A 56440-nucleotide genomic window follows, 5' to 3' on the forward strand; every position below is an offset into this window, starting at 1 on the left:
GGCGTGCCGTCCGCGGGCAGCCCGGTGACCCGGAACGGCGCGACCGCGTTCGCGGGCAGCACGCGGGTGCCGTCCTGGCCGACGTCGTACAGCTTCGCGAACAGCACCGCCTCCGGCTGCGGATGCGCCGGGTCGGTCGCGACCTGCAGCCGGACGGTGCTCGAACCGGACAGCAACACCTGGCTGTCGAACGGCGCGGTGCCGAACTGCGCGGCTTGGCCCGGCGGGTCGCTGCTGAACAGCGGAGCCAGCCGGGAGGTGCCTGCCGCGAGCCCGTTGAGTCCCGGAATTCCGCTCACCGCAGCGGGATTTGCGCCTGCGGGCCGGACGATCGGCTGCGCCGGACCGGTGAGCGCAACCTGCTTCCGCTCGGTTCCCGTGCCGCTGAGGCCCGGGTACGCGGCGGCGTTGACCGTGCGCACCGACGGGGTTCCGTTGGCGCGCAACGTGCCTTGGACGTCGTAGCTGAATCCGTGGCCGGGGTCGCCCTGACCGGTGAGCGACGACCACAGGAAGTCGCCGATCTTCGCGCGCAGCTGCGGTCCGGGGACGCCGCCGTCGTGCCCGCCGGTGTACCAGATCGTGCGGACTGATCCGCCCGCCGCGGTGATCTGCCGCGCGGTGGCGTCGGATTGGTCGAGCCCGAAGAGCGTGTCGCTCTCGCCCTGGACGAGCAGCGTCGGCGCGGTGATCTTGCCGGTGACCGACGAGGGGGAGACGCGGTGCAGCAGCGCGACCGTCTCCGGGCTGGCCTTGCCGGTGGTCGCGAGTTCCGCGTACGCCTTGCACACCGCCGCGGTGAACCGGCCGCACGGATCCGCGGACGGCCGCTCGGCTCGGGCACCAGCCGGTGGCGCGGCGGCTTGTGGCGCGGTGCCGCCGCTGTTGCCCGCGGTGCTGCCGTTGTCGTTGGTCTTCTGTCCCGCTTCCGGCGCTTCGGCGGACGGCGTGCTCGTCGCGGCCGCGCCCGAACCGGCGGAGAAGAAGATGCCCGCCCAGCTCTTCTTGAAGACGCCGTCCGGCGAGAACGCGCCCGCCGCCGGGGTCTTCGCCGACGGAGCGGTCGCCGCCGCGGCGTTCGGATCGAGGGCCTGGCCGAGGTCGTTGTAGGTGATCACCGGCGCGAGCGCGCGCACCCGGTGGTCGGTCCCGGCGAGCAGCAGCGACAGCGAACCGCCGTACGACGCCCCGGTCACGCCGATCTCGGGCGCGCCGTCGGAGCCGGTCGCCACGTCATGGCTCGCCGCCAGCCGGTCGACCAGCCTGCGCGCGTCGGCGACCTCGCCGTCGGGGTCGTTGAGCCCGATTTTGCCGGTGCTGTGCCCGAATCCGCGCGCGGACCAGGTGAGCACCACGAACCCGCGCTGCGCCAGTTCGCGCGCCTGCGGGTCCACACTGGACTTGTCGCCGCCGAAGCCGTGCGCGAGCAGCACGGCGGGCGCGGGCGTGTGTTCGGGGTAGTAGGTGGTGGTGTCGATCCGCACCTGGTCGGGGGAACCCGGTGCGGCCGGCATCGAGAGGAAGGCGTCCTGGGTGCGGACCGGCGCGGGACCGCGGTCGCGAGTCGCCCAGACAGTCACCGCGGCAGCGGCGACCAGCACCACGGCGGCGACGGCGGCGAGCCGGGAGCCGCGGGTGCGGGGAAGCGGGATTCGGGGCACGACGCGACGTTATGACGATTTTGCTGAGAACGGGGACGCGGCCTCACACGGATCAAACACAGTTCACCCTCTTGGTGTCGTGGAGCGGGCCGAAGACCACTGCGCGCGAGGGTCCCGGAGGACGCTGGGCTCGTGAGTGGCAATCCCGGTTCTAACCGGCATTGCCACTCACGAGCCCCACTGTGCGAAGAGTGTCCGGATCCGGCCGGTTCGCCTGTCCGATGCCCGGGGTGATGAAGAAAACACGGCCGGTCCGGTGATGTGGGCAACCCCGGCTGGCGTTCGCAGCCCGTAACCGGCAGACTGAACGCGCTGTGAGGGGAGTATTCCTTCGCGGCGGTGTCGTCAGCACGGTGCACCCGGCGAGTCATTCGCCGAGGTCCCCGGCACCGTCGGCCGGTTTCGCACCGGCGGGAGAGACCTCCGGTTAGTTGCTGCTGCGCACTATCCGGAGGTTTCTGAGATGACCGTCCCCCTGTGGCTGTGGTTCGCGACAGTCGGCGGGCTGCTCGCGCTGATCGCCATCGACCTGGTGATCGTCGACCACAAGCCGCACGAGGTGACCACCGGCGAGGCCGCTCGCTGGGTGATCTTCTACGTCGCCTGCGCCGTCCTGTTCGGAGCGGGGATCTGGTTCTTCGCCGGGCACGACCCGGGCGTCCAGTTCTTCACCGGGTACATCACCGAGTACTCGCTGAGCGTGGACAACCTGTTCATCTTCATGATCATCATGACCTCGTTCAAGGTGCCCGCGATCCACCAGCACCGCGTGCTGCTCGTCGGGATCCTGCTCGCGCTGGGCATGCGGAGCGTGTTCATCGCGGTCGGCGCGGCGCTGATCAACCAGTTCGTGTGGGTGTTCTTCGTCTTCGGCGCGGTGCTCGTCTGGACCGCGATCAGCATGCTGCGCGGCAACGGCGACGAGGAGGAGTACCACGAGAACGCGCTCACCCGCTGGGTGCGCAAGCTCTACCCGGTCACCGACGACTACCGCGGCCACAAGTACCTGGTGAAGGAAGACGGCAAGCGGAAGATCACCCCGATGCTGCTGGTGATCGTCGCGATCGGCTCGGCCGACCTGCTGTTCGCGGTGGACTCCATCCCGGCGATCTTCGGGATCACCCAGGAGGCGTTCCTGGTCTTCACCGCCAACGCGTTCGCGCTGATGGGCCTGCGGCAGCTGTACTTCCTGCTCGGCGGGCTGGTCACGAAGCTCGTGTACCTCAGCTACGGCCTCGCGGTGATCCTCGCCTTCATCGGGGCCAAGCTCGTGATCCACGCGCTGCACGAGTACCACCTCGCGCCGGACTGGCTGGACATCAACAACTGGATGTCCCTCGGCGTGATCGTCGTGGTCCTCACCGTCACCACGGTGCTGAGCCTGGCGAAGGCCAAGCGCGACGAACGCCGGGCGGTAGAGGCGAAATAGGTCGTTTGCCTTGCTAAGGATCGGGTACGGTCGTCGGCATGCGTCCTGCCGACATCGAAGTCCTCGCCGTCCCCGGCCGTCCCGCGCTGCGCGGTGATCTCCTGCTCGCCGCGGTGAGCAGCCCCGACCTGGAAACCGATCAGTACCGCAGCGCGATCCGGCGGATCTCGCTGTCCGGCGGCGAATCGCCGTGGACGCAAGGTCCGCGCGATTCGTCGCCGGCCATTTCGCCGGACGGCCGGTGGGTCGCGTTCCTGCGCGCCGGCGACGGCAAGGGCGCGGAAGGCAGTCCGCAGGTGCACGTGATGCCCGTCGACGGCGGCGAATCGCGGAAGCTCACGTCGCTGCACCTCGGTGCGGACGCGCCGGTGTGGGCCCCGGATTCGCGCTGGCTCGCGTTCACCGCGCGGGAAGCCGAGCCGGGCCGCTACGGCACCGAGGACGCCGACGAGCGCACGCCGGAGCCCGCCGCCGAGGCGCCGCGGCTGATCACGCGGCTCGACTACCGCATCGACAACGTCGGCTTCCTGCGCGACCGGCCCAAGCGGCTGTACGTGCTCGACACCTTCGAAGAGGGCGAGCCGGAAGCGGTGACGCCGCGCGACTACAGCGTGAACCAGCCGGTCTGGACGCCGGACGGCGAGCGGGTGGTCGTGACCGTGCCGCACGACTTCGACCGGACGGAAACGCGCGAGCACGACCTCGTCGCGTTCCCGGTCGACGGTGGCGCCCCCGAGGTGCTGGCCGCTTGCGCCGGGTACGCCGATCAGCCGGTGTACGCGTCGGACGGCACGCTCTACTTCTTCGGCACGTCCCATGAGGACGGTGTCGTCGTCGCTTCCAACATCGGGCTCTACGCAGTCGTGCCGGACGGGAAACCGCGGCGGCTGACCGATGTGGAGACCGTCGACGTCGAGCCCGGCTCCGGCCCGGCGCTTCCGCTCGGCGATGAGGTCCTGGTCGCGGTGCGCAACCGCGGTGCGGTGGAACTGCGCGCGGTCCAGACGGACGCCGACGGTGCGAAGCTCGGCGACTTGCGCGTGCTGCACGCCGGGCATTCGGCGGTCCACGGATTCGCCGCGGACGGCGACACGGTTGTCGCGGTAGTGGCCGATTTGGACACTGCGGGCGAGCTGGTGGTGCTCGGCTTAGACGGCCCGCGCGTGCTCACCGATTACTCGAAGCCGTTGCGGGACAAGGGTCTTTGCGAGGTCGTGGAGCTCGAAACGACCGCGCCGGACGGCTACCCGGTGCACGGCTGGCTCGTCCTTCCCGACGGCGAGGGCCCGCACCCGGTGCTGCGCGTGGTGCACGGCGGGCCGTTCGCCCAGCAGGAATGGACGGTGTTCGACGAGGCGCAGGTGTACGCGTCGGCCGGGTTCGCCGTCGTGCTCGGCAACCCGCGCGGATCGGCCGGATACGGGCAGTCGCACGGTACTTCGGTCGTGCACAACATGGGCACCGTCGACGTCGACGACGTGCTCGCCCTGCTCGACAAGGCGCTGGAGCGGCCGGACCTCGACGCGTCGCGGACCGGGATCATGGGCGGTTCCTACGGCGGGTTCATGACGAGCTGGGTCGCCGCGAAGCACCCGGACCGGTTCCGCGCGGCGTGGAGCGAGCGCGCGGTGAACGCGTGGGACTCCTTCGCGGGCAGCTCCGACATCGGCTACTACTTCACCGAGGGCTACGTCGGCGCGGACCCCGACGAGCAGCGGCGCCGCAGCCCGCTCAGCTACGCCGCCGACGTGCGGATCCCGTTCGCCGTCGTGCATTCCGAGCAGGACTGGCGGTGCCCGCTGGAGCAGGCGCAGCGGCAGTTCGTGGCGCTGCGCCAGGCCGGCGTCGAGACGGAGTTCCTGCTGTTCCCCGGCGAGGGGCACGAGCTGACGCGCTCCGGCAAGCCGCGGCACCGGGTGCAGCGGTTCGAGGCGGTGCTGGCCTGGTGGTCCCGGCACCTCAGCTGAGCAGCGTGTAGTTCAGCTCCTCGCACACCCGCCCGAGCGGCACGTCGAGCCCCGGATGGTCCAGCGGAAGCAGGACGTCCGGGGCGATCGGCAGCGCCGCGCCCGCGGGCGGGTCCCACAGGCACAACGAGGGCTTGCCCGCGTCCATCGACGAGCGGTACCAGAGCCCGTCGAGGTCCGGCATCGCGCCGCGGATCGCCCGCGCCCACGCCTGGGTGATCTTTTTCGGGCCGCTGGAGATCTCCTGCGACGCGCCGACCCGGGTGGGCCACAGCCCGGTGAGGTCGAGCAGTCGCAGCACGCGCGTCGGGCGCACCACGACCAGCCGCGGGCCGCGCGTCGTGCGGTCGACCGTCGAGGTCGTCTGGAACACCTCGGCGACGCTCGTGCGCACGGTCAGGCCGAAGTACAGCACGCCGTTGCCCGGGTCGGTGACCGGACGGCCGCCGCGGCCGGGCTGCTGCTGGTCGAACCGGCCGTGCGGGAGCGGGCCGGTGTAGCGGAAGGTGTTCCACTGCTGCGGATGGTTGCCGTGTGCGGTGAAGATGCGGACCAGCCGGGTCTCGGGCTGCACCGAAACCACGTCGTGGCTGCGGTCCAGCCCCTTGACCAGAGCAGACCGCGCCGGAGGCGAGGGGAGCCGGGCCATGCGGGGGAGGTCGTCCGTCCTGTGTCGGGGCAGGGGGCGGGCCTGCGCCGCGGTGGGCGGGCGGCGCGCAGGCGGGGAAGGTCAGCGGGTCAGAACGGCGAGCCGAGCGTGGCGACGAGCCGGGCCACCTGCTCGGGGTCGCCGCCGGCGAGCAGCCACTGCCGCGGCGTGGCCGGCCGGTCGCTGATCACCAGGTCGGACTGCGGGGTGTTCATGAACGCGGCGACGACCAGCGCGGGCTGGTCCTCGGGGACGGCGCGCAGCACGGTTTCGAGGCCGGGCAGCACGCCCGCGCCGTTGAACTGCCACGCGGGCAGCCGCCAGCCCTGGTCCTTCCAGCCGGTGAGCCTGCCTTCCTTGAGGCGGTGCCGGATCCGGCTGTCGTCGACGTTCAGCATCTCGGCGGCCTGGCCGACCGACAGCGCGGAATCGGCGAGCACGGCGTGCGCGGCGACGGTGCGCGCGCGGAAGTCCGGTTCGCCCTCGTCGCGCGGGCTCAGGTCGAGCCCCGCGTCGGTCAGCGCGGCGCGCTGGTCGGGGGAGAAGTAGTGCGAGGGGTCGGGGTTGGGCGGCGACAGCCTTCGGGCCGCGTCCTCCACGAGCGTGAGAAACTCGTTCGCGTCGGCTTTGAGGCCGGCTCTTGCGAGAACGTTCTCCAGCGCTATCGACATACGCTCAGCCTAGCGCGTGTGTGCGGGTTCGTGCGGTTTCTCGCCTTTTTGTGGGTGAATTCACCAAAGATCGACACGCATCGCACAGAAGTCAACACGATGGGTAGGCGAGTTCGGGCCAGTCTGCCCCGCACCGGGTGGCTTGTCCAGGCTTTCGAGTGCTTGACACTCCCGGACCGCCGATTTACGTTGCGAACGAGTAATCGGTTTCCCGCCCTCGGGTGCGGCCCGTGCTCCGCCGTCCGCGGCGGACGCTGGGGGGACAGGGGGTGGGGCGTGCCTGGCGGCTCGGCGGACCTCCGCCCGGCCGCCAGGCACGTCGTTTCCCCCGGATCGCGCTCTCGCCTCGGACGTCTGCGGCGGGTTTCGCCGGGTCTTCCCGGCTCGCCGGATCGTCCGCTGCCCCCGGATGTTCTCGGACGCCGGTCCCGTCCTCCGGCCTCCTGCGGCTTCTCGTGGGCGGCAAGGACGGTTCTTACCGGCATTGCCACGCACGAGGACCCGCCGGGTGCCGTTGTTGCGCGGGAGTGCGGTCAGCGGTGCGAGCTCTGCCGGTCGATCAGCTGCGCGTCCAGGGTCGTGGTGACCGGCTCGCGGGTGCTGTCGGCGATGCGGGCCAGCAGCAATTGCGCGGCGACCCGGCCGATCTCGTACGCGGGCTGCGCGACGACCGTGAGCGGCGGGTCGATGAGCGTCGTCCACGGGGCGTCGTCGAACGAGACGATGCCGATGTCGCGCCCGGCCCGCAGGCGCCGTTCCGCGAGCGCCTCCAGCACCCCGATCGCCATCGTGCTGTTGGCGACCAGCAGCGCGTCCGGCGGCTCCGGCTGGTCCAGCAGGTCCTCGGCGGCGTGGCGGGCGCCTTCCGCGCGGTATTCGGCGCGGCGGAAGACCGCGTTCTCCTCGCCGACCGCGTCGAGGTAGCCCGACAGCCGGTCGTCGGCGGTGCGCACGCCGGACGGTCCGGTCAGGCACGCCACCCGCCGGTAGCCGTTCGCGACGAGATGCCGGGCCGCCTGCCGCGCGGCGCGGCGGGTGTCGACGAGCACCTGGTCGCCGTCGGTGCCGGGCAGCGGCCGGTCGACCGCGACCACCGGGATGCCGAGCCGGCGCAGCCGCGTGACGCTCGTCGTCGGCCCGGTGGGGGAGAGCAGCACGCCCGCGACGCGTTCCTGCAGCGCGACGTCGAGGTACCGGCGCTCCTTGTCCTCGTTCTCGTCGGAATTGCAGAGCACGACGGAATACCCGGACACCTGCGCGAGATCCTCGACCCCGCGCGCGATCGAGGTGAAGAACGGGTTCTCGACGTCGGAGATGATCAGCGCGAGCACCGCGGTTTCCTGGCGGCGCAGGTTTCTCGCCAGTCCGTTCGGGTGATAGCCGAGCTCCTCGGCGGCCTCGAGCACCCGGGCGGCCAGCTCCGGGTCCACTGTGGACTTGCCGTTCAGGGTCCGCGACACCGTGGCGGTCGAGACGCCTGCCCTGGCGGCGACGTCGCTGATCGTGGCCACCGAGCCTCCTCGTCCTGGCTTCCTTGACACCCCGGTGACCGCAGAATACCGTCCCGGTAATCGTTTACCGTCCGCTTACCGGGGGTGCTGCGATGAAACCGGGCCCGTTGCTCGGCATCGACATCGGCACGTCCAGTTCGAAAGGCGTCCTCGTGGGTGCGGACGGCACTGTACTGGCGCGCGCCGCCCGCCCGCACAGCACCTCCCGCCCGCGCCCCGGCTGGTTCGAGCACGACGCCGAAACCGTGTGGTGGGCCGGGTTCGCCGAGCTGGTGCGCGATTTGCTGGCCGGCGGCGAGAAACCCGCCGGGCTCGCGGTGAGCGGCATCGGCCCCGTGCTGCTGCCCGCGGACGCCGACGGCCGACCGCTGCGCCCGGCGATTCTCTACGGCGTCGACACCCGGGCCGGGGCGGAAATCGCCGAGCTGACCGCCGAACTCGGCGAAGAGTCCATTGTGGAACGCTGCGGGAGCGCGCTGTCGAGCCAGGCGGTCGGCCCGAAGTGGCGGTGGCTGTACCGGCACGAATCCGACGTCGCCGCGCGGGCCCGGCAGTTCCTGATGGCGAGTTCGTACCTCGTGCAGCGGCTGACCGGCGAATACGTGCTCGACCACCATTCGGCGAGCCAGTGCGACCCGATGTACGACCTGCGCGCGGGCGGCTGGGCGGAGGACTGGTCCGCGCTCGTCGCGCCGGGGATCGACCTGCCGCGGCTCGCCTGGCCGACCGAGGTCGTCGGCACCGTCACCGCCGCGGCGGCCGCCGAGACCGGATTGCCGGCGGGATTGCCGGTCACCTGCGGCACGATCGACGCGTGGGCCGAGGCGACCAGCGCGGGCGTGCGCGACCCCGGCGACACGATGGTCATGTACGGCACCACGATGTTCCTCGTCCAGGCCGTCGCCGAGGCCCGTCCGGTGTCCGGGCTGTGGGCGACGCGCGGGGTTTTCCCGGGCAGCTTTTCGCTGGCGGCGGGGATGGCGACGTCCGGCGCGATCACCGACTGGCTGCGGGAACTCTTCGACGGCGACTTCGCCGAGCTGGTCGCTTCGGCCGGTCGGGTTCCGGCCGGCAGCCGCGGATTGCTGATGCTGCCGTACTTCGCGGGCGAGCGGACTCCGGTGCCGGATCCGTTGGCGCGCGGGCTGATCGCCGGGCTGACCACCTCGCACGGCCGGGCGGAGCTGTACCGCGCGGCGTTGGAGGGGACGGCATACGGGGTGCGGCACAACCTTTCCGCGATGGGCGCTCCCGCGCGCCGGTTGGTGGCGGTCGGCGGTGGCACCCAGGGACGGGTGTGGACGGGGATCGTCAGCGATGTGACCCGGACGCCGCAGCATCTTCCGACGGAAACTGTCGGCGCGTGCTTCGGGGACGCGTACCTGGCGGCGGTGGCGATCGGGTTGGAGCCGGATATCGAGGCGTGGAACCCGGTTGCCGAGGTGATCGAGCCGGATCCGGGCCGGGCGGACCGGTACGACGAGTTTTACGCGCATTACCGGGCGTTGTATCCGGCTACTGTGGAGACGGCGCATTTCCTTGCGCGCCAACAGGATTTGGCGGCGGAGTGAGTCGCCCGGCGAAGTAGGCGCCCGGGGTGAGGCCGGTGAGGGCGCGGCATTCGCGGGTGAGGTGCGGCTGATCGGAGTACCCGGCTGCGACGGCCAGCTCGGTGAGGGTTGCGGTGGCCGGTGCGAGCGCGATGGCTCGTTGCAGGCGCAGGATGCGGCGGTAGGTGGCCGGTCCATAGCCGACGGCGAGAGTGAAAAGCCGACGTGCCTGCCGTTCGCTTCGGCTCGGTTGAGCCGGAGACCAGGCGGAGTGGTCGGCTTTCGATGACGGTCGCACGCCCGGGTGCGTCGATTGCCCCGCGGCGGGGGCTTCTCCTTCGCCTTGGCCCAGAATCCCGGCGGACTCGGCGGCGAGTCGCGCCAGCATCCGCTCCACCACCGGATCCGGGGCAGCTGCCTGCTCCGTCGCGATGTCGGCCATCGCGTCGGCGAGGTCGCGGCCGCTGAGGATTTCGTCGGCGAGAGCTGCGCCGCGGCGGTTCCACAGGTCCGGCAGCGAGACGCGGCTGTCGCGCAGTTCGTCCGCGCCCACGCCGAGCATCGCGGCCGCCGCTCCCGGCCGGAAGCGCAGACCGCGCAGCCGCGTGCCGGGCGGGAACACCGACGTCCACGCAGTCGTGTCCGGCCCGGCCACGAAAACCTGGCCGGCGCCGGCGACCAGGTCCACGCAGCCGTCCGGGACGATCCGCTTCGGGCCGGGCTCGGCCGACTCCCAGCGGCACCGCACGAGGCGGCGCAGCGAGTGCGGCGGCGGGCTTTCCGAGTACACCCCGCGATCATCCCTCGCGGGTACGACAAAATGGCGCCCATGACCCCGATCGATGCCCTGGCCTGGGTCCACGTGCGGGACCGGCGGCTGCTGTCCGTCCGCACGACCGGCAAGGAAAAGTTCTATCTCCCCGGCGGCAAGCGCGAACCGGGGGAGGGCGACGTCGAGGGGCTGTGCCGGGAGATCCGCGAGGAACTGGGCGTCGCGCTCGACCCGCTCAGCTTCCGTTTCTTCGCGCTGCTCGACGAGCAGGCGGACGGATTCGCCGACGGCCGCCGCGTCCGGATGACCTGCTACACCGCCGACCACGCCGGCGAACCGGAGCCGTCGGCGGAGATCGCCGAGGCCGCCTGGCTGCGCGCCGCGGACGCCGCCGCCTGCCCGCCCGCCGGACAGCGCGTGCTGCGGATGCTGGCCGACGCCGGGCTCGTCGACTGATCACCCTGCGTCAACCGGGGGATGCGCGAGCGTCATCGGCATCGTGCGTGGTGATCGTGCTCGTACGCGCACGTCCCCTACCCCCATCAGGGTGAAATGGAGCTGATTTTCTCGGGTTGGCTAACGCCGTGTAACGGTCTGGCGAAGAACCAGACGTCGCACTCGCGGGAAGTGCGCTCGAGAAGAGAAGACCTCTCCATGGGTGTTCCTGGCGCGACCCGGCCCACGGCGGCCCGGGGGGAATCGGGCAGGCTGCGGCCGCTCGGAAGCGCGGTGGTCGTGGTCGGCGTCATCGCCGTCGCGGTCACTGTCGCGTGGTACGTCATGCCGAAAGCGACCCCGGACCGGCCCGCACCGGCCGCGTCGGTGCCGTCGGTCACCGTCGAACCCGCGATCGTGCGCGAGGTGACCCGCACGGTCGTCTACGAACTGGCCGGCGAGGACGTCGCGCACAACCTCACCTACGTCGCGACCGGCGGCGACCTCGAACAACAGGCCGAGGTGCGGCTGCCCTGGTCGGTGACCGTGCAGCGGAAGGCTCCCGCCGAGCAGCCGGTGTTCAGCAGCCTGGTCGCGCAGAGCACCGGGGCGCTGCTGTGCCGGATCCGGGTGGACGGGCAGGTGGTCGCGGAGAAATCGGTGGCCGGGGAGGGGCGGCAGCTCAGCTGCAGCGCCTGACTCGGGCTGGAAGGCCGCGGGGGATCGGCAGAGCGGACCCCGCCCGCTTGCGGCACGCCGAGTTGCTCTCGCGGAAGCGCTTGATCGGGGCGGGGCGAAGCTCTCCGGGGCCGCGCTGGCATCGGCGGGACGGATCCCGCCCGGCTGCAGCGCGCCGAGTTGTTCTCGCGGAAGCGTGTGACCAGGGAGGCTTGAAGCTCGCCGGGCCGCGCAGGTGGCATAGCGAGCCCGTCCACTCGCCAGCACACCAAGCTGTCCTCACGAACCTCCGCCGCGCCTGCCCGGGAAGCCCCGCAGCGTCAACCAGCGAAAGCGGCCCGCTTCACCGCCCCGAACCCGGCTCTGCGGCAGGATCACCTCCGTGAACGGTGCGATCGGATTCGGGCCCGCGCTGATCGCCGTGCTCGTGGTGCTGGCGCTCGCGGGCGCGGCGGTCGTCCGGTTCGGGCAGCTCGGGCAGGGGCGGGCGGTGCTCGTCGCGGCTGTCCGCGCCGTCGCGCAGCTCGCGCTCGTTTCGCTGGTCATCACGGTGATCCTGCGGTCGGGCTGGCTGACCGGCCTGTTCGTCCTCGCGATGTTCTCCATCGCCGCCGCGACGTCCGCCGGCCGGATCGGGGTGCCGCGGCGGATCGGGTGGGTCGCGCTTTCGCTGGCGTCCGGCGTGCTTCCGGTGCTGGCGCTCGTGCTGGGGTCCGGTGTCGTTCCGGCGAAGCCGATCGCCGTCGTGCCGGTCGCGGGGATCGTGATCGGCGGCTCGATGACCGCGACCTCGCAGGCGGCCCGCCGGGCGCTCGACGAACTCAAGCAACGCCGCGGCGAGTACGAAGCCGCGCTGGCGCTGGGACTTCTGCCCCGGCACGCCGCGTTGGAGATCTGCCGTCCGTCGGCGGGACACGCGTTGATCCCGGCGCTCGATCAGACCCGGACGGTCGGCCTGGTGACCTTGCCGGGCGCGTACGTCGGCGTGCTGCTGGGCGGGGCGAGCCCGCTCCAGGCCGGGACGACGCAGGTGCTGGTGCTCATCGGGCTGCTGGCCGCGGAGGCGATCGCGGTGCTGGTGACGGTACAGCTCGTCGCGGCGGGGTTCGTCCGCCGCGACGAGCGCGCTCAGCCGAGCGGGGCGGCCAAGTGAGACCGGTCGTTGAAGCCGCGGATCAGCCAGTTCTCGCCGTGCACCACGAGGTGCGAGATCGAGCCGTTGTCCGCGCCCAGGAACGCGAACCGCTCCAGCGCGCGGCTCGCCTGCGCGAACGCCTCGCCGATCACGCCGCCGTGGGTGAACACCGCGACCCGCTGGTCCGGGTGCGCCGCGGCGATGCGGGTGATGGCGGCCCGGATCCGCAGGCCGAACGCCTCGTCGGATTCCGCGCCGGGCAGGACGTCCCACCGCTGTTCTTCCCACAGCTTCCGCGCGAGCGGATGCCCCTCGGCGGTGTGCTTGCGGAACAGCCCGTTCTCCCATTCGCCGAGGTGGATCTCGCGCAGGTCCGGCTCGACGGCCGGGGTGAGGCCGAGCTTTTCCGCCAGCGGCGCGGCGGTCTGCGCGGTGCGCCGCAACGTAGTCACGTACAGCGCTTCGATGCGCTCCGACGCAAGCCGCTCGCCTACGCGCGCGGCGTGGTCGCGGCCTTCCGGCGCGAGGTCCGGGTCGGCCTGGCCGTCGACGAGATCGAACGGCTCGCTGAGCCGTTGCGGCATCGATTCCCCGTGGCGCACCAGGAAAATCTCGGTGGCGCCCGAGGGCGGGCTGAAGCGGTGCTGGCGGTACTCGACTTCCTGTTCGGGCGTGCTCATGCCCCGACCCTAACCGGTCGGCTCACCCGAGTTGCTTGTCCACGAAGCACCACCGCCACGTCTCGCCCGGCTCGAAGCTGCGCATCACCGGGTGCAGGGTTTCGTGGAAGTGCTGCGAGGCGTGCTTGCCCGGCGACGAGTCGCAGCACGCGACGTGCCCGCACTTGAGGCACATCCGCAGGTGCACCCAGGTCATCCCGGCCTCGACGCATTCGGCGCAGGAATCCCGGGTGCTGGGCTCCTTGTCCGGCCATGTGTGGCTGAGGTGCTTGCAGGACCCGGCCGTGGCGGCGGGCGTGCTGAGTTCGCGTTCGGCCACCGGGGGTTCCTCCTCGTCGCGGTCGAGCATGGATTCTTCGATGTCGAGGCGAGCCAGCACGCGGCGCAGCACCGCGTCGTCGGCACTGCCCCGGTCCCGTGCCTTCAGGAACACGTCGCGTTCGGCTTCGAGCAGCTGGACGCGCAGCCGACGGTAGGCGTCGCTGGGGGTTTCCGCGAGCGTGCTCTGCCTGCCGAGCTGTTCCCACGCGGAGTCGGACCGGTCCTGCAACCGGTCGCGCAGCCGCTCGATCACCTCGGGCGGGTCTTCCGGGCGGCGCAGTTCCTCCAGCTTCGCGAGCGCGGCGCGGGTCATGTCGTGCAGCACGGCGGCTTCCTGCAACGCGTCCTCCGCCGGGTCCGGCCGAGGCAGCCGCAGGCGGCGGATCAGCGGCGGCAGCGTCATGCCCTGCACCGCGAGCGTCCCGGCCACCACGACGAACGCGGCCAGCACGAGCACCGCGCGCTGCGGGGTGTCCGCGGGCAGCACGAACGCGGCGGCGAGCGTGACCACGCCGCGCATCCCGGCCCACGCGATCACCGCCGAATAGCGCCACGGCCACACCTTGCCGCGTTCCAGGCCCAAGGTTTTCAGGAGCCGTTTCACCACGCCGATGCCGACCATCCAGAGCATCCGCGTGAGGATCGTCGCGGCGAGCACCGCGGCGCAGATCCCAGCGAGCTGCCACACCGACAGCCCGCTCTTGCCGACCTCGTGCAGGATGCCCCGCACCTGCAGGCCGATCAGCAGGAAGACCATGTTCTCCAGCAGGAACTGGACGGTTTCCCAGTTCAGCCTGCTGGCCAGCCGCGACGGCCCGGACTGGATCCGCGGCGTCTGGTGCCCCTGGATCAGCCCGGTGACGACCACCGCCAGCACGCCGGATCCGTGCACCGCCTCGGCGAGCAGGTACGCCGCGAAGGGAACCGCGAACGACAGCGCGGTGTCGGTGATCGTGTCTTCCAGCTTCGCGCGCACGTACGTCACGATCAGCCCGACGAGGAAGCCGACGACGATCCCGCCGACGGCCGCGAGGAGGAAGTCGAGACCGACCTGCCAGAGGCTGACCGCGCCGGCAATCGCCGCGATCGCGGTCCGCAGCGCGACGAGCGCGGCGGCGTCGTTGAAGAGGCTTTCGCCCTCCAGCAGCCGGACGAGCTTGCGCGGCATCCCGACCCGCCGGGCGACCACGCTCGCCGCCACCGCATCCGGCGGCGCGACGACGGCGCCCAGCGCGATCCCTGCGGCCAGCGGCAATCCCGGCACGACCAGCCAGGCGACCAGCCCGACGCCGAACGCGGTGAACACCACCAGCCCGACCGACAGCAGCGCGATCGGCCCGCGCAGCTTGCGGAACGCGACGAGCGACGTCTGGATCGACGCGGAGTACAGCAGCGGCGGCAGCAGCCCGATGAGGACGATCTCCGGGTCCAGTTCGTACTGCGGCACCCCGGGGACGAACGACACCCCGACGCCGACCGCGACCAGGCACAGCGGAGCCGACCAGTCCATCCGGCGCGCGACGACGGTCACCAGGAGAACCGTCAGGACCAGCGCCACCAATTCCGCTGCGATTTCCACCGGACAATCATCGCCTGCGGTCCCGGAGCACGCGCGGGGGCCAGCGTTAGGCTGCGGTTCGTGACGACGGTGGAGACGCGGGCCGGTGCCGTCCGCGGCGAGGTGCGGGACGGAGTCGGGTTTTTCCTGGGGGTGCCGTTCGCGGAGCCGCCGGTGGGGGAGCTGCGGTTCCGCCCGCCGGTGCCGGCGGCCTCCTGGACCGGGGTGCGCGACGCGACGGAATTCGCGGCCAAGGCCCCGCAGCCCGACGTGACCGGGAAACGCTTCGTCGGCGACGAGGACTGCCTGTACGTCAACGTCTACGCGCCTGAAGCACCCGGTTCGTACCCGGTGCTGGTGTGGATCCACGGCGGGGGCGGGGTGATGGGCGCGCCGCACCAGTTCGACGCGTCCGCGTACGCCCGCCGCGGCGTGGTCGTCGTGACCGTCGCGTACCGGCTCGGAGTGCTCGGCATGCTCCGGCTGCCTGGCGTTTCCGACGGGAATCTCTCGCTGCACGACCAAGTGCTGGCGCTGGAATGGGTCCGCGACAACGTGGCCGCGTTCGGCGGCGACCCGCGGCGCGTGACGCTCGCCGGGCAGTCCAACGGCGGCCGCACGGTCGGGACCTTGCTGGCGGTTCCGGCCGCGAAAGGGCTGTTCAGCCAGGCGATCGTGCAGAGCGGCACCGGGGTCGGTTCCGTCGTGCACACTCCGGCAGAGGCGGAAGCAGTCGGCGAGACGGTGCTGGCCGAACTGGGCGATGGCGACCTGCGCACGCTGCCGGTCACGGAGATTTTGACCGCGCAGCAACGGGTCACCGCTCAACTCGGCACGCTCGTGACGTACCGGGCGGTCGTGGACAGAGATCTCCTGCCGCAGCGGCCCGGCGAAGCGGTCGCGGACGGCGCGGCCCGGGAAGTCCGGATCCTCACCGGCACCACGGCCGACGAGCAGGACCTGTTCTCCTGGCTGCAAACCGGCGGCGCGAAACTGCTCGGCACCGGATCGACGATGCTCGAACCGGACGCGATCGCGCGGATGACCGAGGCGTACCGCGAACTGCTGCCGGACTGGCCGGAGGACCAGCTGGTGAACCGCGTCCGCACGGCGGGGGACTGGTGGCTGCCGGCGATCCGGCTGGCCGAAACCCAGCACGCGGCGGGCGGCACGGCGTGGATGTACCGGCTGGACTGGCGGATCGCGCCGCGCGGGAAGGGCCTCGGCGCGGCGCACGGGGTGGACCTGCCGTTCGTGTTCGACGACGTCCGCAACCCGAATTGGCGCTTCCTCTTCGCCATCGCCCGCCCCGATCCGGAACGGCTGCGGGCGATGGCGGAGGAGATGTTCGGGACGTGGGTCCGGTTCGTGGCGACCGGCGATCCCGGCTGGGCGGCTTACACCCCCGAGGACCGCGTGACCCGGTTGTTCGACGACGTGAGCACGACCGTGTCCGATCCGGATTCCGGACAGCGGCGGCTGTGGGGCTAGCGAACCAGGTCCGCTAGCCCCGCCGCGCTTACGCGTGGACGGTCTGCGTGCCGGTGTTCCAGCCCGCGACCCGCACCGACGGAGCCGAACCGTGCAGGTCGGCCGTGCGGTAGGTGGCGGTGAGCGTCACCGATTCGCCCGGCCACAGGCTGACCTGGTTGTCCGACCAGGACACCGGGAGCACCGGCGTGCCCGTGCTGTCCACCAGGTGCATGTCCACCATGAACGCCGGGGTCTTGCCCGACGAGGTGTTGGTGAGCTTCACCGTGGTGACGGTGGTGCCGTCCGGACCCGGAGCGGAGGTCGCCGCGGTGGCCACCTTCGCCGCGCCCAGCTTCGACAGCCCGGACAGGTCCGCGTAGGACGACGTCGGCGTGTAGTACCAGTCCGACTTGCTCCAGTTGAGCTTGTCGTCCTTGGTGGACAGCCAGTACACGTTCCGGCTGACCTCCTTGCCCGCCGAATCGGTGAGCACCAGCTTCGCCAGGTAGGTCGAGGAAAGCCCGCTGACCGAACCGATGTCGAGCGCCTTCGCGTGCGCGCCGCCGCCGTTGACCGAGAAGTTCTTCTTGGTCTTCGAGAACTTCTTCGTGCCGTCGGTGTTGAACAGCTCGACGCTGGCGGTCAGGCCGGACGCCTTCTTCGTGGTGGAGTTGACCACCTCAGCCGACTTGGTGTCGTACGAGTACTGGATGTGCAGCGGCTCGTTCGCCTTCTTGGCCCCGAAGTAGGAGCCGTTCTGGTCGAGGTAGGCGTCGAACAGCTGCCAGTGCAGCGACGTCCAGCCGCTGTTGAGCATCCAGTAGATGAGCCCGGTCGACGGGTCCTTCGAGTCGGTGAAGTTGCGGGAGTGCGATTCGAACTCCGCGCGGACGTTCTCGTACTGCGCCAGCTGCGCCTTGCGGACGAAGTCGTCCAGGCTCGTCGGCTTGCCGTAGCGGCCGGCCAGCGCGTCGCCGAAGATTTTCAGGTTGGCGAATGTCTCCGACTCGGAGCGGTGGTACTGCGGCGCGGACGGGTTCTTCCAGAGCGTTTCCAGCTCGGCGGGCGTCATCATCCGCTTGAGCGTGTCCATCGTCGGGATGTCCGGCCCGGCGCTGGTCTCGGAGTTGAAGTTCCACGCGCCGCCCGCGTCCTTGTGCGCCTTGTCGTACCAGTAGTTCGGCGGGACGTAGTCGTACGGGCCGTTCATCTTCATCCCGGACGGGCCGAGCTTCGGCGACGCCTTGGCCGACGCCGCGGAGATCACCGCCGCGGGCCAGTCCGCCGCCGACAACGCGTCGAGGTAGCCCTTTTCGATCCGCGCGTCGGGCGCGAAGTCGCTGCCGATGTGGAAGGACAGCACGCTCGGGTGGTCGCGCAGCCGCTCGGCCTCGGCGGTCATCGACGCCTTGGCGATCGGGTAGTCGGCCTCGGTCCAGGGCTCGCCCTTCTCGTCGCCGTTGACCTGGCCTTCCCACTTGTCGCAGCATTCCCAGCCGGGCATGGTCAGCACGCCCATCCGGTCCGCGAGGTCGAAGAACGCGTCGGGTTCGATGTGGCCCTCGAGCCGCACCGTGTTGAGGCCGAGGTTCTTGACGTAGGCGAGCTTGTCCGCCGCCCGGCCCGCGTCCCAGCGCAGCAGCAGGTCGGGGGACCAGCCGCCGCCCTTGATCATCAGCGGCTTGCCGTTGACGACATACTGCCGTCCGCCGCTGGAGTTCAGCGGAGCCTTGACGTCGCGGATGCCGAAGCTGGAGTGGCTCGCGTCGGACGTGGTCCCGCTGACGCTCGCGGTGAGGTCCAGCTGCTGCATCGGCTGGCCGCCCATGCCGGCGGGCCACCACACCAGCGGCTTGTCGACGCCGATCACCGGGAAGGTGACGGTCTTCTTTTCGTGCGCGGCAAGGGAAACGTCCTGGCTCACCGGCTTGCCCGCGACGGTGCCGGACACCGTGGTGCGGACCGGCTCGTCGGAGTCGTTGCGGACGTCGGCCTTCGCGGTGAGGTCGGCGTGGTCGAGCGCGGGCACGTTCAGCTTCGTGACGACGTGCGCGCCGCGGAGCGCGACCGGCCCGCTGTGCCGGACGACGACCTCGCGCGCGAGCCCCATGTTCTGGTCCGGCGGGGTCTGCGCCCAGTCGATCCAGCCCATCGACAGGTCGTTGTTCGGGTCGTTCGGGTAGACCTTGAACGCGACGCTGTTGACGCCCTCGTGCACCTGCTTGGTCACGTCGAGGTCGTGCCGGGTGTAGGGGCCGTTGACCTCGTCCTTGGTCGCGACGCGGGCGCCGTTGACCCAGACGTCGGCCTTGGACAGCACGCCGCTGACGTCGAGGTAGGTGCGCTGGGACGGGTCGGCGACCTTGATGTCGGCGCGGTACCACCACGGCACCTTGAAGTCCGCGGCCGGCACGTTCTTCATGTTCGTGGAGTAGAACGGGTCGGAGTAGCGGCCGTTGGCGAGCAGCCCGGCGTACACCGTCGACTGCGAGCCGACCGGGTACCAGCCCTTGGCGTCGAAACCGGGCTTCGACACCGAGGCGTCGTCGGGCACCTTGGCCGAGGACTGGATCAGATAGCCGGGGATCGCGGCCTGCCCGGGTTCCGGCCCGGCCGACGCGGCCCCGGCGACTCCGGGGATCAGCGCTGCGGTCAGGGCGGCGACTGCTAACAGCCGTCCGGGCATTCTTGGCCGGCGTGGGGTCACGAGCGGTCCTCCTCGGGCTCCTGGCGGCGGCGATTGTTAGTAAAGTTCCTTAACGATTGCCGGTGATAGTAGCCGTCCGGAGGAGCCGGGAACAGACCTCGACGGGGTCTTTTCGCCCGATTTTCGCCAGCGGTTCCGCCTAGAGCGCGTCGACGTAGTACCAGCGCCCGCCCTCGCGGACGAACCGGCTGTTCTCGTGCTGCGAGTCGTCGCGGCCCTGGTAGCGGTAGTGCGCGCGGAACTCGACGGTGCCCTCGTTCTGCAGCAGCGATCCGCCGGTCCGGCCGAGGATCTCCAGCCGGGTCCACTCCTGCGCGGGGTCGAGCCGCAGCCGCTTCGGGCGGGTGTCCGGATGCCAGGTGTCGAGCAGGTACTCGGGCTCCCCGACGGCGAACGCGCAGTAGCGGGACCGCATCAGCAACTCGGCTGTCGGGGCGTTCTGGTCGCCGCGGTGGAACCGGCCGCAGCAGTCGGCGTAGGGCTCGGGCAGCCCGCAGGGGCAGGGGTTCGTCACGCCGCTGATTCTGTCTCCAGCGCGAGAGCCTGCTGCACCCAGGCGGTGATCTGCTCGGCGTCGACGTCCTCGGCGCTGCGCAGCTTCACGTGGGCCATCTCGCGGGCGCTCGGTTCGAGGCCACCGCCCTCGATCAGCTGGCCGCGCCAGAAAGCGAGCGTGACGTATGAGCTGTACGCCTTCGCGAGGCAGACCGGGTTCTTGCCCGCTTTCCAGGTGGGCGCGCCGTGGTAAAGCGCGGCCGGTTCGGGCATCGCGTTGTCGAGCGCGGGCAGGAGAGCGGCGTAGACCTCGCGGAGCACTTCAGGCTGCGCGGCGACGTACTCGGCGACGGTCGTGAACTTCGGCATGGCTGGTCCTCTCGGCTTTCTGGTGCTGCCGAGCCTGCCTGCCGATGGTTATTACTGTCAAGACTAATTTTTTTGTCGGTGGACGGCATTGCTCGGACGACCACGATCGCGATCGATGGCTCATCCGGCACCGGGCGGGCCGCGACGACCAGATCGCGCGTCGACGTGAGCCCTGTCGACCGGTGCGCACCTTCACGGGTCAGAACGCTGTCGACGATGTCCGCCGGACGACGGGATCCCGCATGCGCAGCCGCCGTGTTCATGAACTCGTCGAAGCGGTACGGCCAAGCTCGCGAGTCGATCCGCACGGCTCAGCCGCGAGCCCGGCGCACCCCGGCCGCGGCGGCTTCCTGCGATCCCTTGACCGCGAGCTTGTCCGCGCGCTCGTTCTCCGGAAGCCCGGCGTGGCCCTTGACCCACAGCCACTCGACCTCGTGCTGCTGGCAGGCGGTGTCGAGGCGCTGCCAGAGGTCGGCGTTCTTGACCGGCTGCTTCGCCTGCGTCTGCCAACCGTTTTTCTTCCAGCGCGGCATCCACTGGAGGATGCCGTTGCGGACGTACGTGCTGTCGGTGTAGATCCGCACCACGGACGCGCGGGTGAGGCTTTCCAGCGCGCGGATCGGAGCCATCAGCTCCATGCGGTTGTTGGTGGTGACGGTGTCCTCGGCTCCGTACAGCTCGCGCTCGTGCTTGCCGTAGCGCAGCAGCGCACCCCAGCCGCCCGGTCCGGGATTGCCGCTGCACGCGCCGTCGGTGTAGATCTCCACGGCCTGTTCCGTCTGCTCCGCCACGCGGCGACCCTACCGTTCCCACGTGCTGGGAGCCGGAATGCCATGCCGGGTCCGGTGTTGTCCCCTGGACACTCACGGAAGGGATCCGGACATGGCGGTGGAGTTCGCACAGGCGTGGCAGGACTGGAAAGCGGAACGGGAAAAGACGCTGGCCGATCCGTACGGCTGGCTGGCCCTGGTGTCGCTCGACTGGCTCGAGGATGCGCCCCGGACCTACCCCGGCCTGCCCGGCCGATGGTGGCAAGACGCGGAAGCCGCGTACGTCGATCCGACTGGCGGGGAGTTGCGGCATGAAGGCACTCTGCTGACTGATGTCCACCGCTTCGAGCTAGTGAACAGCGGCGCGGGCACCCGGGTCACGGCCGGTTCGGTGGAAATCGAGATCGCCCGCCGGTCGGGGTACTTGATCCGCGTGCACGACCCGAAAGCCCCTGTGCTGCAAGCCTTCCAAGGGGTCCCCGCGTACGAGCCCGATCCGGCTTGGGTTCTGACTGGCCGTTTCGAGCCGTTCGACGAGCCGCGCCCGACGACTGTGGGTGCGGTTGTGGAGGGACTGTCGCATGTCTACACGGCACCTGGGCGGGTTGTCTTCGAGCGGGATGGGGTTGAGTACACGCTTACTGCGTTCAATGGGAAGACCGGTGGGTACAGCATTCTTTTCACTGATGCGACTAGCGGGGTGACTACCTATGCCGCCAACCGTTCGCTGCCGGTCGCCGAGGCTGCTGCGGACGGGACGGTGACTTTGGACTTCAACCGGGCGGTGAATCTGCCGTGCGCGTTCACGGATTTCGCCACGTGCCCGTTGCCGCCGGAGGGGAATCATTTGCCGTTCGCGGTGGAGGCGGGGGAGAAGCTGCCTTACGAGCGGCAGTAAGTACTTGCTCGGCGGCGCTGCGGTCACCGAAGGGAGAAGACACGCTCCGCGTTAAGGTGGCCGACTTTCGCTCGCTGCGCGTCCGACAATGGGGCGGACCGTAAGAAGGCCATGGCGTCATCTGTGTCTTCGTAAGGCGCGTCAATGGCGAACATGATGTTGTCCTCTCCGATCGCGTCCAAGGCGAGCGCGAGGACGGCCGGATCGTCGATGCCGCTGGTGGTGATGACGAAGTTGCGGCGGAAATACTCGCTCGGTGTGAGCCGGAGCTTCGGCATGGTCCCCGCCGCTCCGGGGATGCGCGCGGCGAAAGCGTGGCGGTTGTCGATGCGTTTGAGCCAGTACGGGATGCCTTCGCCCAGGTGGCCGAGCACGACCGTGAGGCCCGGGTGGCGGTCGAACACGCCGCTCAGGATGAGCCGCATGGCGTGCAGGCCGGCTTCGGCCTGGTAGCCCCAGACCGCGGCCTGCATTCCGTAGGCGTCGTACGGAGCGAGCATGCTCGGGAATCGCGGGTGCAAGTAGACCGGTGCCTTCGCCCCTTCGGCTGCTTCGAGCAGCGGGGCGAACCGAGGCTCGTCGAGGTACCGGCCTTCGGTGTGGGAGTTGATCATGATCCCGTGCAGTCCGAGCGGCCCCATGGCGCGTTCGATCTCGTTCGCGGCGGCGGCCGGATCCTGCGGAGCCACGGTGCCGAGGGCACCGAACCGCTCGGGGCGTCGCCGTACGAAGCCGGCGAGGGAGTCGTTCACTGCCCGGGCCAGCGGAACGGCGGCGGCAGCGGAGTAGGGCTGCACACCGGGCGGGTTGATGCTGAGCACTGCCATCGCTTGCCCCGCAGCGTCCATGGCGGCGACTCGACGGTCCAGGTCGGTGAGCGCCGACCGAAACGGTTCCTGTGCTTCGACCATGCGCATGAGGTCGACTTCGGTCCGGTCGCCTTGGTGGACGTCGAGACTGTGTGCGGCGCTGAGGAACTGCTCGGTGGCGACATGTTCCTCGACGGCGATGACCCGCGGCAGATTCATGTCTCCATTGCAGGGCCGGTTGCCGATCATGTCCAAGTCGCGTTCGGCATCGTACGATGCGGCCGGGGAATGAATCTGTCCGGCCGGCGCCCCGTTTTCCCTGCGCTGCAAGGAAAACGGGGCTTCCTGCCCGGCTCTGGGAACGGCTGGTCACGAAGCGGACGCGGAAGACCCCGGATCGGTTCGCTGCCGCGAAATCCGCCGTTCGTAGGCGCGGCGTGAGTGGCGCGGGGCGCTGGCGTGAATCTGTTCAGGACTCACGTACCGGCAGATCGTCCGGTGATGACGCCCGAAACTGTCGCTGCCGGTGATGAGCAGATAGTCACCGGCAGCGACACGACAGCCGCGGAACCACGCATCGCTGTCCCTGCCGGATTCCTCGAAGCGGATCACCGCTTTCGTGCCCGTCCGCGCCAGCTGGTAGACCTTCCGGACTTGAACGAGGTCGGCGTGGGGACGGGCACGTCGCCGAGCCAGCAGACGTTCCCACTCCCCGGCGTCGCGCCGACGGTGGAACAGCAGCCGGAAAAGCTTCCGGAGCAGTCGAAGCTCGGCTTTCAGCAGGGCGATCGCAATGCCTCCGCCGTAGTTGCCCGACCGGCGTGGGTAAGACACCCCTGATCACCAGCCGCGTTCGCGCCACTCCGCCAGATGCGGACGCTGCTCACCCAACGTCGAATCGTCCCCGTGCCCCGGGTAGAACCACGTGTCGTCCGGCAGTTCGTCGAAGATCCGCGTTTCCACGTCGTCCAGCAGCGACTTGAAGTCCTCCGGCGAGCCGGTCTTCCCGACCCCGCCCGGGAAGAGCGAATCCCCGGTGAACAAGTGCGGGTGGCCGGACGGATCCCGGTACAGCAGCGCGATCGAACCCGGCGTGTGGCCGCGCAGGTGGATCACCTCCAGCGTCACCGTGCCGACCTTCAGGGTGTCTCCGTGTTCGACCAGGAAGTCCGGGGGGACCGGCAGCGGTTCCGCGTCCAGCGGGTGCGCCGCGGTGTTCGCGCCGTTCGCTCCGGCTACCGCGCCCAGTGCCTGCCAGTGGTCGGGGTGCTGGTGGGTCGTGACGACGGTGCGCAGCGCGGGGCGGTCGGGGCCGTGGCCGATCAGGTCCGAAATGCGTTCCGGGTCGTTGGCCGCGTCGATCAGCAGCGCTTCGTTCTCCTCGCGGCACACGAGCAGGTACGCGTTGTTGTCCATCGGGCCAACGGAGAGCTTGGTGATGGTGAGCCCGTCCAGCGTCCGGCGGGCGGCGTCGCCGCCCGGTTCGACGTGTCCGGTGTACGTGTCGGCGATGTTCACGAGGTCCCACCGTAGCCGGATCACCCATGCGGTGGCCACGCGGCCGTTTTTGTCGGTGCCTGCTGTCAAGATCTCCCTATGACCTCTTGGATCGACCCGCTCGCCAAGCTGGCGCGCGAGAACCTTCCGCCGGACGTGGCCGAGGCATGGGAAACCGTGTTCCGGCCCGCGGTGCGGCTGAGCGCCGGTGGGAACGGGGCGCGCGTCGGGTCTCTCGGCGGGAACCCCGCGCTGCCCGCGGACGTGGAGTGGCCCGTCTGGCGGGGCGAGCTGCCGATGAACTTCGTCGCCTCCGTGGACTGCGCTGCGCTGCCTCGGGTGCCTGGCGGGATCGAGTTGCCCGCGTCGGGTTCGTTGCTGTTCTTCTACTGCGACGACTGGTTCGAGGCCGATGGGCCGGTCGATCTGACTTCTCTCGGCGGGGTCGTGGTCGTCCCGGCCGGTGCCGAGACCGCGGAACGGGCCGCGCCGGAGGGGGTCGAGGTTTATCCGCGGCTCGAGGTGTCCGGGGAAATCGTCGGCACCTTCCCGAACTCCCAGCAGGAGGTGCTGCGCCGCACGCTCGCCCGCGACGGGCTGCCGCTCTCCGACCCGGACAACTGGTCCGAGGAGTTCTTCGACCTGCTCCGCGAGTCCTCAGCCGCGCCGTACCACCAGATCGGCGGCTGCTCCTGGCCGGTCCAGGGGCCGCCGGAGGACGAGGTCGCCGCGGCGGTCTTGCCGGAGGACGCGTCGGAGTCCGCTCTCGCCGACGAGGCGCTGCGGTGGGTCCTGCTCGCGCAGATCGACAGCGACGGCGACGCGGGCCTCACGTGGGGCGACGTCGGCGTTCTGTACTGGCTGATCCGCGAGGACGACCTCGCCGAGGGACGGTTCGACCGGGTGCGGTGTGTCATGCAGAGCGGGTGAGCCCTCCGCTGCGTCGGTGTCGTGTCGGCGATCGTGGGGCTGGCGTGGTGCGGGATCGCTGGGGCTGAGGCGTTGCGCACGGTGTCGTGGCGGGCTGGTGCGACCGGGTGCGGTGCGTTGTGCAGGGCGGGTGAGCCCTCAGCTGCGTTGGTGTCGTGTCGGCGATTGTGGGGCTGGCGTGGTGCGGGATTGTTGGGGCTGAGGCGTTGCGGACGACCTCGCCGAAGGCCGGTTCGACCGCGTCCGGGCGTCATGCAAACCGGCTAAGCCCTCCCCGGCGCCGATTGCGTTCCAGCCATTCCGTCGTGCAGCAGTGCTCGCACGGGGCGAGTTCCCCAGGGATCACCGAAGCCCAGGCGATCCGCACGATCTCGTGGGTGTCGCGGCCCATCCGCTCCTGCCGCTGCTGGCCCCTGCGCAGCCAGTAGCAGTCGGCGTCGTTGTGGTAGGCGTGGCCGCCCGCCGTGTGGTAGCCGGTCGGCAGCACCCCGGCGTCGAGCTGGCGGCAGTCGGCGCAGTAGGCCTTTGTCATGCCGTGCCGGCACTCGTCGTCCTCCGGCGGTGCGGGCGGGCGTCCGGTGGGGCGGGCCGCCGTCGCGAGGTCGGACAGTTCGGCTAGCTGGGTGCGGGCGGCCGGGTCCTCGGCGGCCCGCCAGGTGATCTTGTGCTGGGCAGCGCAGGTGCGGAGGCGGGGGAGGAGGTCGTCCGAATCATGACCGTCCAGCGCGGTGCGGAGATACTCGCTGTCGCTGTACAGGTGTACGCGGACCGGTCTTTTCAGGCTTTCGAGTGCTTCCACGGCAGCCGTCAGCGCCATCCGGCCCGCGGTCGTGTCCGCCGCCCCGCCGGTGAGGGTTTTCCGATGGTCGCCGTAGGCCAGCAGGGCGGACCAGCCGCCCGGTCCCGAGGTGTCGCCGCCTTTCCCCGCCGCGTAGATCCGCACTGCTCCGGCTTCTTCGCTCGCCACGCCCCGAACGTATCGGCAGGGGGCGACACTTTTCGCGAAACCTGCCCGAAGGCCCTGCCCCGCGCCGGTTCCCGGGGCCTGTGCACCCGGGCCGGACGCACTTCGCCGACCTGTATCGTGGAACCGGGCCAGCCCGCGCATCCGCTCTGCCGCGCGGGGCCTCCGACAGCGTCCGGCGACCCCGCCGCGGGCCGCTTCCCCCGGCCCCCGGAGAGCGGAAAACCCCAGGCAGAACACGTGCGGTCCGGTTTTTGTCGGTGGTCGTCCCTACCCTGGGCACGTCCGTCGGCACCGGATCTCCCGGCGGGCCACCGAGCAGAACGATGGAAGGGACGAAGGCGTGGCTGATCGCCTCGTTGTTCGCGGAGCGCGCGAGCACAACCTCCGCGGCGTGGATCTCGATCTGCCCCGCGACAGCATGATCGTGTTCACCGGCCTGTCCGGGTCGGGCAAGTCGAGCCTGGCCTTCGACACGATCTTCGCCGAGGGGCAGCGGCGGTACGTGGAGTCGCTGTCGGCGTACGCGCGGCAGTTCCTCGGCCAGATGGACAAGCCGGACGTCGACTTCATCGAGGGCCTCTCGCCCGCGGTGTCGATCGACCAGAAGTCGACCTCGCGCAACCCGCGGTCGACCGTCGGCACCATCACCGAGGTCTACGACTACCTGCGGCTGCTCTACGCCCGCGCCGGCAAGGCGCACTGCCCCAAGTGCGGCGAGGCGATCAGCAAGCAGACGCCGCAGCAGATCGTCGACCAGGTGCTGGAGATGACCGAGGGCACCCGGTTCCAGGTGCTCGCGCCGGTCGTGCGCGGGCGCAAGGGCGAGTACCTCGACCTGTTCCAGAACCTGCAGCAGCAGGGCTACGCGCGCGTGGTGGTCGACGGCACGGTGCACCCGCTCACCGACCCGCCGAAGCTGAAGAAGCAGGAAAAGCACCAGATCGGCGTGGTGATCGACCGGCTCGCGGTCAAGACCAGCGCGCGGCAGCGGCTCACCGACTCGGTGGAAACGGCGCTGCGGCTGGCCGACGGCCTGGTCGAGCTGGAATTCGTCGACCTCGACGAGAACGACCCGCACCGCGTGCGCGGCTTCTCCGAGAACCTGGCCTGCCCCAACGGCCACCCGCTGGCGATCGAGGACCTCGAACCGCGGTCGTTCTCGTTCAACTCGCCCTACGGCGCGTGCCCCGAGTGCACCGGCATCGGCATCCGCAAGGAGGTCGACCCGGAACTGGTGGTGCCGGACGACGAACTGTCCCTCGCCGAAGGCGCCATCGCGCCGTGGGCGGGCGGGCAGAGCGCCGACTACTTCCTGCGGCTGCTGGAATCGCTGTCGGAAGCGGTCGGGTTCCGCATGGACACGCCGTGGCGGCGGCTGCCCGCCCGGGTGCAGAAGGCGGTGCTGCACGGCGTCGACGAGCAGGTGCACGTCCGCTACCGCAACCGGTACGGCAGGCAGCGCTCGTACTACGCGGCCTTCGAGGGCGTCATCCCGTTCCTGGAGCGGCGCCTCGAGCAGACCGACTCGGAGTACATGCGCGAGCGGTACGAGGGCTACATGCGCGAGGTGCCGTGCCCGGCGTGTCAGGGCACGCGGCTCAAGCCGGAGATCCTCGCGGTCACGCTGGAGCACGCGACGCAGGGCGACCGGTCGATCGCCGAGGTCTGCGCGTTGTCCATCGCGGAGGCGTCGGAATTCCTCGACGAACTGGTGCTCGGCCCGCGCGAGGCGATGATCGCGGGCGCGGTGCTCAAGGAAATCCAGGCGCGGCTGCGCTTCCTGCTCGACGTCGGCCTCACCTACCTGTCGCTCGACCGCGCGTCCGGCACGCTGTCCGGCGGCGAGGCGCAGCGCATCCGGCTGGCGACGCAGATCGGCTCCGGACTGGTGGGCGTGCTGTACGTGCTGGACGAGCCGTCGATCGGCCTGCACCAGCGCGACAACCACCGGCTCATCGAGACGCTGACCCGGCTGCGCAACCTCGGGAACACCCTGATCGTGGTCGAGCACGACGAGGACACCATCCGGGCCAGCGACTGGGTGGTCGACATCGGCCCGGGCGCGGGCGAGCACGGCGGGCACATCGTGCACAGCGGCCCGTACAAGAAGATCCTGAAGAACAAGGAATCGATCACCGGCGCGTACCTGTCCGGGAGGCGGCAGATCGAGATCCCGGCGATCCGGCGGCCGGTCGACAAGAAGCGGCAGCTCACCGTGGTCGGCGCGCGCGAGCACAACCTGCGCGGCATCGACGTGTCGTTCCCGCTCGGCTGCCTCGTGTCGATCACCGGCGTGTCCGGGTCCGGCAAGTCGACGCTGGTCAACGACATCCTCGCGCAGGTGCTGGCGAACAAGCTCAACGGCGCGCGCCAGGTCCCCGGCAGGCACACCCGGGTCAACGGGCTCGCCAACGTCGACAAGCTGGTGCGCGTCGACCAGTCGCCGATCGGCCGCACGCCGCGTTCCAACGCGGCCACCTACACCGGCGTGTGGGACCACGTGCGCAAGCTGTTCGCGGCCACCACCGAGGCGAAGGTCCGCGGGTACCAGCAGGGCCGGTTCTCGTTCAACGTCAAGGGCGGCCGCTGCGAGGCGTGCGCGGGCGACGGCACGATCAAGATCGAGATGAACTTCCTGCCGGACGTCTACGTCCCGTGCGAGGTGTGCAAGGGCGCCCGGTACAACCGGGAAACGCTCGAGGTGCACTACAAGGGCAAGACGGTGTCCGACGTGCTGGACATGCCGATCGAGGAGGCGGCCGAGTTCTTCGAGCCGATCAAGGCGATCCACCGGCACCTGCAGACTCTGGTCGACGTCGGTCTCGGCTACGTCCGCCTCGGCCAGCCGGCGCCGACGCTGTCCGGCGGCGAGGCGCAGCGCGTCAAGCTGGCGAGCGAACTGCAGAAGCGCTCCACCGGCAAGACCGTCTACATCCTCGACGAGCCGACCACCGGCCTGCACTTCGAGGACATCAGCAAGCTGATCGGCGTGATCAACGGGCTTGTGGACAAGGGCAACACGGTGATCGTGATCGAGCACAACCTCGACGTGATCAAGACGTCCGACTGGATCGTGGACATGGGCCCGGAGGGCGGCTCCGGCGGCGGCACGGTGATCGCCGAGGGCACGCCCGAGCAGGTCGCGGCCACCGAGGGGAGCTACACCGGCGAGTTCCTCGCGCAGGTGCTGAACCCGGCCTGATCCGCGTCCAGCCGCTCTGATCCGAGCCGAGAAGAGCCGTCCGGTCCCAGGACCAGGCGGCTCTTCGCCGTCTGGCGGACGGGTCAGTCCTTTCCAGTCGTGCGCTCGACGACGGGGGAGAGCGGGCCGTAGGACAGTGCGCGGAGGCGGAAGGCCGAGCCTTGTTCGCCGGGCAGGAGCGACAGCGCGCATTGGGTGGCGTTGGGATCGGTCACCTCGACCGGAATGAAGTCAGGTGTGCCCGGGCGGCGGATCTCCAGCAGGAAACCGGCCTCGTCGGTCGAGCGGTCGGTCCAGGTGAAGTGCAGGTTCTGGTCCGCGGCCGGGGTCGCGGCGAGGTCGGCCGGGGCGGACTGCTGGGCGGCGGTGCCGGGTTGGGCAGCAGCGCCCGCCGTGACGGTCGCCGACACCGGACCGGCGAAGGACCGGATTCGGTAGTAGAACGGCGTTTCTGGGATCAGGTTCGGATGGGTATACGAGGTCTGGCCGGGCGGGAGGTACTGCAGCGCGGTCCACGGTCCGTCGGCGGCGTTGGCGTATTCGAGGAGGTAGCCCGCCGCGGCCGGGTCGGCAGGCCAGTGCAGCACGACGTTCGTGGGCGAGGTGAGAGTCGCGGTGAAGGCGGGGGCGGTTGGCGGCGGCGAAGGGCTGCTACAGCCGACTAGCGTCGCGGTCAGCAGCGCGGCCAGTGCGGCCAGGGCGGTTCGAGCGGCGGTCGGCACGGCAAGCCTCCTCGATGGTTCAGGCGGCGGCGTACCCAAGGGATGGCCAGCCTAGGAAACGGCGGTCAAGATCGACAAGCACGCGTTCCGCTGATCGGGAGAGAGGGGCGGGCTGTGGTCCTCGAAAAGAAGAGGGACGCCGAGTACACGTTCCGGAGCGACTGGTGGCTGCCGACTCTCCCCGGGCGGGTGTTCGACGCGATCGTCGACCTCGAGTCGTATCCGCGGTGGTGGCCGGACGTCCAGTCGGTGCGCCAGGTCGACGACGACACCGCCCAGGTCGTCTGCCGGTCCCGGCTGCCGTACCGGATCGTCGTCGCGATGCACCGGGAGCAGCAGGACGCGGCGGGGCTGCGGGTGCGCGTCCGGTTGAGCGGGGACCTCGACGGGCTGCTCGCCGGGGTGATCCACGCCGACGGAGCGGGCTCCCGGCTGGAGATCACGCAGCACGTTCAGGTGCGGAAACCGTTGCTGCGCAGGCTCGACGTCATCGCCCGGCCGTTCTTCCGCGCCAACCACGCGTGGATGATGCGGCGCGGCCACCACGGGCTGGCCGGTTACCTCGCGGCGTCGAGATGAGTCGAGATAACCGGCCAGAACGAGCGGCCTAGCTGGCGACCGGTTCGGGAGCGGCGGCCGGAGCCGCGACCGCTCGGCGGCCCAGGAGCACCGCGGCGAGGATCGCGGCGAGAGCGGTCAACCCGGCGCTGAAGCCGAAAGCCACCCGGAATCCCGACGCCAGCGCCTCCTTCTCCGAAGCGCCTCCGCTCAGCACCTCGGCTGTGCGGGTCGCGGCGGCGGTGGCCAGCACGGCGGTTCCCAGCGCGCCACCGACCTGCTGGGTCGTGGTGATCAACCCCGACGTCACGCCGGAGTCGTCGGGGGTCGCGGCGGACATCGCCAAGCCCATCAGCGCCGGGATCGCCATTCCCGCCCCGGCGCCCATCAGGATCAGCGACGGCAGCACGTGCAAGGCGTAACCGCCAGCTGTCTGGACCTGGGTCAGGTAAAGGAACGCGACCGAGGTCGTCAGCAGACCGGCGACCAGGACCGCGCGCGGGGAGAAGCGGCTGTTCAGCCAGTCGGCCAGGCCGAGCGAGAACGCGGCGATCATGACCGGCGTCGGGACGAAGGCGAAACCCGTGGTGAGCGCGTCGAAGCCGAGCACCTGCTGCAGGTACAGCGCGGTGACGAACTGGAATCCCAGGAATCCGGCGACCATCACGACCATGGTCAGGTTGGCCCCGCTGATCGCGCGCACCCGGAGCAACCGCAAGGGCAGCAACGGAGTGCGCGTCCGGGCCTGGCGAAGCAGGAACAGCAGGAGCAGGGCGACCGCCGCCGCGAGAGTCAGGATGGTCAGGAACGTCCATCCCGCGTCGCCTGCCTGCACGATGCCCAGCACCAGCAGCATCACCCCGGCGGTGACCAGCAGCGCGCCCAGGACGTCGATGCCGGTGCGCAGGCCGAGACCTTGGTCGGAGGCGACGACCAGCGGAGTCAGGACAAGCGCGGCGATGCCGATGGGCAGGTTGATGTAGAAGGTCCAGTGCCAGTCGAGGCCCTGCGTGAGCGCGCCGCCCGCGACCATGCCGATCGACGCGCCCGCGGCTTGGGTGAAGCTGTAAACGCCGAGCGCGCGGACGCGGGCGCGCGGCTCGGGATAGAGCGTCACGATCATTCCCAGCACAACCGCGGATGCCAGCGCGCCGCCGACCCCCTGGACAAATCGCGCGACCACCAGCGTGGTGGCGTTGGGCGAGAGACCGGCCGCCAGCGAAGCGGCGGTGAAGACGACGATGCCGGCGAGGAACACCCGCCGCCGGCCGACCAGGTCGCCGAGGCGGCCGGACAGCAGGAGCAGGCCGCCGAACGCGACGAGGTAGGCGTTGACCACCCAGGCCAGCCCGGGCGCGCTGAAGCCCAGGTCGGTCTGGATCACCGGCAGGGCCACCGCGACGATCGAGCTGTCGAGCACCACCATCAGCGAGGCGGCGGACAGCACGGCGAGCGCCGCGCCGCGATGCCGAGCGGTTTCGGGCATGACAAGGTCCTCCATAACCGGCACAGGGGAGAGTTTCCGCTGGTCGTAGCCAGGGCATCTCTTGTTACAGTGCCCATCATGTGTGACCATGGAGCACTGCGGAAGGAGGCACTTTCATGTCCCAGGGGAACATCGCTGTGACCGACGAGGCCACGGACTTCGACCCGGCGAAATTCGCGGTGTGCACGGTGATGGAGGTCGTGAACCGGATCAGCGGGAAATGGGTGATCGGCATCCTGCTGGAGGCGACGCGCGGTCCGGTGCGGTTCACCGAACTCGAACGCTCGGTGCCGGGGATCAGCCGCCGCATGCTCACGCTCACCCTGCGGAACCTGGAACGCGACGGCCTGCTGACCCGCACGGTCTACCCGACGGTCCCGCCGCGCGTCGAATACGAGGCGACCGAGATGGCGCGCGAGCTGTACGACTCACTGGCCGGTTTGGTCGACTGGGCGGAACGGCACCGCGAGGCGATCGCGGTTTCGCGGCAGGGGTACGACGGCCGCACTGCTTGCTGAATTGGAAAGGCGCCGCGGCCGTGCGCACGGGGGACGTGCACGGTCGCGGCGCCGTAACAGTCCGCGCCCAGGGGGAAGGGACCCGGGCGTGGACTGGGTCTCAGGCGTTCGCCGGGACGGGCTGAGCGGGCTCGGCCGGTTTGTCGTCGAGCAGGGTCGCTTCGTCGAACGGGGCCTGTCCGGCGAAGACCTGCCGCGACCGGTCGCGGTCGAATTCCTTCATCCACGATCCGATGAGGACGGTCGCGACCGCGTTGCCCGCGAAGTTCGTCAGCGCCCGCGCCTCGGACATGAACCGGTCGATGCCGAGGATGAAGCCGACGCCGTCGACGAGTTCCGGGCGGTGCGACTGCAGGCCGCTGGCCAGGGTCGCGATGCCGGCGCCGCTCACGCCCGCCGCGCCCTTCGACGCGATGATCATGAACAGCAGCAACGTGATCTGCTCGCCGAGCGCGAGCGGCTGGTCCTGCGCGGTGGCGATGAACAGCGTCGCCATCGTCAGGTAGATCGCGGTGCCGTCGAGGTTGAACGAGTACCCGGTGGGCACCGTGATGCCGACGACCGGCTTGCTGACGCCGAGGTGCTCCATCTTCGCGATCAGCCGCGGCAGCGCGGATTCCGAAGAGGACGTCGACAGGATCAGCAGGAATTCGCGGCCGAGATACCGCAGCAGGCTGAAGATGTTGACCCGCGCGCCGAGCCACAGCACCGCGCCGAGGACGCCGAACACGAACACCAGGCACGTCAGGTAGAAGCCGAGCATGATCACCAGCAGGCTGCGCAGCGCGCCCCAGCCGGTCGCGCCGACCACCGCGGCGATCGCGCCGAACGCGCCCACCGGGGCGGCCCACATGATCATCGCGAGGACGCGGAACACGAGCCGCTGGATGTGCTCGATGCCGCGCAGGATCGGCTCGCCGCGCTTGCCGAGCTTCTGCAGCGCGAACCCGGCGAGCAGCGCCACGAGCAGCGTCTGCAGCACCTGGCCCTCGGTGAACGCGGACACGAAGGTCTTCGGGATGATGCCGAGCAGGAAGTCGGTGGTGCCCTCGCCGCCCTTCGCCTGCTGGTGCACCTTCGACACGTCGGCCGGGTTGAGGTGCAGGCCGCTGCCCGGGTGCAGCAGGTTGCCGACGACGAGCCCGATCGCGAGCGCGAACGTCGACATCACGATGAAGTAGACCAGCGCGGTGACGCCGACCTTGCCGACCTTCGCCGCCTTCGCGACCGAGCCGATGCCCAGCACGATGGTGCAGAAGATGATCGGCGAGATCATCATCTTGATCAGGTTGACGAAGCCGGTGCCCAGCGGGGCGAGGCTCTTGCCGACGGACGGCCAGAGCAGCCCGACCGCTACGCCGAGCACGACGGCGGCGATCACGGCGAGGTACAGGTAGCGCGTGCGGTCGCGCTTGGGCGCGCTCGCTTCGGGGGTCGGTGTCGGCACCGTTGCCTCCAGCTCGGTGGGGGGAACGCGGGTCACTATGCGGGGCGGATATGACCGGCGTCACCGTTGTGTTCATTGAGTTCGCGGCGGGTCTGTCCGGTGTGGACTTCCCGGCAGCGGCGCCGGAGTGCTGCCGGACCCGTGCGTGTGCTGGTATGAGCGGGTGCCCCCGACACCTCGGATCCGGACGAGCCGCTGGAGCCTGGCCCGTCAGCTGCTGGTGCTGCAGCTGGCGATCCTGCTCGTGCTCGTCTCCGGCGGCATCACTATCGCCTATCTCGACGCCCGGCGCACGACGACCGACCGGGCCGGGGAGCAGTCGCTCGCGGTGGCCCGTTCGATCGCCGACGCGCCCGACGTCGCTCGGGCGGCCGCCACCGCGGACCCGACCGCGACGCTGCAGCCGTATGCGCAGCGGGTGCTCGTGGACACGCGCGTGGACTTCGTGACGATCATGTCGCCGCAAGGAATCCGTTACACGCACCCGAATCCGGCGTTGATCGGGCAGCGGTTCCTCGGGCACATCGAGGCGGCCCAGCAGGGCGGTGTCGTGTCCGAGACCTACACCGGTTCGCTCGGCCCGTCGGTGCGCGTGGTGGTGCCGGTGTTCGACGCGAACCATCGGGTGGTCGCGCTCGTCGCGGTGGGCATCACGATCGCGGCGATCTCGGCCGAGGTGCAGGAACGCGTCTGGCCGCTGCTCGGCGTCGCGGCGGCGGTGTTGCTGGTGGGCGCCTGCGGGGGCTGGCTGGTGAGCGCGCGGCTGAAGCGGCAGACGCGCGGCATCGCGCCCGCGGAGCTGAGCAATCTGTTCGAGTACCACGAGGCGGTGCTGCATTCGGTCCGCGAGGGTGTGCTGCTGGTGGACCGCGACGGCCGGGTCGGGTTGTGCAACGACGGCGCCCGCACCCTGCTCGGGCTGACCGGCGACCCGGTCGGTCAGCCGCTCGCAGACCTGGGGCTGTCGCCCGAGCTGACAGCCGCGTTCACCGCGCCGGAAAACCGCACCGAGGAGTTGCACCTGACGGACTCGCGGGTGCTGGTCGTGAGCACGACGCTCGTCAGCTCCGGCGGACGCGCGCAGGGCACCGTCGTGATCCTGCGCGACCACACCGAACTCCAGACCCTCACCGGCGAGCTGACCACCGCGCGCAGCCTCGCCGAAGCCCTGCGGTCGCAAGCGCACGAAGCGGCGAACCGGCTGCACACGGTCGTGTCGCTGGTGGAGCTCGGCCGTCCCGAGGACGCCGTGGAGTTCGCGACCGCCGAACTCGCGCTGGCGCAGGAGCTCACCGACCGCGTGATGACCGCGGTCGCCGAACCGGTGCTGGCCGCGCTGCTGCTCGGCAAGGCCGCGGAGGCGAGCGAGCGCGGCGTGGAGTTCACCATCACGCCGGACACGATGATCGACGACCTCGGCCCCGGCGTCGCCGGACGGGACCTGGTCACGATCCTCGGCAACCTGATCGACAACGGAATCGACGCGGTGGTGCGGGAATCCGGCGCGCGGCCGGCGGTGGTCGTCACCGCGCGGTCCGAAGAGGACGGTCTGCTGCTGCGCGTCGCGGACAACGGCCCGGGCGTGCCGGAGGAAGCGGTGGGGGAGATGTTCCGCCGGGGCTGGTCGACCAAGGCGGGGGACGAGCACGGTCTCGGGTTGGCGCTGGTCGTGCAGGCGGTCCGGCGCTACGGCGGCACCATCGACGTCGGACGCGACGGCGGCGCGGTGTTCACCGTACGGTTGCCGAGGCAGGAGGTGTCGTCGTGATCCGCGTGCTGGTGGTGGAGGACGAGCCGGTGGCGGCCGAGGCGCACCGGCTGTACGTCGAGCGGTTGCCGGGATTCGCCGTCGCCGGCGTGGTGCATTCCGGCGGCGAGGCGCTGCGGTTCTGCGAGCGCGAACCGGTCGACCTGGTCCTGCTGGACTTCTACCTGCCCGACACGCACGGCCTCGCCGTCTGCCGTTCGCTGCGCGCGGCCGGGCTGCCGATCGACGTCATCGCGGTGACCTCCGCGCGCGACCTCGCGCTGGTCAAAGCCGCGGTCTCGGTCGGCGTGGTGCAGTACCTGCTCAAGCCGTTCACCTTCGCGTCGTTGCGGGACAAGCTGGAGCGCTACGCGTCGTTCCGCGAGGCGTCCGGCGAGGTCACCGGGCAGGCGGAGATCGACCGCGCGCTCGGCACGCTGCGCACCACCGAGGCCGCGCCGCTGCCGAAAGGCATGAGTGCGGAGACGCTGGATGCGATCACCGACGCGCTGGCCGGGGCCGGCGAAGGGCTGTCCGCCGGCGGTGCGGCCAGCGCGATCGGGGCGTCCCGGGTCACCGCGCGGCGGTACCTGGAGTACTTGGCGGACAACGGATTGGCCCAGCGCGAACCGCGATACGGGCAGGTCGGACGCCCGGAGGTCTGGTACCGGCTCAAGCCTGGCTGACCGCTGACCGGACCCGTCAGCGCTTCGTGCGCACGCGGTAAGCGGACTCCCCGAAAGTGTGGACATCGAAGTTCACACCACTCAAGGGGAGCAAGAAATGACGCAGAAGACCGCACTGGTCACCGGGGGCGGCAAGGGCATCGGCCGGGCCATCGCGACGCGGCTGGCGCACGACGGCGCGCTGGTCGCGGTGCACTACGGCAGCGACGAAGCGGCAGCCAAGGAGACCGTCGCGGCGATCGAGGCGAACGGCGGGCAGGCGTTCGCGGTGCAGACGACGCTGGGCGTCGACGGGGATGCGGAGACGCTGCTCGACCGGCTCTCGGCGGAACTGCGCGAACGCACCGGCGAGGTCGCGCTCGACATCCTGGTCAACAACGCGGCGACCGGAGCCGGTTCGATCACCTCGGCGACGTCCGACGAGTTCGACCGGGTGTTCGCGGTGAACGTGAAAGCACCGTTTTTCTTGGTGCAGAAGCTGTTGCCGGTGCTGCGGGACGGCGGCCGGATCGTCAACGTCTCGTCCGCGGACACGCGCATCGCGCTGCCGTTCGAGCTGGCGTACAGCATGACGAAGGGTGCGCTCGACGTGTTCACCCGCAGTCTGGCGCAGGAACTCGGCCAGCGGGGGATCACGGTGAACGGGGTGGCTCCTGGTCCGACGCCGACCGACCGCACCGCGCACATGTTCGCCGACGAGCGGATGCGGGCGGGGATGGCGGGCGCGTCCGCGCTCCGGCGGGTCGCCGACGCGACGGACATCGCGGACGTGGTGGCGTTCCTGGCCTCGGCGGACTCGCGCTGGGTCACCGGGCAGGTCGTCGACGCGACCGGCGGCACGTTCCTCGGCCCGGCTGGCGTATAACGGCCTATACGGCTCGGCTTCGGACTTGCCGAAGCCGAGCCGCCGCTTCGCGGGGATAGAAAGCCGCAGCGATCAGCGGGGCCGTCCCGGCGCGTCCGGCCGGGTCTGCCACGGATGCGGGCCGTCGAGCGGTCGGTACTCCACGCCGAGCGCGTCCAACCGCGGCAGGTGGTGGTCGCGAAGCCGGGGAAGAAACTCCGCGTAGTCGCGCGGTCCGCTGCTCCACGCGACCTCGGCGAACGCCGACAAGCGAGGGAACGCCGCGTAGTCCGTCCGCCGCACGGTGTCCAGGTGTTCGGACCACAGCTGCGCCTGGACGCCGCGCACGTGCGGTCCGGATTCGGGCTCGAAACCGTAGAAGTGTTCGAGATCCTGGAGGTAGCCGACCGGGATCGGTTCGTCCGGATGGTCACTTTGCCGGTGGTCGAGGTACACGCCGTCCTCGGGGCAGAGCACCACCTCGTGGCCGCTCTTCACCGCCAGCGAGGCGCGTTCGCGGTCCTGCCACACGCCGATCACCATCGTCGGCAGATCGCCGCCGTCGAGGACCTCGTCCCAGCCCATCGGCGTGCGGCCGCGCGCGACGAGATGGTCGGCGATCGCCCGGACGAACCGGTGGTGCGCCTCGGTGACGCCGGGCACCTCGTCCCCGCCGAGCGCGATCACCGGGGACGGGAAGATGTCCAGCACGTGGTCGAAGACGGTGCGGAAGAAGTCCAGAGTGGACTCCGACGGATCCAGCAGCGAGGTGCTGATGCCCCAGGAAGTCCAGACCTCCCAAGGGGTGTCGCTGGCCGGGCCGAGTTCCGGGTACGCGGTGATGGCGGCCCGGGCGTGCCCGGGAATGTCCACTTCGGGCACCACGGTGATCGCCCGCGCGGCGGCGTACGCGACGATCTCGCGCAGATCGTCCACAGTGTAGTAGCCGCCGTGCGGGCGTCCGTCGCGTTCCGGACCGTCGTGCCGGCCGACCATCGACGACTTCCGCCAGCCGCCGACCGACGTGAGCCGGGGGAATTCCGGCGTTTCGATCCGCCAGCCCTGGTCGTCGGTGAGGTGCAGGTTCAGCACGTTCATCTTGTGCGCGGCGAGCAGATCGACGAACCGCAGCACCTCGGCCTTCGTCCGGAAGTGCCGGGACACGTCGTAAAGACAGCCGCGCCAGGCGAAACGCGGATGATCGGTGATCGTCCCGCACGGCAGCTCAACCGGTCCATTGTGGATTGACACGGCGCGGAACGCGTCCGGGCCGGCCAGTTGGCGCAGGGTTTGCCGACCGTAGAACTCGCCCGCCGAGTCGGCCGCTTCGAGCGTGACGCCGCCCGGCGCGATGCGCAGCCGGTAGCCCTCGGCGGGCAGATCCGCGGTGCGCACCTCCACCGGAGCGGGCCACGGGCAGGTGCCGGGCGCCGCTTCCTCGGACACCGGGCGGGGGAGGAGAGTGTCGAAACCGGACATGGTCATCCCTTCACGGCCCCGGCGGTCCCGCCGATGAGTTTCCGTTGCACCAGCACGAAGAACACCAGCACGGGAATCGTCATCAGGGTGGACGAGGCCATCACGGCGCCCCAGTCGGTGTCCTCCGGTTTGAAGAACACCAGGATCGCCTGCGGCAGAGTCTGGTTTTCGGTCTTGGAGATGATGAACGTCTTGGCGAACAGGAAGTCGTTCCACGCGTGGATGAACGCGAGCACGCTCACCGCCACGAGCCCGGGCGCGACGAGCGGGAACAGGATCTGCCAGGTGAACCGCATCCGCGACGCACCGTCCAAAGTGGCCGCTTCCTCCAGTTCGGCGGGCACCGCGGCGACGAACCCGCGCAGCATCCAGATCGCGAACGGCAGGCTGAACGCCAGGTGCACCAGGACGAGCGAACCCAGTTCGTTGAGCCCGAACGCGGGCACGGTGCCGCCGACCGAGCGCATCAGGAAGAACAGCGGGATGGTCAGCGCTTCCACCGGCACCATCTGCGCCACCAGCAGCATCACCAGCAGCACCGCGCGGCCGCGGAACCGGAACCGGGTGAGCGCCACCGCGGAAAGGAACGAGAACACCAGGGACAGCAGCACCACGACGACCGCGACCACGAGGCTGTTGAGGAAATACCGGCCGAACCCGGACACCGTGAGCACGCGCTGGAAACTGTCCAGCGACGGCGAGAAGGTCCACGGTTTCGGATGCGCCGACTGGATTTCGCCCGCCGGTTTGAACGCCGAGAGCACCATCCAGTACAGCGGGAACGCGACGATCCCGGCGATCACCACGGTCACGATTTCGGCGACGAGCCGCGCGGGGCGGCGCACTTTCAGAGCCATGCGGCACTCCGGCGCTGGGACCGGACGTACAGCCCGGTGATCGACAGCAGCAGCAAGGTCATCACGACCCCGATCGCCGAGCCGAGCCCGTACTCCTGCCCGGCGAACGCCTGCTGGTAGGCGTAGACGTTGAGGATCAGGTTCCGGCCCGCGATGCCGCCTCCGTTGGTCATCACGTAGATCTGGGTGAACACCTTGAAGTCCCAGATGATCGACTGCACGGTCGCGATGGTCAGCAACGGCCGCACCGCGGGCAGGACCACCGACCGCGTCGTGCGCCAGACCGACGCGCCGTCGAGCGCGGCGGCCTCCAGCGTCTCCTTCGGCACCCCGCTGATCCCGGCGTACATGGTCACCATCACGAACGGGAACGAGCACCAGATCACCTCGGCGGCGACCAGCCCGAACGTGCCGAAGGTGCCGAACGTCCAGGAATGGTGCTCCATCCCGCTGAACCCGATGCCCGAGAGCACCTCGTTGACCAGGCCGAAATCGGTGTCGAAGAGGAACAGCCAGACGTAGGAGCCGGCGATCGCCGGGGTCGCCCACGCGCCGAGCGCCGCCAGGAACAGCAGCATGCGCGGCAGCGCGCGGACCCGGCTCGCCAGCACGGCCAGCGCCGTGCCGACGACCAGGCTGCCGATCACGCAGGCCGCGGCGAACCCGACCGTCTTGGCCAGCACCGTCCAGAACTGGACGTCGGCCAGCAGGCTGGCGTAGTTGTCGAGGCCGAGGAACACCAGCGGGGCCGCACCCGCCGCCTGCGGCTGGCCGTAGTCGTAGAGCGAGATCACGACCAGCTGGTAAATCGGGTACACCAGCAGCGCGGCGAGCAGGATGCCCGCCGGCAGCAGGTAGAGAAGAGCTGCGCGGCCGTCGCGGCGGACGGTCGCGGAACGGACTGCGGCCACGGGTCAGCCGAAGTTCTTGTTCATCGCCGCGGCGGCGTCGGCCAGCGCGGCGTTCGCGTCCTTGCCGCCGGTCGCGATCTGCTGCACGGCGGTGGGCAGGATGTTCTGGCTGTCGATCTTGGACCACGCCGGGGTGCTCGGCACGAACTTGGTGCCCGCGCTCAGGGTGTCCACGAACGCCTTCAACGTCGGGTCGCTGGCGGCGAGCTTCTTCTGCACCGACGCGAGGGTGGGCAGGTTGCCCATCGCCGCGTACATCTTCTCCTGGTACTTCACACCGGCCAGCAGTTCGGCGAACTGCACCGCGAGACCGTGGCGCTGGCTCGCGCCGAACACGCCGAGCAGGTTGCCGCCGGCGAACGCGGGCGCGACCGAACCCGGGGCGGTGCCGGGCAGCGGCATGATCGCGTACTTGCCCTTCACCGCGCCCTTTTCGACGGCCTTGCGGTTGAAGTCGCCGCCGATCACCATGCCCGCCTTGCCGCCGGCGAACGCGGTGACGCTCTGCGTGCCGGTGAGGTTGGCGCAGGCGGCCGGCGGGCAGATGTCGTCCTTGATCAGGTTCGCGTACGCGGCGACGCCTGCCTTGGCCTGCGCGGAGTCCACAGTGGACGACCACTTGCCGTTGTCCTGTTTGGCCAGGTCGCCGCCGTTGGCCCAGATGAACGGCAGCATCGCGTAGGTGTACTTGCCACCGGTCGCGATGCCGTACAGATCCGGCTTCTTCTCGCGGATCTTGCGCGCGTCTTCGGTCAGCTCCGCCAGCGTCGTCGGCGGCTTGAGGCCGAGTTCGGCGAAGACGTCGGTGCGGTAGTACAACGCGCGGATGCCGGTGTACCAGGGGATGCCGTAGATCTTGCCGTTCGCCTTGGCGGTGTCGACCACGGACGGAAGCAGGTCCTTGCCGTCCGACCAGTTCGCGATGTCCTTGGTGAGATCGGACAACGCGCCGGTCTGCGCGTAGCTGGAGACGTCGGTGTTGCCGAATTCGGCGACGTCGGGGGCGTTGGACGGGTCGTTGAACGCGCCGGAGAACTTGTCCGCGCGGCCTTCGACCGGAACCCACTGCACGTCGACCTTCACGCCGGCGTGGCTGGCCTCGAATTCGGTGATCGCTTCCTTGACCGCGGCCTCCTTCGGCGCGCGGTTCGCTTCGTCGAACAGCCAGACTCTGAGCGTGCCGTCGGTTTGGTTTCCGCCGGCGGCGGCCGGGCCGGATTGGGTGGGCGCGCACGCGGCGAGCAACGCCAGCGTGGCGACAGCGGGCAGGACAGAACGCAGCTTCATCGGTGACTCCTGTCGCGGGACCGGCCAGAGACCGGGAAAGACGGGGCTGTGCGGCGTGACAGCCCCGGTTTTTCTCAGACGAAGAAGACAGAGTTGACGTTCGGCACGGCGAGCGAGCCCGCGGACTTGCCGGGCAGGCCGGTGGCCGGGTCGCGCGGCAGCCAGGTGACGGTGCCGGAGCGCTGGTTGGAGACGTAGAACCACTTCTCGTCCGGGTCCAGCGCGAGATGCCGCGGCCAGTTGCCGCCGGACGCCGCCGAGGAGACCAGGGTGAGCCCGGCCCCGCCGTCGGCGACGGTGAAGGTGGCGATGGTGTTGGGGCCGCGCACGGTGGCGTAGACGAACTTCCCGTCGCGCGACACGGTGATTTCGCCGGGGAACAGTTCGCCGGTGCTGCCCGGCGGAACCGCGGGCACCACGGCGATCGGCTTGAACGTGCCGGTGGCGGAGTCCCAGCTGGCGACGGTGATCTCCGGCCGCAGTTCCTGGGCTACGTAAGCGAATTTGCCGTTCGGGTGGAACGCGAGATGTCGCGGTCCCGCACCGGCCGGAAGGGTGATCTGCTTGTGCAGCTTCAGCTTTCCCTTGCCGGTGTCGAACGAGTAGACGTACACCGAGTCGGTGCCGAGGTCGACCGCGAGCACCCACTTGCCGGACGGATCGGTGACGACCTGGTGCGCGTGCGGCTCTTTGCCCTGGTGCTGCTGCAGATCGGTGGCCGCGCCGAGCTTGCCGCCGGACTTGATCGGCAGCACCACGACGCTGCCGGAATCGTAGTTCGCGGCCAGCACGTACTTCTGGCTCGGGTGCACCGAAAGGTGCGTGGGCGAGCCGCCCTTCGAGGACGTCGACCCGAGCAGCTTCGGCCGGGTCGGGTCGGAGATGTCCAACGCGGACACCGTGCCGGTCTCCGCGCCCTCGTTTTCGTTGGTGACGTACAGGATCCGGCCGTCGCGAGTCCGGTCGAACCAGGAGACGTCGGTCAGCTTCGGGACGGTGCGCACCGGCGTGAGCGCGGGGCTTCCCGCCGCTCGCTGGGTGACGTCCAGTCCGTGGCCGGCCGGCGAGGAGTTGGTGTAGCTGCCGACGTACACCGTCGTGGCCGCGCGCGGCCGGGGCGCTGCCGTGGCGAGCTGTGCGCCCACCACGGCGGCGGCTCCGGCCGCGCCGACTGCTCCGACGAACGTGCGGCGGGAAATCTCGGTCATCGAATACCCCCGGAACATGTGCCGATGTGGTTCAGACCAATGCCATCGCCAATGCTGCCACACCGAAACCGCTCAAGGAAAGGACTGTTTCCAAAGCCGTCCAGGTTTTCAGGGTCTGGGTCACGGTCAGCCCGAAATACCGGGACACGATCCAGAATCCGCCGTCGTTCACGTGCGAGGCGATGATCGACCCGGCCGAGATCGCGACCACGACGAGCGCCAATTGTGCTTGCGAGTAATGGAGTTCCATCACGGTCGGCGCGACGATGCCGCTCGTGGTCACGATCGCGACCGTCGCGGAACCCTGGGCGATGCGCATGCCGCAGCTGATGATGTACGCGGCCAAAAGCACGGGAAGCCCGGCGTCGCCTAGGGAACCGGCCACCGCCTTGCCGATGCCGGTGGCGGACAGCACCGCTCCGAAGAACGAACCCGCACCCACCACGAGAAGAATCATCGCGACCGGGCGCAGCGCGTTCGCGGAAAGCTGGGCGAGGTCCGTGCCGCTCATCCCGCGGCGGCGGCCGAGCAGCCACGACGCGAGGATGGTCGCGATGGTCAGCGCGATGGCCGGCGTGCCGAGGAACGCCGCGATGCCCGCGCCGGTGGACCCCTTGGGCAGCAGGATGCTGCCGAACGTGCCCACCAGGATCAGCACCAGCGGCACCGCGATGATCCCGCCGACCAGCTTGAGCGACGGCGCGGGGCCGTCCTGCTCGCCGTCTTCGCCCGCGAGCTTCGCGAAGTCCTCGGCCAGCGGCACGTTCACGCGCTTGCCGATCCACGTCGAGTACAGGATGCCGCCGATGAACCAGGCCGGGATGCCGCAGACCGCGCCCATCAGGATCAGCCAGCCGAGATCCACGTGCAGCAGCCCGGCCGCGGCGACCGGTCCCGGGTGCGGCGGGATGAAGGCGTGCGTGATGGAAAGCCCGGCCAGCAACGGCATCGCGTACAGCACGATCGACCGGCCGCCCTGCTTCGCCGCGGCGTAGACCAGCGGCGCGAGCACGAAAATGCCGATGTCGAAGAACACCGGGATGCCGAAGATGAGGCCGGAAAGACCCATCGCGAGCGGAGCGCGTTTCTCGCCGAACGTGCGCAGCAGCGCCGCGGTGAGCACGCGCGCGCCGCCGGATTTCTCCAGGATCGAGCCGAGCAGCGTGCCCAGCCCGATGATCGCCGCGATGTGCCCGAGAATGCTGCCGAAACCCTTCTCCAGCAGCGAATCGGACGTCTTCTGCGCGGTGCCGACCAGGGTGCCCACCGGCACGCCCGCGGCCAGCGCGGTGAGCAGGCCCACCACGATCAAGGCGATGAACGGTTCGAGCTTCACCTTGATGATGAGGAAAAGCAGCACCGCGATGGACACCGCGGCCAGCGTGAGCAGACCGGCGGTGCTGGTCTGCAGCCAGTGGATCATCGTCGACTCCCGGGATGGCGAAGGGAATGCCCGGCGAGCGCGCCGGTGGGGGACCCGTCTTCGAGCGCGGCGACGCCGTTGACGAAGACAGCGGAGAGACCCGCGGCGGGCTGCCGCGGATTGTCGAACGTCGCGGTGTCGGCGACCGTGTCCGGGTCGAACAGCACCAGATCGGCTGCGTGCCCGGGGCGGACGAGGCCCCGGTCGGACAGCCCCAGCCGCCGTGCCGCGCGCCCGGTGAGGTGCGCGACGCAGTCGGCCAGTTCGAGAACGCCCAGTTCGCGGACGTAGCGGGCGAGGTAGCGCGGGAAGGTGCCCCACGCCCGGGGATGCGGCCGCGCGCCGACCAGCAGGCCGTCCGAGCCGCCGGTGTGCGTGCGGTGCCGCATGATGGCCTGCACGTTTTCCTCGTGTCCCACGTGCATGAGGCAGGACGTGCCGAGCTTTTCGTCGATCAGCGTGTCGAAGTACAGCTCCGCCGGGGTTTTCCCGTTCTTGCGGGCGGAAGCGAGGACGCTGTGCCCCACCAACGCGGCGTTCTCCTCGCGGCGCACGCCGTTGATTTCGATGGCGTCCCAGTCGATCGGCACGCCGTGCGCACCGTCCGAACCGGACTCTTCGATCTCGGCGCGGATGCGTTCGCGAGTGTCCGGATCGGACAGTCGGGCGAGCGTGGGCTCCAATCCGCCTTCGGTGGACCAGCTCGGCAGCAGCGCGGACAGGTAGGTCGCGCCGGGCAGGTACGGGTACGTGTCGAGGGTGATGTCGCAGCCGTCGTCGAGGGCGTTGTCCAGCAGCCGCAACAGATCCGGTGCTTTGCCCTTGTTGACGGAGAAGTTCATCGTCGCGTGCGCGAGGTGCAGCGGACAGCCAGAGCGGCGGGAGACGTCGACCATCTCCGCGAACGCCTCCAGCGCGCCCGCGCCGTAGCTGCGGTGGTGCGGGCTGTAGTAGCCGCCGCGCTCGCCGACCACGCGGCACAGTTCGACCAGTTCCTCGGTGGTCGCGTACATCCCGGGCGTGTAGGTCAGCCCGGACGACAGCCCGAACGCGCCTTCGGACAGCCCAGTCGCGATGAGCTCCTGCATCCGGGCCAGCTCGGCGTCCGTGGCGGGCCGGTCCTCCCAGCCCACCACCAGCATCCGCACCGTGCCCTGCGGGACCAGGTACGCGGCGTTCGTCGCGATGCCCTGGTCGAGCCGGTCGAGGTACTCGCCGACCGAACGCCAGTTCCAGTCGAAGCCCGTCGGGTCGTCGTTCCATCCGGCCAATTGCTGGCGCAGGCTCGCGAGCACTTCGTCGTTGACCGGCGCGTAGGAGAGACCGTCCTGTCCCAGTACCTCGGTGGTCACGCCCTGGCTGATCTTCGCCAGATGGTCCGGGTTGGCGAGCACCTGCAGGTCGGAATGCGAGTGCATGTCGATGAACCCGGGGGAGAGGACCAGCCCGGTCGCGTCGAGCACGCGCGGCGCGGTCAGGTCCCCCGGCGCGGCGACGTCGGCGATGCGGTCGCCGTCGATCCCGACGTCGCGGATCTCCAGCGGGGCCCCGGTTCCGTCGGCGACCCGAGCGCCGCGGATCACGAGGTCCATCAGAACCACGTCCGCACGAAATCGACCACTGTCTCGCCGTCGCTGTCCACGACCGGCAGCAGCGACCACTTGTCGAACGTCGTGCAGGGATGCGACAGCCCGAGCCGGATCCAGTCGCCGACCTCGACCGGCGACCCTGCGGGCAGTTCGAGGAACGCGTGCTGGTCGTTGAGCTTCGGCACGGTGTGCCCGGTCAGCTCGGTGACCACGCCGTCCTTGCGCAGCAGCTGCGGCTCGGGCATGCCTTCGTCGTACGGCAGGTCGCGCTTGCCCGCGGTGAGCAGCGCCAGCTCCGGCGTCGGCTTCGACGTGACCTGCGCCCACGCGTGCAATGCCGGACGGAAGCTGTCGACGCCAGCGATGCGCGGGTGCTCGCCGAGCGGCGAGATTTCGCGGTAGAAGCCGTCGTCGTGCGTCAGGTACGCGCCGCTGCGCAGGATCGGGACCACTTCGAGCCCGTCCGGCCACGGCTTGGTCAGCTCGTCCACGACGCGGTCGAAGTACGCGCTGCCGCCTGCGGTGACGTACACCGGACCGTCGGCGAGCAAACCCTTCTCCGCGAAGGCGATCGTCGCGTCGCGGAGACTGTCCACATAGGAATTGATCTTCGCCAAGGCCGCGTCGTCGGTGTGGTGCGAAAGCGCGCCTTCGTAGCCGCCGGTGCCGCGCAGTCGCAATACCGGGCTCTTCGCCGCCGCTTCGGCAACGGCGAGTGCGGTCGCGGCGTCGCGGACACCGGTGCGGCCGCCTTCGCCGCCCAGCTCCACCAGCACGTCGACGGGCCGCTCGGCGCCCGCGAGCGCTTCGGTCATGAGCTCGACGCTGCGCACCGAGTCGACCCAGCAGACGAACTCGAAATCCGGGTCCGCCGCCAGCTCGCCGGCCAGCCAGCGCAGCGCGGACGGGTCCACGAGCTGGTTCGCCAGCAGGATCCGCGGCACGCCGAACGCGCGGTAGATCCGCACGTGCCCGGCGTTCGCCGCGGTGATGCCCCACGAGCCGTGCTCCAGCTGCCGGGCGAACAGCTCCGGAGCCATCGTCGTCTTGCCGTGCGGCGCGAGCGCGATCCCGCGTTCGGCGCACCAGCGGGCCATGGTGGCGAGGTTGTGCTCCATCGCGGCCGCGTCGAGGACCACGAACGGACCGAAGAAGCCGTCGTCGAAGAGCTTCGCGCGGCGGGCCGCGGCTTCGTCGAGAGTGAGCCCGGACAGTGCCGGGGGGAGAGCGCGGAAGCGCCAGTCGATCCGTTCGCCGCGCCCGGCTCGGACGGCGGCGGTGAGAGCGGCGTTGCTGTTCATCTGGGACCTCGGTTGCGTATCTTGCAACGGACGTTGCGCAAAATGCGTTGCATAGGTGTAGCATCCGGGTCGCCACAGGTCAACGGGGAAGGGACGTCAGTGACCAGCAGTCCGACCGGGTCGCCCGAAGTGCTCTGCATCGGCGAGTCGATGGCGTTGTTCGTGCCCGCCGAGCCCGGGCCGCCGGACGAGGTGCGCACTTGGCTGCGCACCATCGGCGGCGCGGAGTCCAACGTCGCGTGCCACCTGCCCGCGCTCGGCGTGCCGAGCGGATGGGTCAGCGCGGTCGGCGACGACCCGTTCGGCCGCGCGCTCGTCCGCGAGATCGCTTCGGCGGGCGTGGACGTGCGCGGCGTCGTCTTCGACCCGGCCAGGCCGACCGGGCTGTACGTGAAGGAAAGCGGCGCGGGCGGCAGTCCGGTCCGCTACTACCGCTCGGGTTCCGCCGCGTCCGGCATGGGCCCGGAACTGGTGTCCCAGCTGGACTTCTCCGGTGTTCGCGTGCTGCACCTGTCCGGGATCACGCCCGCGCTGTCGGACAGCTGCCTCGCGCTCGTCCGCGCGCTGCTCGACCGGCCGCGGGGCGACCTGCTCGTGTCGTTCGACGTCAACCACCGCCCCGCGCTGTGGACCGGACGCGACCAGTCCGTCCTCGCCGAACTGGCCGGGAAGGCCGATCTGGTGCTGACCGGCGACGACGAGGCGGAACGTGTGTGGGGCACCGGCGATCCGGTGCGCCTGCGCGCGCTTCTGCCTGGTCCGCGCACGCTGGTGGTCAAGCACGGGGAACGCGGCGCGACGCTCGTCGAGGGCTCGGCCGAACCGCTGTTCTCGCCCGCGCTTCGGGTTGATGTCGTCGAACCGGTCGGTGCCGGCGACGCCTTCGCCGCAGGATTCCTGGCCGCGACTCTGCGCGGAGCCGACCCCCTGACGAGGCTCCGTCGCGGGCACCTGCAAGCTGCCGCGACACTGTTGACTCAAGACGACGTCGGCGTGCCGCTGGCCGAGGCCGTCGTGACGAAACTGGTGCAGGCGGACGCCGACGGCTGGGGTTCGGTCCGGCTCACCGGGGAGGGAGTGGTGGTCACGTGAGCCAAAGTCTCGACCGCGCGCTGACGCTGCTGAGCGGTCTCGCCCGCGGCGGCAAGACGCTCGACGAGCTGGCCGAGGAGATCGGCGTGCACAAGACGACCGTGCTGCGGTTGCTGCGCACGCTCGAATCGCACCATTTCGTGCGGCGCGAAGGAGCCCGGCACTACCGGCTCGGCAGCGCGCTTTTCGACCTCGCCAACCAGGCACTGGAGGACCGCGATGTCCGGCGCAGTTCGCACGAAGCGCTCGCCGCGCTGAACTCGCGCACCGGGCACACCGTGCACCTCGCGTCCTATGAGGACGGTGAGGTGGTGTACATCGACAAGTTCGAGGGACATCACGCGGTCCGGATGTACTCGCGGGTCGGCAAACGCGCGCCGTTGCACTGCACCGCGGTCGGCAAGGTTCTCGTGGCCGCGATGCCGCGGGCGAAACGCGAGGAGATCGCCCGCGCGATCGACTACGTCGTGCTCACCGCCAACACCATCACCACGCCCGAGGCGTACCTGGCCGAACTGGACCAGGTCGCTGAGCGCGGGTACGCGGTGGACAATGCCGAGCACGAGGACTTCATCCACTGCATTTCCGCGCCGGTGCGCGGCGCGGGCGGCGAGGTGCTCGCCGCGGCGTCGATGTCGGTGCCGAAGGTGCTGCTGGACTACGACGGGCTGCTGGCGCTCGTGCCCGAGCTGCTGGCCGCCGCCGAGGAAGCTTCCGTCCACAGTGGATGGACGGGGAACGGAAAGGGGCAATGATGGGCAAGACGGCGATCACCAGCGAGAACGCGCCGAAGCCGCCGGCGAACTTCTCGCAGGCCGTCCGCAAGGGGAACATCCTCCAGGTCGCCGGCGCGGTCGCGTTCGACCCGGCCACCGGGGAGATCGTCGGCGACGACGTGGTGAGCCAGACCCGGCAGGTGTTCAAGAACCTGACCGCGCTGCTCGAAGAAGCGGGCTCGAGCTTCGCGGACGCGGTGATGGTGCGCGTGTACCTCACCGACACCAGCCACTTCGCGGCGTTCAACGAGGTCTACAACGAACTGATCGGCGAAGCCCCGTACGCGGCCCGCACCACGGTGTACGTCGGGCTGCCCGCCGGGCTCCTGGTCGAGATCGACGTGCTCGCCGTCCTCGACTGATGCGGTTTCTCGTGAGCGGCAGCACCGAAGCCGCCGCTCACGAGAGCCTCAGCCGAGCACGCTCGTGTACGCGTTGATCGCGGGCTGCCCGCCGAGGTGCGCGTACAGGACGTTCGAGTCCTTCGCGATCTCGCCGCTGCGCACGAGATCGATCAGCCCGGCCATCGACTTCCCTTCGTACACCGGGTCGGTGATCATGCCTTCCAGCCGCGCGGCGGTCCGGATCGCCTCGAGCGTCTGCTCGTCCGGAATCCCGTAAACCCCCGCGTGGTACCGCTCGTCGAGTTCGGCTTCCCCGACCGGCCCGGCCTCGATCAGCTCCGCCGTGCTCTTCGCGATCCGCCCGATCTGCTCGCGCGTCTCGTCGGGCTTCGCCGACGCGTCGATCCCCAGGATCCGCCGCGGCTTCCCGCTCACCGCCGCTCCGGCGATCATCCCCGCCTGCGTGCTGCCGGTGACCGAGCACACCACGACGGTGTCGAAGAAAACGCCGAGTTCGCGTTCCTGCTCTTCGAGTTCCAGCACCCAGTTGGCGAACCCGAGCCCGCCGAGCCGGTGGTCCGACGCACCGGCCGGGATCGCGTACGGCGTGCCGCCGTTCGCCTCGACCTCCGCCAGCGCCCGTTCCCAGCTCTCCTTGAACCCGATGCCGAACCCGGCGTCGACGAGCCGGACGTCCGCGCCGAGGATCCGCGACAGCTGGATGTTGCCGACCTTGTCGTGCAGCGGATCGTCCCAGTCGACCCAGCTTTCCTGCACCAGCACGGCTTTCATGCCCGCGCGCGCCGCCGCGGCCGCGACCTGCCGCGTGTGGTTCGACTGCACGCCGCCGATCGAGACGAGCGTGTCCGCGCCCCCGGCGAGCGCGTCCGCGACGAGGTACTCGAGCTTGCGCGTCTTGTTGCCGCCGTAGGCGAGGCCGGAGTTGAGGTCCTCGCGCTTGGCCCAGACGGCCGCGCCGCCCAGGTGTTCGGTCAGCCGTTCCAGCCGGTGCACCGGCGAAGGCCCGACGAGCAACGGGAAACGGGGGAAATCAGCCAGGCTCACGCGTCCTCCAGGAGGGCTTCGAGATCGGTCCAAATCGTTGAGGTGAGCTGCGCGGCGGTTTTCTCGTCGCCGCTTTCGAGCGCGTCGATGAGCTCCTCGTGCCGGGCGACCGACCGATGCGCGGGCAGCGAACTGAACCGCGCGTATTCGAGACGGCGCAGCAATGGCGTGTACCGGTCGAGCGTCGCCGCGACCGCCCGGTTGCCGCACGCGCGCACCGGAATGTCGTGCAGTTCGTCGTCCGCTTCGATCGCCTTGCCGACGTCCCCCGCGGCCACCGCATCCCGGAATCGCTCGTTGGCCTCGCGCATTTCCGCGATCTGCTGCGCGCTGAGCCGGGCTTCGCGCACGACCAGCTCGTGCAATGCCCGCACGAGCCGAACCGCGTCGCGAACGTCACCGGCGTCGAACTCGGCGACCCTCGTGTAACTCTGCGGCTTCGACACGACCAGCCGGTCCTCGGCCAGCCGCAGCAGCGCCTGCCGGACGGGCGCGCGGGAAAGCCCGAGCTGCTCGGCGAGGTCAGCGTCGCGCAGGGGAGTGCCCGGCGGAAGGCTTCCGTCGATGATGGCGTGCCGGATCCGCTCGTACGCCTCGTCGCGCAGCAGCGACCGGGAGACTTTGGGGAGTGCACTCACATCTAACATGTTAGATGTCGGGCTGCGGGGAGGCAATGGCTCGGGACGGAGGGATGCGGCTGGCGCGGGGTGGTGGCGGCTCTGCAACGGGTTGGTGGTCGCACGGGTCGGCGTCGAGTGGGTGACCCGCGGGCCTGTCGGTCGGAGAGGTTGCCGTCGCGCGCCCTTTGTCCGCGCGGGTCGGCGTGGCGTGGCTTAGTTGTCGGCCCGGCGGCCGCACGGGTTGCCGTCGCGCGGTTCAGCCCTGGCCCCTTTGTCCGCGCGGGTCGGCGTCGCGTGGCTCATTCGTGGGCCTGGCGGCCGCGCGGGTTGGCCTCGTGCAGTTCAGCCGTGGGCCCGGCGGCCGCGCGGGTTGGCGTTGTGCAGTTCAGCCGCGGGCGTGTCGGTCGCACGGTGTCGCGCGGTTCAGCTGCGGTCAGGTGGCCGCATCGGTCGGCGTCGCGAAGCCCGGCTGCGGTCGCCGGGCGTCCGTGCACCGGAGCGCGGTCGCGGTCTAGGCAAGCTGCCGGACCGGATCTTCGCGGATCGCCAGGCCAGACTCCGGCATCCGGCACGACCGGGTCCATCGCGTCGGCCCGCAGGGCGCGTCGATCGCGAACCGGGGCAGTGTCACGCGGCCCCGATCCGGCACGCCGAGGCCTTATCGCCGTCCGCCCTCACCCGGAACGGCGAAGACCCGCCCCGGCGATGCCGCGAGGCGGGTCTTCGAAGATCTCTCGGAACGGCTTCCGGCTCAGTAAACCGGCCCGGTGTACTTCTCGCCCGGCCCCTGGCCCGGCGGGTCCGGCACGACCGACGCCTCGCGGAACGCCTTCTGCAGCGACTGCAGTCCGTCGCGAAGGGGCCCGGCGTGCAGGCCGAGGTACTCGGCGGAGGCGGTCACGAGCCCGGCGAGCGCGGTGATGAGGCGGCGCGCCTCGTCGAGGTCGCGGTGCGGCGAGTTCTCCGGGTCGGCGTCGGCGAGGCCGAGGCGTTCGGCGCCCGCGGACAGCAGCATCACCGCGGCGCGGCTGATCACCTCGACGCTGGGGATCTCCTCGAGCCCGCGGTCGTCGGGGGAATACGGGGGCGGTGGCGAAGGTTGTTCAGGCACGTCTGGTACCCTTCCATGTGCGACCAGCTCCCGAGCGATCGGGGGCGGCAAGTGGAGCCCCGCTCCCACCCGTCTCACCGCTACAGGTGTCCGGGTCCGGTCTCGCCGAAGCAGTGCGTGCCGTTCCGGCAGCGTACTGCGGAGGCGAAGCGTTCGGCCGTCCGGCCGGGCGCGATCGGAGACAGAGCGGGCCCCGTGCACCGGCAGCAGCCGGAGGCGGGGCCTGAATCATGTGGGCACCAGGTCGAAACGAGAAAACATCACTCGGACCAAGGAGGCCCCATCAGCTCCGAGACACGCATCAACGACCGCATCCGGGTGCCGGAAGTCCGGCTCGTCGGCCCTAACGGCGAGCAGGTCGGCATTGTCCGGATCGAAGATGCGCTGCGGCTTGCGCAGGAGGCGGACCTCGACCTCGTCGAGGTGGCCCCGCAGGCACGCCCGCCCGTGGCCAAGCTCATGGACTTCGGCAAGTTCAAGTACGAGAGCGCGCAGAAGGCCCGCGACTCCCGGCGCAACCAGCATCTGACCGTCATCAAGGAACAGAAGCTGCGGCCGAAGATCGACCAGCACGACTACGAGACCAAGAAGGGTCACGTGTCGCGGTTCCTGGCGGCGGGCAACAAGGTCAAGGTCACGATCATGTTCCGCGGTCGCGAGCAGTCCCGGCCGGAGCTCGGGTTCCGGCTCCTGCAGAAGCTCGCCGACGACGTCACCGAGCTCGGCTTCGTGGAATCGTCGCCGAAGCAGGACGGACGCAACATGATCATGGTGCTGGCCCCGCACAAGAACGTGAAGCCGAAGGCGGCGAAAGCCGAATCGGCCGAATCGGCTCCCGAGGCGTAGCGCCCCAGCGCCGACCAGCACAGTCAGCGGCACACCGGTGATCCGGTGTGCCGCCGCACGAAAGAGGACTACAAGCATGCCGAAGATGAAGACGCACAAGGGCACGTCGAAGCGGATCCGCGTGACCGGTTCGGGCAAGCTGCGTCGCCAGAAGGCCGGCCGTCGCCACCTGATGGAGAAGAAGTCCAACCGCCTCACCCGCCGTCTCGAGGGCACCACCGAGGTCGCCCAGAACGACGTCGGCCGCGTGAAGCGCCTGCTCGGCCGCTGAGGCCCGCACCCTTTCCCGACCACCCCGGGGTCCTCGCACCCCCCGAATTCGACAGGATGGACCAGTGGCACGCGTCAAGCGGGCGGTCAACGCCCAGAAGAAGCGTCGCGCGACTCTCGAACTGGCCAGCGGTTACCGCGGCCAGCGTTCGCGGCTGTACCGCAAGGCCAAGGAGCAGACGCTCCACTCGCTCAACTACGCCTACCGCGACCGCCGCGCGCGCAAGGGTGACTTCCGCCAGCTGTGGATCACCCGCATCAACGCGGCCGCTCGCGCCAACGGCGTCACCTACAACCGGTTCATCCAGGGCCTGAAGGCCGCCGGTGTCGAGGTGGACCGCAAGATCCTCGCGGACCTCGCGGTCAACGACGCCGCCGCCTTCACCGCGCTCGCCGAGCTCGCCAAGGCGAACGTCACGACCGGCGAAGCGAAGTCGGCCTGACCGGCAGCATTTTCCGGCCCGGGGCGGATCCGTTCACCGAACGGACCCCCCGGGTCGTTGCTGCGCGCAAACTGACCCGGCGCGCGGAACGAGAGAAAACCGGCCGCTTCCTGGCCGAAGGGGTCAACGCGGTCACGTCGGCCCTGTCCCACGGGACGGTCCACGAACTCTTCGTGACCGAACGCGCCGCCGCCGCCCACCCTTCGTTGGTGGCGGCCGCGCCTCGCGTGTCGCCGATCACCGACCGCGCCGCCGCGAGCCTGTCGGAAACCGTGACCCCGCAAGGAATCATCGCGGTCTGCTCGCTGGTCGACCGTCCACTGGAGACAGTCCTCGCCTCGGCCCGCCTCGTGGTAGTCCTGGTCGACGTCGCCGAACCCGGCAACGCAGGCACCGTGATCCGAGTAGCCGACGCCGCCGGCGCCGACGCGGTGGTCCTCGCCGGCGACACCGTCGACCCGCACAACGGCAAAAGCGTCCGCGCCGCGGCCGGTTCGACGTTCCACGTCCCGCTGGCCCGCGCCCGCGACATCCCGTCAGTCCTCACCGCCCTCCGCGCGGCCGGCCTCCGCACGCTAGCCGCGCACGGTTACGCCTCGACCTCGCTCGAGACTGTCCACTTCGGAGACCCGGTGGCGTGGATCTTCGGCAACGAGGCACACGGCCTGCCCGAGGACGTCCTCTCGTCAGTCGACGAAGCAGTCCGGATCCCGTTGTACGGCAAGGCGGAAAGCCTCAACCTGGCTACCGCCGCCGCGGTCTGCGTCTATACCGCAGCGATGGCCGCTCGCCGCTGACCTCCGGCAGTTCTCCTGCATCGGTGATGCCCACGGTGCGGGCAAATCGACGATCACCCGCTGGCTGGCCGCGCGTTATGGCTGGCATCACTACGCATCCGACGACACCATGCGCGCCCACGCGCCCGCACCACCCCCGGCGCTGCCCCCTGCCGCCGCCGTCATCAGCACCGCCGCGACGTCGTCGCCGTCACCGCCGCCACTGCCATCGCCACCAGTGCCATCGCCACCACCACGACTGCCACCGTCATCGCCCACCGCCCCAGTCCCCGCCACCGTCACCGTCATCGCCCACTGCCACCGCCACCGCCCATCGCCGCCATCGCCACCCGCGCTGCCGCCGTGGCACGAGCCGCGCCGCGCTTTCGGTCTGGCAGTCCCGCGCTCCGCATTGGCGGTGCCGATCACTCCCGAAACCCCGCCCGGCAGAGCCGCTCCGCAGCCACCCGCGAGGGCGGCCGGGGAGAGCCGGTCGGGAGGCGGTTCTCACCTGATCCGCTGACCACCGTTCGGGTCCCCGGCGACGGTCAGTCGTGATCACGGGGCGGATCCGGCGCAGCCGCTCCGGAAGCGGAGGGTGAGCGGCCGGGCCCGGCGCCCGATCCCCTAGACTGAGCTGCCCGATGTGCACGTGCGGCGGCATGCCCGCGTGCCGCCGACAACACCAGTCCCAGCGGACGCCGAGGAGTCATGTCCGGAGCCACAGAACAGCCGGTCGACGTGCTCGCACCGGAGACCCTGCGCGCGGCGATCAAGGCGGCCGAGGACGCCTTCGCCGGCGCGGCCGACCTGGACGCGCTCGCCGCCGTCAAACCGGCCCATCTCGGGGACCAGTCGCCCGTGCTCCTCGCGCGCCGGGGAATCGCCGCGCTGCCGAAGCAGGAGAAGGCCGACGCCGGCAAGCGCGTCAACGAGGCCCGGCAGGCGGTGCAGTCCGCGTTCGACGCGCGCCGCGCGGCTTTGCAGGCCGAGCGCGACGAGCGCGTGCTTCGCGAGGAGGCCGTCGACGTCACGCTGCCGTGGGACCAGGTCCCGCGCGGAGCCCGGCACCCGATCAGCACGCTGTCCGAGCGCATCGCCGACGTCTTCGTCGCCATGGGCTACGAGGTCGCCGAAGGACCCGAGCTCGAGGCGGAGTGGTTCAACTTCGACGCGCTCAACTTCGGCAAGGACCACCCGGCGCGCCAGCTGCAGGACACGTTCTACGTCGGCGAGGAAGGCTCCGGCCTGGTGCTGCGCACGCACACCTCGCCGGTGCAGGCCCGCAGCCTGCTGCACCGCGACCTGCCGGTGTACGTCGTGTGCCCGGGCCGCACCTACCGCACCGACGAACTCGACTCCACGCACACGCCGGTGTTCACCCAGGTCGAAGGCCTCGCCGTCGACAAGGGCCTGACCATGGCGCACCTCAAGGGCACGCTCGACGCGTTCGCCCGCGCGATGTTCGGCGAGAGCTCCACGACGCGGCTGCGCCCGCACTTCTTCCCGTTCACCGAGCCGTCGGCGGAGGTCGACGTCTGGTTCGAGGAGAAGAAGGGCGGCCCCGGCTGGGTCGAATGGGGCGGCTGCGGCATGGTCAACCCGAACGTCCTGCGCGCGTGCGGCGTCGACCCCGAGGTCTACTCCGGCTTCGCGTTCGGCATGGGCATCGAGCGGACCCTGCAGTTCCGCAACGGCATCCCGGACATGCGCGACATGGTCGAAGGCGACGTCCGGTTCACCCTTCCCTTCGGAACGGAGGCGTAGTGCGAGTCCCGGTGAGCTGGCTGACCGAGCATCTCGAGGTGGATGCCGACGTCACGCCGCAAGACCTGGCCGACGCCTTCGTGCGGATCGGGATCGAGGTCGACGAGCTCAGCAAGCTCGGCCCGGTGACCGG

Annotated in this window: 54 protein-coding genes (2 of these 54 running past the window's edge); 25 read left to right on the forward strand and 29 right to left on the reverse strand. The window is 70.2% G+C overall.

Annotation, left to right across the window (positions count from 1 at the left end):
• A protein-coding gene (locus tag EIZ44_RS14770) for an alpha/beta fold hydrolase (protein ID WP_134729130.1) crosses the window boundary here: on the reverse strand, positions 1 to 1661 show its 5' portion. 1207 nt of this gene lie to the left of the window's left edge; only the first 1661 of its 2868 coding nucleotides appear in the window; it begins with the start codon at positions 1659 to 1661; the stop codon falls past the left edge of the window.
• 463 nt (positions 1662 to 2124) lie between these two features.
• On the opposite strand from EIZ44_RS14770, the gene EIZ44_RS14775 reads away from it, so the two are divergent.
• Both EIZ44_RS14775 and EIZ44_RS14780 read left to right on the forward strand, forming a co-directional pair.
• Positions 2125 to 3090 (forward strand): TerC family protein, encoded by a 966-nt coding sequence (locus tag EIZ44_RS14775; RefSeq protein WP_134729132.1) that lies wholly within the window; start codon positions 2125 to 2127, stop codon positions 3088 to 3090.
• Positions 3091 to 3128: 38 nt separating this feature from the next.
• Complete coding sequence (locus EIZ44_RS14780) at positions 3129 to 5057, forward strand: S9 family peptidase (RefSeq protein ID WP_134729134.1); 1929 nt, start codon at positions 3129 to 3131, stop codon at positions 5055 to 5057.
• Here the strand turns inward: EIZ44_RS14780 and EIZ44_RS14785 are convergent.
• The 3 genes from EIZ44_RS14785 to EIZ44_RS14795 all read right to left on the reverse strand — a co-directional run bounded on the left by EIZ44_RS14785 (position 5050) and on the right by EIZ44_RS14795 (position 7888).
• Entirely contained in the window at positions 5050 to 5706 is a 657-nt protein-coding gene (locus EIZ44_RS14785) for an RES family NAD+ phosphorylase (protein ID WP_037818125.1), read from the reverse strand. The genes EIZ44_RS14780 and EIZ44_RS14785 overlap by 8 nt on opposite strands.
• A gap of 89 nt (positions 5707 to 5795) precedes the next feature.
• Positions 5796 to 6377: a hypothetical protein gene (locus tag EIZ44_RS14790; RefSeq protein WP_037818127.1), complete on the reverse strand. Its 582-nt coding sequence runs from the start codon at positions 6375 to 6377 to the stop codon at positions 5796 to 5798.
• A 533-nt stretch (positions 6378 to 6910) separates the two neighbouring features.
• The gene (locus EIZ44_RS14795) at positions 6911 to 7888 is read right to left on the reverse strand and encodes a LacI family DNA-binding transcriptional regulator (RefSeq protein WP_134729136.1); all 978 of its coding nucleotides are present in this window, start codon (positions 7886 to 7888) and stop codon (positions 6911 to 6913) included.
• Positions 7889 to 7980: 92 nt separating this feature from the next.
• Here EIZ44_RS14795 and EIZ44_RS14800 point away from each other — a divergent pair, with 92 nt between their 5' ends.
• Entirely contained in the window at positions 7981 to 9459 is a 1479-nt protein-coding gene (locus tag EIZ44_RS14800; protein WP_037818129.1) for an FGGY-family carbohydrate kinase, read from the forward strand.
• Here EIZ44_RS14800 and EIZ44_RS14805 read toward each other — a convergent pair.
• Positions 9404 to 10228, reverse strand: coding sequence for an AraC family transcriptional regulator (locus EIZ44_RS14805; RefSeq protein WP_051729507.1), 825 nt, complete (start codon positions 10226 to 10228; stop codon positions 9404 to 9406). The two genes, EIZ44_RS14800 and EIZ44_RS14805, sit on opposite strands and share 56 nt — an antisense overlap.
• Positions 10229 to 10267: 39 nt before the next feature.
• Here EIZ44_RS14805 and EIZ44_RS14810 point away from each other — a divergent pair, with 39 nt between their 5' ends.
• The 3 genes from EIZ44_RS14810 (at position 10268) to EIZ44_RS14820 (ending at position 12476) form a co-directional block, all read left to right on the forward strand.
• A complete protein-coding gene (locus EIZ44_RS14810) occupies positions 10268 to 10666 on the forward strand; it encodes an NUDIX hydrolase (RefSeq protein WP_037818130.1) in 399 nt (132 codons plus the stop codon).
• 198 nt (positions 10667 to 10864) lie between these two features.
• Positions 10865 to 11344: an MmpS family transport accessory protein gene (locus EIZ44_RS14815; RefSeq protein ID WP_037818131.1), complete on the forward strand. Its 480-nt coding sequence runs from the start codon at positions 10865 to 10867 to the stop codon at positions 11342 to 11344.
• 361 nt (positions 11345 to 11705) lie between these two features.
• The gene (locus EIZ44_RS14820) at positions 11706 to 12476 is read left to right on the forward strand and encodes an ABC transporter permease (RefSeq protein WP_134729138.1); all 771 of its coding nucleotides are present in this window, start codon (positions 11706 to 11708) and stop codon (positions 12474 to 12476) included.
• On the opposite strand, the gene EIZ44_RS14825 is transcribed toward EIZ44_RS14820, so the two are convergent.
• A complete protein-coding gene (locus EIZ44_RS14825) occupies positions 12452 to 13138 on the reverse strand; it encodes a histidine phosphatase family protein (protein WP_134729140.1) in 687 nt (228 codons plus the stop codon). The two genes, EIZ44_RS14820 and EIZ44_RS14825, sit on opposite strands and share 25 nt — an antisense overlap.
• A gap of 22 nt (positions 13139 to 13160) precedes the next feature.
• The gene (locus EIZ44_RS14830; protein WP_240691304.1) at positions 13161 to 15038 is read right to left on the reverse strand and encodes a Na+/H+ antiporter; all 1878 of its coding nucleotides are present in this window, start codon (positions 15036 to 15038) and stop codon (positions 13161 to 13163) included.
• Positions 15039 to 15098: 60 nt separating this feature from the next.
• Here EIZ44_RS14830 and EIZ44_RS14835 point away from each other — a divergent pair, with 60 nt between their 5' ends.
• Complete coding sequence (locus EIZ44_RS14835; protein ID WP_134729142.1) at positions 15099 to 16508, forward strand: carboxylesterase/lipase family protein; 1410 nt, start codon at positions 15099 to 15101, stop codon at positions 16506 to 16508.
• Positions 16509 to 16536: 28 nt separating this feature from the next.
• Here EIZ44_RS14835 and EIZ44_RS14840 read toward each other — a convergent pair whose 3' ends face one another.
• The 4 genes from EIZ44_RS14840 to rnhA all read right to left on the reverse strand — a co-directional run bounded on the left by EIZ44_RS14840 (position 16537) and on the right by rnhA (position 20852).
• The gene (locus EIZ44_RS14840; protein WP_051729510.1) at positions 16537 to 19176 is read right to left on the reverse strand and encodes a glycoside hydrolase family 2 protein; all 2640 of its coding nucleotides are present in this window, start codon (positions 19174 to 19176) and stop codon (positions 16537 to 16539) included.
• 160 nt (positions 19177 to 19336) lie between these two features.
• Positions 19337 to 19711, reverse strand: coding sequence for a YchJ family protein (locus EIZ44_RS14845; protein WP_037818138.1), 375 nt, complete (start codon positions 19709 to 19711; stop codon positions 19337 to 19339).
• Positions 19708 to 20061 (reverse strand): DUF1801 domain-containing protein, encoded by a 354-nt coding sequence (locus EIZ44_RS14850; protein ID WP_037818140.1) that lies wholly within the window; start codon positions 20059 to 20061, stop codon positions 19708 to 19710. The genes EIZ44_RS14845 and EIZ44_RS14850 overlap by 4 nt, the downstream gene beginning before the upstream one ends.
• 311 nt (positions 20062 to 20372) lie before the next feature.
• Positions 20373 to 20852: a ribonuclease HI gene (rnhA, locus tag EIZ44_RS14855; protein ID WP_037818141.1), complete on the reverse strand. Its 480-nt coding sequence runs from the start codon at positions 20850 to 20852 to the stop codon at positions 20373 to 20375.
• 91 nt (positions 20853 to 20943) lie between these two features.
• Here rnhA and EIZ44_RS14860 point away from each other — a divergent pair, with 91 nt between their 5' ends.
• Entirely contained in the window at positions 20944 to 21729 is a 786-nt protein-coding gene (locus EIZ44_RS14860; protein WP_134729143.1) for a DUF1684 domain-containing protein, read from the forward strand.
• A 23-nt stretch (positions 21730 to 21752) separates the two neighbouring features.
• On the opposite strand, the gene EIZ44_RS14865 is transcribed toward EIZ44_RS14860, so the two are convergent.
• The gene (locus EIZ44_RS14865) at positions 21753 to 22868 is read right to left on the reverse strand and encodes an amidohydrolase family protein (RefSeq protein ID WP_240691305.1); all 1116 of its coding nucleotides are present in this window, start codon (positions 22866 to 22868) and stop codon (positions 21753 to 21755) included.
• A 171-nt stretch (positions 22869 to 23039) separates the two neighbouring features.
• On the opposite strand from EIZ44_RS14865, the gene EIZ44_RS14870 reads away from it, so the two are divergent.
• Positions 23040 to 23378 (forward strand): hypothetical protein, encoded by a 339-nt coding sequence (locus tag EIZ44_RS14870; RefSeq protein WP_134729145.1) that lies wholly within the window; start codon positions 23040 to 23042, stop codon positions 23376 to 23378.
• On the opposite strand, the gene EIZ44_RS14875 is transcribed toward EIZ44_RS14870, so the two are convergent.
• Positions 23379 to 24056 carry an MBL fold metallo-hydrolase gene (locus EIZ44_RS14875; protein WP_134729201.1) on the reverse strand — a complete coding sequence of 226 codons (678 nt, stop codon included), beginning with the start codon at positions 24054 to 24056 and terminating at the stop codon, positions 23379 to 23381.
• A gap of 78 nt (positions 24057 to 24134) precedes the next feature.
• On the opposite strand from EIZ44_RS14875, the gene EIZ44_RS14880 reads away from it, so the two are divergent.
• Entirely contained in the window at positions 24135 to 24965 is an 831-nt protein-coding gene (locus tag EIZ44_RS14880) for a YwqG family protein (protein ID WP_134729147.1), read from the forward strand.
• Between the two features lie 250 nt (positions 24966 to 25215).
• On the opposite strand, the gene EIZ44_RS14885 is transcribed toward EIZ44_RS14880, so the two are convergent.
• Positions 25216 to 25932: an RNase H family protein gene (locus tag EIZ44_RS14885; protein WP_240691306.1), complete on the reverse strand. Its 717-nt coding sequence runs from the start codon at positions 25930 to 25932 to the stop codon at positions 25216 to 25218.
• Between the two features lie 340 nt (positions 25933 to 26272).
• Here EIZ44_RS14885 and uvrA point away from each other — a divergent pair, with 340 nt between their 5' ends.
• On the forward strand, positions 26273 to 29134 hold the full coding sequence (gene uvrA, locus EIZ44_RS14890) for an excinuclease ABC subunit UvrA (protein ID WP_037818144.1): 2862 nt from the start codon (positions 26273 to 26275) through the stop codon (positions 29132 to 29134).
• Positions 29135 to 29217: 83 nt separating this feature from the next.
• On the opposite strand, the gene EIZ44_RS14895 is transcribed toward uvrA, so the two are convergent.
• Entirely contained in the window at positions 29218 to 29856 is a 639-nt protein-coding gene (locus EIZ44_RS14895) for a fibronectin type III domain-containing protein (RefSeq protein WP_134729151.1), read from the reverse strand.
• A gap of 114 nt (positions 29857 to 29970) precedes the next feature.
• Here EIZ44_RS14895 and EIZ44_RS14900 point away from each other — a divergent pair, with 114 nt between their 5' ends.
• Entirely contained in the window at positions 29971 to 30435 is a 465-nt protein-coding gene (locus tag EIZ44_RS14900) for an SRPBCC family protein (RefSeq protein WP_134729153.1), read from the forward strand.
• Between the two features lie 28 nt (positions 30436 to 30463).
• On the opposite strand, the gene EIZ44_RS14905 is transcribed toward EIZ44_RS14900, so the two are convergent.
• On the reverse strand, positions 30464 to 31900 hold the full coding sequence (locus EIZ44_RS14905; RefSeq protein WP_134729155.1) for an MFS transporter: 1437 nt from the start codon (positions 31898 to 31900) through the stop codon (positions 30464 to 30466).
• A 116-nt stretch (positions 31901 to 32016) separates the two neighbouring features.
• Between EIZ44_RS14905 and EIZ44_RS14910 the strand changes: the two genes are divergently transcribed.
• Positions 32017 to 32418, forward strand: a complete 402-nt coding sequence (locus EIZ44_RS14910) for a winged helix-turn-helix transcriptional regulator (RefSeq protein WP_134729157.1) — start codon at positions 32017 to 32019, stop codon at positions 32416 to 32418.
• 100 nt (positions 32419 to 32518) lie between these two features.
• On the opposite strand, the gene EIZ44_RS14915 is transcribed toward EIZ44_RS14910, so the two are convergent.
• Entirely contained in the window at positions 32519 to 33865 is a 1347-nt protein-coding gene (locus tag EIZ44_RS14915) for a cation:dicarboxylate symporter family transporter (RefSeq protein WP_037818148.1), read from the reverse strand.
• A 163-nt stretch (positions 33866 to 34028) separates the two neighbouring features.
• Between EIZ44_RS14915 and EIZ44_RS14920 the strand changes: the two genes are divergently transcribed.
• The 3 genes from EIZ44_RS14920 to EIZ44_RS14930 all read left to right on the forward strand — a co-directional run bounded on the left by EIZ44_RS14920 (position 34029) and on the right by EIZ44_RS14930 (position 37163).
• A complete protein-coding gene (locus EIZ44_RS14920) occupies positions 34029 to 35633 on the forward strand; it encodes a sensor histidine kinase (RefSeq protein WP_167754128.1) in 1605 nt (534 codons plus the stop codon).
• Positions 35630 to 36298 carry a response regulator gene (locus EIZ44_RS14925; RefSeq protein WP_037818149.1) on the forward strand — a complete coding sequence of 223 codons (669 nt, stop codon included), beginning with the start codon at positions 35630 to 35632 and terminating at the stop codon, positions 36296 to 36298. Before EIZ44_RS14920 ends, EIZ44_RS14925 begins: the two co-directional genes overlap by 4 nt.
• 97 nt (positions 36299 to 36395) lie before the next feature.
• Complete coding sequence (locus EIZ44_RS14930) at positions 36396 to 37163, forward strand: SDR family NAD(P)-dependent oxidoreductase (protein ID WP_134729159.1); 768 nt, start codon at positions 36396 to 36398, stop codon at positions 37161 to 37163.
• Between the two features lie 72 nt (positions 37164 to 37235).
• Here EIZ44_RS14930 and EIZ44_RS14935 read toward each other — a convergent pair whose 3' ends face one another.
• From EIZ44_RS14935 to EIZ44_RS14970, 8 genes are all read right to left on the reverse strand, one after another.
• Complete coding sequence (locus EIZ44_RS14935) at positions 37236 to 38621, reverse strand: beta-N-acetylhexosaminidase (RefSeq protein ID WP_134729161.1); 1386 nt, start codon at positions 38619 to 38621, stop codon at positions 37236 to 37238.
• Positions 38622 to 38623: 2 nt separating this feature from the next.
• Positions 38624 to 39478, reverse strand: coding sequence for a carbohydrate ABC transporter permease (locus EIZ44_RS14940; protein WP_037818151.1), 855 nt, complete (start codon positions 39476 to 39478; stop codon positions 38624 to 38626).
• Positions 39469 to 40389 (reverse strand): carbohydrate ABC transporter permease, encoded by a 921-nt coding sequence (locus EIZ44_RS14945; protein WP_037818152.1) that lies wholly within the window; start codon positions 40387 to 40389, stop codon positions 39469 to 39471. The genes EIZ44_RS14940 and EIZ44_RS14945 overlap by 10 nt, the downstream gene beginning before the upstream one ends.
• Before the next feature lie 3 nt (positions 40390 to 40392).
• The gene (locus EIZ44_RS14950; RefSeq protein WP_134729163.1) at positions 40393 to 41676 is read right to left on the reverse strand and encodes an extracellular solute-binding protein; all 1284 of its coding nucleotides are present in this window, start codon (positions 41674 to 41676) and stop codon (positions 40393 to 40395) included.
• 74 nt (positions 41677 to 41750) lie between these two features.
• Positions 41751 to 42884, reverse strand: coding sequence for a lactonase family protein (locus EIZ44_RS14955; protein ID WP_037818238.1), 1134 nt, complete (start codon positions 42882 to 42884; stop codon positions 41751 to 41753).
• Positions 42885 to 42915: 31 nt separating this feature from the next.
• Positions 42916 to 44307: a GntP family permease gene (locus tag EIZ44_RS14960; RefSeq protein ID WP_037818154.1), complete on the reverse strand. Its 1392-nt coding sequence runs from the start codon at positions 44305 to 44307 to the stop codon at positions 42916 to 42918.
• Positions 44304 to 45899, reverse strand: a complete 1596-nt coding sequence (locus EIZ44_RS14965) for an N-acyl-D-amino-acid deacylase family protein (protein WP_134729165.1) — start codon at positions 45897 to 45899, stop codon at positions 44304 to 44306. The genes EIZ44_RS14960 and EIZ44_RS14965 overlap by 4 nt, the downstream gene beginning before the upstream one ends.
• A complete protein-coding gene (locus EIZ44_RS14970; RefSeq protein WP_134729167.1) occupies positions 45899 to 47197 on the reverse strand; it encodes an amino acid deaminase in 1299 nt (432 codons plus the stop codon). Before EIZ44_RS14970 ends, EIZ44_RS14965 begins: the two co-directional genes overlap by 1 nt.
• A 150-nt stretch (positions 47198 to 47347) precedes the next feature.
• On the opposite strand from EIZ44_RS14970, the gene EIZ44_RS14975 reads away from it, so the two are divergent.
• Genes EIZ44_RS14975 through EIZ44_RS14985 form a run of 3 tightly spaced genes read left to right on the forward strand, consistent with a single transcriptional unit; the run spans position 47348 to position 49427 of the window.
• On the forward strand, positions 47348 to 48289 hold the full coding sequence (locus tag EIZ44_RS14975; RefSeq protein ID WP_238608317.1) for a sugar kinase: 942 nt from the start codon (positions 47348 to 47350) through the stop codon (positions 48287 to 48289).
• On the forward strand, positions 48286 to 49044 hold the full coding sequence (locus tag EIZ44_RS14980; RefSeq protein WP_037818158.1) for an IclR family transcriptional regulator: 759 nt from the start codon (positions 48286 to 48288) through the stop codon (positions 49042 to 49044). Before EIZ44_RS14975 ends, EIZ44_RS14980 begins: the two co-directional genes overlap by 4 nt.
• On the forward strand, positions 49044 to 49427 hold the full coding sequence (locus EIZ44_RS14985) for a RidA family protein (RefSeq protein ID WP_043828490.1): 384 nt from the start codon (positions 49044 to 49046) through the stop codon (positions 49425 to 49427). Before EIZ44_RS14980 ends, EIZ44_RS14985 begins: the two co-directional genes overlap by 1 nt.
• A 48-nt stretch (positions 49428 to 49475) precedes the next feature.
• Here the strand turns inward: EIZ44_RS14985 and EIZ44_RS14990 are convergent, their stop codons facing one another.
• From EIZ44_RS14990 to EIZ44_RS15000, 3 genes are all read right to left on the reverse strand, one after another.
• Positions 49476 to 50474 carry a 1-aminocyclopropane-1-carboxylate deaminase gene (locus tag EIZ44_RS14990; protein ID WP_134667966.1) on the reverse strand — a complete coding sequence of 333 codons (999 nt, stop codon included), beginning with the start codon at positions 50472 to 50474 and terminating at the stop codon, positions 49476 to 49478.
• Positions 50471 to 51112 (reverse strand): GntR family transcriptional regulator, encoded by a 642-nt coding sequence (locus EIZ44_RS14995; RefSeq protein WP_369127026.1) that lies wholly within the window; start codon positions 51110 to 51112, stop codon positions 50471 to 50473. The genes EIZ44_RS14990 and EIZ44_RS14995 overlap by 4 nt, the downstream gene beginning before the upstream one ends.
• A gap of 733 nt (positions 51113 to 51845) precedes the next feature.
• A complete protein-coding gene (locus EIZ44_RS15000; protein WP_037818165.1) occupies positions 51846 to 52205 on the reverse strand; it encodes a DUF1844 domain-containing protein in 360 nt (119 codons plus the stop codon).
• A gap of 282 nt (positions 52206 to 52487) precedes the next feature.
• On the opposite strand from EIZ44_RS15000, the gene infC reads away from it, so the two are divergent.
• The 4 genes from infC (at position 52488) to EIZ44_RS15020 (ending at position 54561) form a co-directional block, all read left to right on the forward strand.
• Positions 52488 to 53051: a translation initiation factor IF-3 gene (gene infC, locus EIZ44_RS15005; protein ID WP_200864208.1), complete on the forward strand. Its 564-nt coding sequence runs from the start codon at positions 52488 to 52490 to the stop codon at positions 53049 to 53051.
• Positions 53052 to 53127: 76 nt separating this feature from the next.
• On the forward strand, positions 53128 to 53322 hold the full coding sequence (rpmI, locus tag EIZ44_RS15010) for a 50S ribosomal protein L35 (RefSeq protein ID WP_037818166.1): 195 nt from the start codon (positions 53128 to 53130) through the stop codon (positions 53320 to 53322).
• 64 nt (positions 53323 to 53386) lie between these two features.
• Entirely contained in the window at positions 53387 to 53764 is a 378-nt protein-coding gene (rplT, locus tag EIZ44_RS15015; protein ID WP_009079612.1) for a 50S ribosomal protein L20, read from the forward strand.
• 8 nt (positions 53765 to 53772) lie between these two features.
• A complete protein-coding gene (locus EIZ44_RS15020) occupies positions 53773 to 54561 on the forward strand; it encodes a TrmH family RNA methyltransferase (RefSeq protein ID WP_439098598.1) in 789 nt (262 codons plus the stop codon).
• Between the two features lie 90 nt (positions 54562 to 54651).
• Here the strand turns inward: EIZ44_RS15020 and EIZ44_RS15025 are convergent, their stop codons facing one another.
• Entirely contained in the window at positions 54652 to 54969 is a 318-nt protein-coding gene (locus EIZ44_RS15025; RefSeq protein WP_134729171.1) for a hypothetical protein, read from the reverse strand.
• A 282-nt stretch (positions 54970 to 55251) separates the two neighbouring features.
• On the opposite strand from EIZ44_RS15025, the gene pheS reads away from it, so the two are divergent.
• Positions 55252 to 56307, forward strand: a complete 1056-nt coding sequence (pheS, locus tag EIZ44_RS15030; protein WP_037818167.1) for a phenylalanine--tRNA ligase subunit alpha — start codon at positions 55252 to 55254, stop codon at positions 56305 to 56307.
• A protein-coding gene (gene pheT / locus EIZ44_RS15035) for a phenylalanine--tRNA ligase subunit beta (protein ID WP_134729173.1) crosses the window boundary here: on the forward strand, positions 56307 to 56440 show its beginning. Its footprint extends 2437 nt past the window's final position; the window shows 134 of its 2571 coding nt (coding positions 1–134); its start codon is at positions 56307 to 56309; the stop codon falls past the right edge of the window. Before pheS ends, pheT begins: the two co-directional genes overlap by 1 nt.

It is taken from the genome of Amycolatopsis nivea (genome assembly GCF_004522235.1).
Lineage (GTDB): Bacteria > Actinomycetota > Actinomycetes > Mycobacteriales > Pseudonocardiaceae > Amycolatopsis > Amycolatopsis nivea.

Excerpts from the sequence above, each read along its gene's own strand:
- EIZ44_RS14775 (WP_134729132.1), top strand. The coding sequence starts at position 2,125 with ATGACCGTCCCCCTGTGGCTGTGGTTCGCGACAGTCGGCGGGCTGCTC.
- EIZ44_RS14780 (WP_134729134.1), top strand. The coding sequence starts at position 3,129 with ATGCGTCCTGCCGACATCGAAGTCCTCGCCGTCCCCGGCCGTCCCGCG.
- EIZ44_RS14785 (WP_037818125.1), bottom strand. The coding sequence starts at position 5,706 with ATGGCCCGGCTCCCCTCGCCTCCGGCGCGGTCTGCTCTGGTCAAGGGG.
- EIZ44_RS14790 (WP_037818127.1), bottom strand. The coding sequence starts at position 6,377 with ATGTCGATAGCGCTGGAGAACGTTCTCGCAAGAGCCGGCCTCAAAGCC.
- EIZ44_RS14800 (WP_037818129.1), top strand. The coding sequence starts at position 7,981 with ATGAAACCGGGCCCGTTGCTCGGCATCGACATCGGCACGTCCAGTTCG.
- EIZ44_RS14810 (WP_037818130.1), top strand. The coding sequence starts at position 10,268 with ATGACCCCGATCGATGCCCTGGCCTGGGTCCACGTGCGGGACCGGCGG.
- EIZ44_RS14815 (WP_037818131.1), top strand. The coding sequence starts at position 10,865 with ATGGGTGTTCCTGGCGCGACCCGGCCCACGGCGGCCCGGGGGGAATCG.
- EIZ44_RS14825 (WP_134729140.1), bottom strand. The coding sequence starts at position 13,138 with ATGAGCACGCCCGAACAGGAAGTCGAGTACCGCCAGCACCGCTTCAGC.
- EIZ44_RS14840 (WP_051729510.1), bottom strand. The coding sequence starts at position 19,176 with ATGCCCGGACGGCTGTTAGCAGTCGCCGCCCTGACCGCAGCGCTGATC.
- EIZ44_RS14850 (WP_037818140.1), bottom strand. The coding sequence starts at position 20,061 with ATGCCGAAGTTCACGACCGTCGCCGAGTACGTCGCCGCGCAGCCTGAA.
- EIZ44_RS14860 (WP_134729143.1), top strand. The coding sequence starts at position 20,944 with ATGGCGGTGGAGTTCGCACAGGCGTGGCAGGACTGGAAAGCGGAACGG.
- EIZ44_RS14870 (WP_134729145.1), top strand. The coding sequence starts at position 23,040 with ATGACGCCCGAAACTGTCGCTGCCGGTGATGAGCAGATAGTCACCGGC.
- EIZ44_RS14880 (WP_134729147.1), top strand. The coding sequence starts at position 24,135 with ATGACCTCTTGGATCGACCCGCTCGCCAAGCTGGCGCGCGAGAACCTT.
- EIZ44_RS14905 (WP_134729155.1), bottom strand. The coding sequence starts at position 31,900 with ATGCCCGAAACCGCTCGGCATCGCGGCGCGGCGCTCGCCGTGCTGTCC.
- EIZ44_RS14910 (WP_134729157.1), top strand. The coding sequence starts at position 32,017 with ATGTCCCAGGGGAACATCGCTGTGACCGACGAGGCCACGGACTTCGAC.
- EIZ44_RS14930 (WP_134729159.1), top strand. The coding sequence starts at position 36,396 with ATGACGCAGAAGACCGCACTGGTCACCGGGGGCGGCAAGGGCATCGGC.
- EIZ44_RS14935 (WP_134729161.1), bottom strand. The coding sequence starts at position 38,621 with ATGTCCGGTTTCGACACTCTCCTCCCCCGCCCGGTGTCCGAGGAAGCG.
- EIZ44_RS14940 (WP_037818151.1), bottom strand. The coding sequence starts at position 39,478 with ATGGCTCTGAAAGTGCGCCGCCCCGCGCGGCTCGTCGCCGAAATCGTG.
- EIZ44_RS14950 (WP_134729163.1), bottom strand. The coding sequence starts at position 41,676 with ATGAAGCTGCGTTCTGTCCTGCCCGCTGTCGCCACGCTGGCGTTGCTC.
- EIZ44_RS14955 (WP_037818238.1), bottom strand. The coding sequence starts at position 42,884 with ATGACCGAGATTTCCCGCCGCACGTTCGTCGGAGCAGTCGGCGCGGCC.
- EIZ44_RS14960 (WP_037818154.1), bottom strand. The coding sequence starts at position 44,307 with ATGATCCACTGGCTGCAGACCAGCACCGCCGGTCTGCTCACGCTGGCC.
- EIZ44_RS14965 (WP_134729165.1), bottom strand. The coding sequence starts at position 45,899 with ATGGACCTCGTGATCCGCGGCGCTCGGGTCGCCGACGGAACCGGGGCC.
- EIZ44_RS14970 (WP_134729167.1), bottom strand. The coding sequence starts at position 47,197 with ATGAACAGCAACGCCGCTCTCACCGCCGCCGTCCGAGCCGGGCGCGGC.
- EIZ44_RS14975 (WP_238608317.1), top strand. The coding sequence starts at position 47,348 with ATGGCGTTGTTCGTGCCCGCCGAGCCCGGGCCGCCGGACGAGGTGCGC.
- EIZ44_RS14985 (WP_043828490.1), top strand. The coding sequence starts at position 49,044 with ATGGGCAAGACGGCGATCACCAGCGAGAACGCGCCGAAGCCGCCGGCG.
- rpmI (WP_037818166.1), top strand. The coding sequence starts at position 53,128 with ATGCCGAAGATGAAGACGCACAAGGGCACGTCGAAGCGGATCCGCGTG.
- pheS (WP_037818167.1), top strand. The coding sequence starts at position 55,252 with ATGTCCGGAGCCACAGAACAGCCGGTCGACGTGCTCGCACCGGAGACC.